This window comes from Geovibrio ferrireducens, assembly GCF_026226615.1.
Taxonomy (GTDB): Bacteria; Chrysiogenota; Deferribacteres; order Deferribacterales; family Geovibrionaceae; genus Geovibrio; species Geovibrio ferrireducens.
The window spans coordinates 1-57671 of record NZ_JAJAPB010000003.1 but is presented as its reverse complement, the minus strand read 5'-3'; the positions used below and the strand labels follow the sequence as shown (position 1 = coordinate 57671).

Here is a 57671-nt window from a genome sequence, read left to right as displayed (position 1 = left end):
CGGACCCGCGCCCCTTCGGCTTTTCAATGATGCCGGACGAGGCTGCTCAGGCGCTCAGGAAAGATGCGGAGAACGGCACGCTGGATAAAAAGATAGTTAACTTTTTTATAAACAAGGAAATATACAAAAGATTCTGAACTCTCTCCGTTATTCTGCGGAGAGACAGCAGGAGGAACACTTGAAAACCGTATTGGTAATTGATGACGATGAGAGCCTGAGGCTCCTTCTGAGAGACGAATTCACTGACAGAAACTTCAATGTTGTCACAGCGGGTGACGGCGAGGAGGGGCTTGTCAGCTTTAATGAGGAGAATGTGGATCTTGTAATACTCGATCTCAACCTCCCCAAGATAAACGGAAGAGAGGTGCTGGAGCACCTTAAGGCGCAGTCGCCCGATATTCCTGTGATTATTTACACAGCCAACCCGGACATGATTTTTGACACGGCGGATCTTGCCCATGTGGAAGTTATACTTAAATCCACTGATGTTGAAGAGCTTATGGAGTGTTCGCAGAAGCTTGCGTATGTTTGACGAAAGACTTTACCGCGGGTTTCTCACTGCAGAGAGCTTCGGCAGAAACATACTTGTTTTTAACGAGACAGATTCGACAACGGCGCGCCTTCTGGAGACCGAAACTCCCTATTACTCCGTTGCAGTTGCAGAAAGCCAGACAGCGGGCAGAGGACGCAGCGGCAGAAAGTGGGTTTCTGAAAGCGGCGTGAATCTCTATTTCTCCGTGAATCTTCCCCCTATGCGGATTGAGCAGCTGCTTCCGTTTAATATTGCCATAGGTTTTGCCGTGTGCGATGTTCTGCGGGGCACGGCGGATGTCCGTCTGAAATGGCCTAATGACCTCATGGCAGGGGGAAAAAAGCTGGGAGGAATCCTGTTTGAGACATCCCTCAGCGGCTCTGTCACGGAAAAGGTTATCCTCGGCATAGGCATCAATGTAAATATGACGGATTTTCCTGATGAAATAAGAGGGGTAGCCACATCCCTGAAAGAAGAGACAGGCATTAACTATTGCAGGGAAGAACTGCTGGCCGAACTGATGAACAGGTTCGAAAGCTTTTCGGCGGCGTTTCTTAACGGCGGCATAAATATAGTGCGTGAATGGGAAAAGTATTCGGCTTCCCTTGACAAAAAGATAGCTGTGCACAAGAATGGGGTCAAAGCCGTTTTTACGGAAAGAGGCATAACCCCTTCCGGCTTTCTCATTGCAGAGGATGAAAGGGGAGTTATAACCGAAATAGTTACCGGTGACGTTGGATATGATTTTAGCGGTTGATATAGGCAACACAAACATAGTCTTGGGAATATTCGAAGGGGAGAGTATAAGGTGCAGTTTCCGCCTTCATACGGACACCCAGCGCACCACAGACGAATACGCATCCACAATAATGCTCCTCCTGAAAAACAGAGGAATAGAGGTCAAAGACATCAGAGGGGTGATAATATCCAGCGTTGTCCCTCAGCTTATTTATTCCTTCACAAAGTTTTCCATGAAATACATGAGCCTTGAACCTATGGTGATCGCTCCCGGCGTTAAAACAGGGATGCCGATACGATATGAAAACCCCAAAGAGGTCGGCGCGGACAGGATAGTAAACTCTGTCGCAGGAAGAGAGAAGTTCGGAGCGCCGCTGATAGTGGTTGATTTCGGCACGGCAACTACCTTTGATGTTGTAAATGCCAAGGGCGAATATGTAGGGGGCGTTATATGTCCCGGTGTTAAGCTTTCTGCCGGAATACTCCACTCAAAAACAGCGAAACTTCCTGAGATTGAAATAGAAAAAGTGGAAAAAGTGGTGGGAAAAAATACTATACATTCGCTCCAGTCGGGGATATATTACGGCTATCTGTCCATGCTGGACGGGCTTCTGGAAAGGATCATGACGGAAGAGTTCGGACGCTGCGACATAACAGTTGTAGCCACCGGCGGCCTCGGCAGTATTTTTTCTAAGGATTCAAAGTATATCGAACACTACGACCCGGATCTCACACTCACAGGACTGAGGCTGATATATGAGAAAAACCTTTAGTCTGGCTGTTGCTCTCTTTATGGCGGGCTGTGCCGCAAAAGGCCCGGAAGTTTCCCCGCCTGACAGGGCGGCACTGGCGGAGTCGCGCTATAAAATGGGCGTGGCGTATCTCAACACCGCTACGGACTACAAGGCTTATCAGGAGCTGAAAAGCGCTCTGGATCTTGCTCCTGAGAATGATAAATACCTATACACCATGGGGCTGTTCTTCATGAAGAAGGAGCGCTATCAGGAAGCTGAACCATATTTGAAAAAAGCGCTTGATAAAAAGCCCGGTGATTCGGAATACATGAATGCATATGCGGCGGTTCTGGCAGGAACAGGCAGGCTTAACGAAGCGGTCGAATACTGGGACAGAGTCATCGCAGATCCGGGTTATCCGTATCAGATTATGGCGCTTTACAACGCAGCGGGCGCTCTCTATGACGCAGGCAGATACAGCCGTGTTCCTTCTTATCTGGACAGGGCTCTGAACATAAACAGAAGATATGCGGATGCATACAGGCTTCTTTTTAACACGTACATAAAGCTCGGCGACAAAGCGAAAGCCGAGAAAGTAATGCTGCAGACGGCGGAGATGATTCCTGATGACCCGGACAACCATCTCACCGCAGCGGAATTTTATTTTGACCGCAGGGAATATTCCAAAGCCGTTCCCTTCCTTGAGCATCTGCTTGAGGCATTTCCCGACACGCGGCAGGCAAAAAGAGCGGGAGATTTAATGAAAAGATTGGGGTTGATGAATGAGTAAACTCGGTGAACTTCTTAAAAGCGAAAGAATAAAAAAGCAGATAGATTTTGACACGATTACTGAAAAAACCAGAATAAGCGAGGAGATACTTCTCCGGCTTGAAGCAGGGGAGTTCAGCAGGCTTCCCAGCTATGTCCACGCAAGAAATTTCGTGAAGACCTACTCAAATTTCCTCAAGCTTGAACCCGAAGAGGTTGATGCATTATTCGATGAGGAATGTACCAAGGAATCCTTCTACAGGGAGATACACTACGTTTCCTCCCCCGTAACCCATGAACCTATCGACAGAAAAAGCCCCGCAGGTTTTGTTGCGGCGCTGATCATCGTTATTGTGCTTGTTATTGCCGGTGTATATTTCTTCATGTCCATGAAGAACAACAACGCAATGGTGAAAAAGGAAACCAAAATCAGCATAACAGAAAGCGCTCCGGAGCAGAATGATTCGGAGCCGCAGAATGTAATACCTCAGGCGGAACCCATGGATAACACCACTGTTATTTCCCCTGATGTTGTGGAAAGCCCCGATGCTCCGGCGAGAACTGCGGATAATGCAACATCTGCGGTACAGCCTGCCCCTGCTCCCCAGACTGCGCAGCCTCTTCCTGCAACCATGCCCGCACCTTCACCCGGAATGAAGGCCGTAGTGCTTACTTTCAGTGACGTGTGCTGGGTGAACATAGAGATAGACAACGGAACAGTTTATGATTTTATTGCCGAAAAAGGCATCGAGAGAACTGTGGAGTTCAAGGAACATTTCATTCTTAACCTCGGTAACGCGGCAGTGGCGGAAGTGCATGACAAAACCACACGCTACAGAGGATTCGGCGAGTACAGAAAGCCGGTTAAGAACCTTAGATTCTCCTATGATGCATCAGGCAAGCTTATTTATCAGAGGCAGAATTAATCCTTGCAATTTAGTATCCGCAAACTTATTCTAAAAGAGACATTTATGGTGCGAATAATATGAAAGGCATTAAAGCCGCAGTTTACGCTAACGATTCCCTTCTGCTCGGCGAGGTTCTGAGCAGGATAGAAGAGGAACTCCCGCTTCTTGAAGTTAACATTTACTCCTCTGAGGACTTCCTGCCCGCTATTGCTGCGGAAAAGCCCGCCTGCGAGGCCAGAAACATCAAAGACCTCGGTGATGAGGAGATAGCGGTTATACTGGGTGATCCGGGAATACATGCGGATGCCATAAGGAAGCTGGATGCCTCCATTGTTGACTGTACCGGAATTTTCAGCGGTTATGACGATCTTTATGAGGTAGCAGAACCCATAGAGTACATTGCCCGCCGCTTTAAGGGCGATAAATCAAAAGTGAGGGGCAGCCTGCTTATGCCTGCGGCTCTCTTCGGCAGAAACGCCATTGATGATTTGATAAGCCAGACGAGAAACCTTTTCTCATTCGGGCGTGACAAGTCAAAGGTGTTTGAGGAGAGGGTGGCCTTCAATGTTCTGCTGGGCAGTGATGACAGTTCAAACATAATGAACTGTTACAAAAAAAGGCTTGAAGAAACCACAGGGATGACCTTAAATTTCAGAATCATTCCGGTCTCCACCGTTTTCCTTGCGGATTTTTTCCTTGGGGATAATGTTGTTTTCTCAGAAGAAGGCGGCATGTTTTACGAGTTCAGCGCCTCAAGTCTGGAAGAGGCCATGGAGAACGAAGGAATAGGTGTTATAAAGCATCCGTCCGGCGGCATGATAAGCTTTGCGGGCGATTATATAAAGGTTCTGACAGGGCAGGTTACAGCGCATCTGAAGGAACTGACAGGAGAATAGAATGGCTTTTTTAGACAATGTTGCGGGAACAAAGCCCGACAGCAGAGTGGTTGATAAAATGCTCCCATTTCTTACGGAGCATTACGGCAACCCCAGCGCGCATTTCTACCCTCTCGGCAGGGAATCGTTCGAGGCGGTGCAGGAGGCGAGAAAGCAGGTTGCTGCGCTTATAGGGGCGGAGGAAGAGGAAATAATTTTCACCTCATGCGGCACAGAGTCCAACAACCTTGCGGTGAAGGGTGTGCTCAAGCGTCAGGACGGAAAAAAGAAACACGTTATCATAAGCGAAATAGAGCATTTCTCTGTGCAGAACCCGCTTATATCCTTCATGAACGATGGTTATGAGATAACCAAGCTGAAAGTGGCGGACAACGGTCTTATAAATTTAGAAGACCTCAAAAAGGCTATCCGCCCCGATACGGCGCTTGTCTCTGTTATGCTCGGCAATCCGGAGATTGGCACTGTTCAGTTCAATGAGGAAATAGGCAGGATTTGTAAAGAGAAGGGCGTTATATACCATATAGATGCCGTTGCCGGTGCAGGACATATGGAAATCGACGTTAACAGGCTTAACTGCGATCTTCTTTCCCTTGCCTCGCAGAATTTTTACGGGCCCAGAGGGGCTGCTGCTCTTTACATAAGAAAAGGAACAAAAGTCGCCTCGCTCATGCAGGGCGGGCATCAGGAGTTCGGCTACAGAAGCGGCTCAGAAAACGTTGCCGCCATAGTGGGCATGGGCGAAGCCGCGCGCATAGCCAAAGAGGAAATGCACATATACTCCGCTGAAATGAAAAGGCTTTCAAAACGGCTCTGGGACGGGCTTGCGAATATGTTTGACTTTTTGCATTTTACGGGGCATCCTGAACGCCGGCTTCCGGGACATGTAAGTTTCTGGATAGAGTTCATCGAGGGTGAGTCGCTGCTTATGTGGCTTGCACTTAAAGGAATATATGCGGCGAGTGGTTCTGCCTGCTCGTCAAACATCCTTGCCGAAGACGAGGAAGACCTTCAGGCCTCTCCCGTTCTCACGGCGGTGGGAGTACCCAGCGATATTTGCGCCGGATCAATTACTTTCTCTCTTTCCCGTTATACAACTGACGAGGAAGTGGACAAAGTGCTTGAGGAACTGCCCGGTATCGTTAAAAGACTTTGTGAAATGTCTCCCGCTTACAACAGAGGAAACTAGGAGGTTACAATGGCAAAAGGACCATACAGCGAAAAAGTGATGGATCACTTTATGAATCCCCGCAACATGGGTGAAATAGAGGGCGCAAACGCTGTCGGAGAAGTGGGAAACCCCGCCTGCGGCGACGTTATGAAAATTTTCCTCGACATAGATGACGCAGGAATAGTTAAAGACGTTAAATTCAAGACATTCGGCTGCGGAGCGGCTATCGCCTCCAGCTCAATGGCTACGGAACTTATAAAAGGCAAAAAAGTTGAGGAGATACTCGCCCTGACAAATCAGGCTATTGTAGATGCTCTCGGCGGTCTTCCCCCCGCAAAAATCCACTGCTCTGTAATGGCGGAGGAAGCTATAGAGGAAGCACTGAAAGACTTCTACATCAGAAAAGGCGATGATCCCGCAAAAGTGCAGAAAATGAAAGAAGAGATAAAAAGCGCTGCAACCGGAGGAAATTAATGAGCTTGAAAGAAAGAGTTGAAGCAGTTCTTGAGCAGGTAAGACCCGCGCTTCAGGCGGACGGAGGCGATATAGAGCTTCTGGGCGTTACTGAGGACGGTATAGTAAAAGTACAGCTTACCGGCGCATGCGGAAGCTGCCCTTTCAGCACAATGACGCTGAAACACGCAGTTGAAGGCAGACTGAAAGATCAGATACCCGAAGTTAAAGAAGTACAGTCATTCTAAAAACATATCATATGGTGCGGGGATTCTTCTCCGCACCAGTTAAATATTCCTCTTTTCAGATATTATCATTGCGTCCTTTCGTATAAAATAATGCTTTTTTCCATGCCATAATTGTTTTATAATCTTATCTTTAATAACCGGTCGGGATAGTGGTGATGAACAAAAAAAACAAGAGCCCTGAAACCCTTTTTCACTCATTTCTTCAGTCAGTAGACAGACATAAAAGCAACACAGCATTCATATACAGATCAGCGGAGCAGGAACACAAAGTCAGCTACGAAAAGCTTTTTGAGGATGTTCTGATCCTTTCCCGTGCTTTTGCGGATAAAAAGATTGTGAAGGACACCCGTGTCCTCCTCCTTTCTGACAACCGTTACGCATGGATAGTGACTGACCTTGCTCTCACTTCTCTGGGTGCGATCAGCGTTCCGCGAGGAAGCGAATGCCCTGAGCAGGAGCTTGCCTTCATTATGGAGCATTCCGGCTGCGAGTTCATTGTCTTTGAGACTGAAAAGCTTTATGACGACCACAAGGCCTTTATAAATACTCTGGACAGGGTAAAAGGCATATTCATAATGGAGGGGGAACACAGGCATAAAATTTTCTCCCGTGTTTATACCTATAACGAACTTCTTACGGACAGAACCATATCGGATGAGGACATAGCCCGTTTCAGAGCCAGAAAGCATAAGCTTTTCAAGGAAGATGTCTTCACACTTATCTATACATCAGGAACAACAGGCGTGCCCAAAGGGGTTATGCTCACGCACGACAATATAATGTTCAATCTTGAGGTTATTCCATGGCTTATCGCGCTCAGGCCGGATGATACATGGCTTTCCATCCTTCCTACTTGGCATATTTTTGAGCGCGCCGCGGAATATGCGGCACTTATGAGCGGCTGCTGTACCATCTATTCATCAATCAAAACCTTTTCCGCAGACCTTGAGCATTACAGACCGACGATTGTGGCAACTGTGCCCCGCTTGTGGGAGTCTATGTACACCAAGGTTAATGCCGCTCTTGAAAAGCAGGGAAAAGCAAAACACAGAATTTTCAGCGCACTTGTGGCAGTCTCCTCTGCATACAGAAGAAACAAACGCCGCCTGAAAGGGCAGCTTCCTGTTTTTGAAAAAGAACCCGTAATGAAGAAATTAATTAATGATATGAAAGCATTTGCCGCCTGTTGCGCTCTTTACCCCCTGAACAGGCTTGCTGTGAAAAAGCTGAAAGCAGTTCAGGCTAAATTCGGCGGAAGAATGCGGCTTGCGATCAGCGGCGGCGGCAGTCTGCCTCAGTATCTGGATGAATGGATAGATGCTCTCGGCATAAGGATAATCAACGCATACGGAATGACGGAATGCGCTCCGGCCATAGCGGGCAGGGCGCTGAACTGTGAGATCTTCGGAACCCTCGGTCCTGCCGTTGGCAGCACCAGAATCAGAATAGCCGATGAGGAAAACAGGCCTCTCCCCGCCGGAGTTGAGGGCGAAATTCAGGTGAAAGGCCGTCAGGTTATGCCCGGTTATTATGACAATGACGAGGAGAATGAAAAAACCTTCACCGCTGACGGCTACCTCAAAACCGGGGATCTCGGCAAGCTGACGCTTACCGGAGAGCTTGTCATAACAGGGCGTATAAAGGAGATTATTGTTCTTGCCAACGGCGAAAACATTGACCCCAGCCGTATTGAATCCACCATAACCAAGCTTCCCTTCGTTAAGGACGCTGTCCTTGTAGGGCAGGACAGAAAAGGGCTCGGCGCTCTGATTGTTCCTGATCTTGATAAGCTTAAGGAAGCCTTTCTGCCCAAGATTGAGAACATGGTGCATGATGTAGAGGACATGCTTAAGGACAGCAGGGTTATTGAACAGGCAAAACGCGAGATCAATAAGCTTCTCAATGCCAAAAAAGGGTTTAAACCTCATGAAAAAGTGCATAACATCCACTTCATGGAGAATGACTTTGAGCCCGGCAAAGACCTTACCAACACGCTGAAAAAGAAGAGACACGCCATAGAAAAAAGGTATCAGGGCATTATACAGAAACTTTTCGGAAAAGATTAACACCGGGAGGAGTTTATTATGGAATATAAAAAAATACTGGTTATGACGGATTTTTCAAAGGATTCTATGGTGGCGGTGGAAACTGCTGCAAGCCTTGCTTATAAGTTCGGTGCGGAGCTCAGTGTTCTTCACGTAGCCCATGACGAGGCGCACTTTGATCTTTATGTGTTTGAAAAGGAGCTGGACTCCATAAACAGGAAAATAATAGAAGAGGCGGAAGCCTCATTCTGCCGCCTTGAAGAGGAGGTTCCCCTCCTTAAGGATGTAACATGGGAATCGCTTATAAGAAGAGGCGCTCCTTATGAGGAAGGGCTCCACGAAATTGAAAGCAGGGATTACGACCTGCTTGTTCTCGGCTCTCACGGAAAGAGAGGTGTTAAACGCTTTCTTTACGGAACCACTGCGGAAAAGATGATACGCAACTGCCCCGTCAGCGTCCATGTCACAAGGTACGAATGCACAGGGCTGAAAAAATAAATAAGGCGGGGCTCAGACCCCGCTTCTATTGTCCGTGTTCCGGAACTTTTTTTTAACTTTCAGATAACAATTATCAGTAATATTATGTGTAACCTCTTCTCAGCAATGATTACGGAGGTTGCACAGCATGTTCACGATGAACAGAAAGAAAATACTTTTGACCGTTCTTGCGGTATTATGCGCGGTTGTTATTACAGCTTGCGGAAGCGGCAGCAGCAAAAAGCAGGAGGAGCATTCACCTGTTTCTGTCAGACTGATCCACACTAACGATCACCACTCCTATCTTGACAGCGGAGCCTATGATCTCAAACTCGATAATATCACCACGAGAGTTCAGCTAGGGGGCTTTGCGCGTCTTGCCACTGTGATTAAGGCAAAGAGAAACGCAAACAGCATAGTTGTCAACAGCGGCGAGCTTGCCGGAACGCTTTATTTCTCCCTTTTTCACGGCGAAGTTGATTTCAAAGTGTTCAACGAACTCGGACTGGACGGCTACACCCTCGGAAACCATGAGTTTGATGACGGCGATGAACGTTTGGCGGAGCTTATTGAGATGACAGATTTTCCTATTCTCTCATCAAATATGCACCCCGAAGCGGCAAGCCCGCTCTACAGAGTTAAAGACCGTATAAAACCATACGTAATCAAAGAGATCGGCGGGGAAAAAATCGGTATTATCGGTATACTGAAAGTCGAAAAAACCAAGAATTCCTCTATGGCATCAGACAACATCACTTTTGATGATGAGATTGAATCTGCTAAGGCGAACGTAGCGGAGCTTCAGTCTAAGGGAGTGAACAAGATCATCCTTGTGAGCCATGTCGGGTATTACAATGATATTCTCTTCGCTAAAAACGTTCCCGGAATCGATATAATAGTAGGCGGCGATACACATGACCTTCTTGGTGATGCTGATGACCTTGCTGAAATAGGTCTTGCCCCTTCATTCGGCAGCCAGACAGGCCCTTTTGACGGTTATACTCACGACGGGTTCGAGAATGAAGATCTTGGCGCTTACCCTACAACGGTTATAGGTGCTGATGGCAAACCTGTTCATATAGTCACCGCATGGTGTTATGCTTACGGTGTCGGTGTTCTGGATATAGACTTCAATAAGGATGGTGTTGTGACCAAGGTCAACGGAAATATCATTCTTCCGGTTGGTGACGTATTCCAGAGGGCAAACGGCTCAGGCACTTTTGAGCAGGTTACTGCTGAGGTTAAAACCCAGATACTTGCAGCTATTGAGAGATCGCCCATACTCACTGTCGCGGCTGTTGATCAGACAATAGATGATATTATAGAACCCTACCGCGCTCAGAAGGATGCTTCCCTCAACGAGGTCATCGGCACGGTAACTGTGACTATGGATAACACCAGGATTCCCACTGCATTTACCGCGTCCCAGACTCCTACCGGCAGTTACGCCGCATGGGTTGTGGCTGAGGCGTTTAAAAATACCAACCATAAGATAGACGTTGCCATCCAGAACGCGGGGGGCGTAAGAACACCTCTCATGGCCGGTCAGATTACCGCAGGGGATGCCATAGCTGTTCTTCCCTTTTCAAACACAGTGGTTATGCTTGATATGAAAGGCTCCGATATTGTTCAGGTACTTAATGAAGCCGCGTGGTATTCCATCCACTCAGGCTCATCAGGTGCTTTTCCCTACTCTTCCGGACTCCGCTATGACGTTAACCTCAGCGGGGATAACGTGAGCATTATAACGAATGTTGAAGTGCAGGACAGAGACACCGGAGTGTGGTCAAATATTTCTGCAAATACTGTTTATACTGTTGCCACAAACTCATTCACTGCTCTGGGCAAGGATAACTACCTTTCCTTTGCAAGAGTGAGGGAGGAGGACCCCACTATTTTTGAGGACACAAGCATTCTCTACAGCGTGCCTCTGGTGGATTATCTGAAAAGCCTTCCGGCGCAGACTCTTCCTCCGCTGGATGTTTCGCTTTACTGTCTGAAATCGGTTACCAACTGATAAAACAAAAAAGCCGGACACAGTAATGTCCGGCTTTTTTTCTATTTCCTGAACCATGCACCCATGGCATCTATTGCTTCAACAGTGTTTTTGCATTTTTCCCTTAAAAAATCATCTCCCAGCACTGCATCCCTGCCCAACTGCTCTGACTTTTCTATGGCTGCCCCGCCGTCAAAATCCACATAGGAGAGGCGGAGGGTAAGCTCATCCTCAGGGCGTCCGAAGCAGCCTCCGGCAAGTGTCGCCACGCCTGTTTCCTCAAGCAGTTTTTCGCACATGGCAGAAGAGTCATGTACCCCCTGCGCAGAAAGCTTCTCCTTGAGCGGTGAGAAATCCGGGAACAGATAGAATCCGCCGTCAGGGCGCACAAGCTTTGCCCCTGCGCTGATGAGTGTATCAGCACAATATGTTCCCAGAGCTTTGAGCACCTTTCTTGAATGAAAAAGATAGTTTTCTATCCGGCTGTCCGGCGTAAATGCTTTTACTGCGGCATACTGCACAGGGGCGCTTACGGATGTGAAGGTCTCACTGGCTGCAACAGCCATTGCATCAACAATTTTTCTCAGCCCTGCGGGAACAGCAAAGGTTCCGAGCCTCCACCCTCCTGCGCCGCACCATTTGCTCAGTCCGCCGGAAACTATTGTTCCCTCAGGGTAAAACTTTGCTATTGATACATGGCTGCCGTCATGGTTTACCTCTCCGTATATCTCATCAGAGAGTATAAGCACATTGTGCCTCCGGGCTGTTTTCGCCAGAGCTTCAAGCTCTGCCGGGCTGTATGAGTAACCTGTGGGATTATTAGGGTAATTAAGCAGCAGAAGCCTTGCGCGGCCGGGTTCTTTGGCGCATTCTGCCCCAAGGGTGTCCGGCGTGAGCAGCCACTTATTGTCCCTCTCAGTGTTCAGCCAGCAGACTTTTCTGCCTGTGAGTGCCGCCTGCGGGGCATATGAAACCCAGCTTGGCGAAGGGAGAAGCAGGTCGGCTTCGTAAACAAGCTGGAGGATAAACATAAGCTCCTTTGAGCCGGGGCCGATTATTATGTCATCTTCTGTGAAGCTGAGCCCCTGAGCTTTGCTGTAATAGGCGGCCACAGCCTCCCTTAACTCTTTCAGCCCGCGGACAGGGAGGTAATCCTTCTGGTGTGCGTTATCCTTAAGCGCCTGAACAACAGGAGAAGCAACAGGGAAGGGCGACTGGCCGAGCCCCAGCTTATAGACCTTTTTGCCCGCTTTTATCATGGCATTGCTGCGTTCGTTTATGCCCAGCGTTGCAGAGACGGGCATGTTTTTAACCGTGCAGCTTATCGGAAGATGCTCTTTCATATTTCACCTGAAAAAAGTAAGGCGGGGTTTTTCCCCCGCCCGTATTTGCTTTATGCAGTCTGTCTTCTTGCTCTGAATTTTTGTTCCAGAGCTATGAGCCCCATAACTCCGAGGCCTATGAGATAAACAAAATACCTGCTGCTTTCCGGTATATTCAGGTATTCATTTATTGAGCCCGGATGGAAAAGAACAAGGCACGCAAACAGGAAGAAGGGTATTTCATACCACTTATTCTTGGTTATATACCATCCCTGCACTGCACTTGCAAAGGCAAATGCTCCGAAGCATGCCATCACAAATATCAGTATACCCTGAGTCCAGCTGAATACATTATGCAGGATCAGGTCAGTGTTGAATACAAAGAAGAACGGAATAATTGCCGTACGCATGTCGTATGCGAACCCCTGAAGCCCTGTGGGAATAGGTTCAGAGTCAGCAATCGCAGCAGCGGCGTAAGATGCGAGCCCCACGGGTGGAGTATCATCCGCCAATATGCCGAAGTAAAAGCAGAAGAGGTGTGCCGCCATAAGCGGAACAAAGAACCCGTAAAGCCCCCCGACCTCAACAATTATAGGTGCGGTAAGTGATGCCATGACTATGTATGTCGCTGTAGTGGGAAGCCCCATGCCGAGAAGAAGGCTGGCAACAGCGGTTATGAAAAGAAGCAGGAATATGCTGCCTCCTGAAAGCTGCTCAACAATCATGGTGATCATGCCGCCGATCCCCATGTTAACCACACCGACTATGATTCCCGCAGATGCTGTGGCGAGTGCGACAGCCACCATGTTCCGGCTTCCGGCTATAAATCCCTGACACATTGTCATGACGGCTTCAAAAAAGCCTTTGCCTAGCCCCACAGCCTTATCCTTGAGCCCGTTTCTTATCCCGCGAACAAATATTATTGCGATAAGAACCAGAATAGCGTTGAAGGCTGCTTTTTCAGGAGAGTGACGGAGAACCACAAGCTCATAAACAAGCATAACAATGGGAAGCAGGTAATGAAGTCCGCCTTTGAGGGTGGCGAAAAAACGGGGTGTTTCCTCTCTCGGAAGCCCCTTCATGCCGAGTTTGCTCGCCTCAAGGTGAACTACGTAGAAAAGCGCCGTGTATGAAACAAAAGCGGGAATAGCCGCTGCCTTTACAACTTCTAGGTAGGGCACATTCACATATTCAGCAATTATGAATGCCGCCGCACCCATGATCGGGGGCATTATCTGACCGTCCGTGCTGGCCGCAACTTCCACAGCTGCCGCTTTTTTGGCAGGGTAACCCACTTTTTTCATAAGCGGAATGGTGAAGGTTCCTGTGGTAACTACGTTTGCGATGCTTGAGCCTGAAACAAGCCCGGTGAGACCGCTGGCGACTATTGCCGCCTTTGCCGGCCCGCCCTTGAATCTGCCGAGGAGGGAGAGGGCAAGGTCGATGAAAAACTTACCTGCTCCGGCTTTGTCAAGCATGGCTCCGAGAAGAACGAACAGATAAACTATCGAAGCGGAAACACCGAGAGGGATTCCGTATATGCCTTCTGTTGAAAGTGAAATCTGGTTAAGGTATTTGTTCAGTGAAACACCCTTGAACGCCAGTACATCGGGCATGTACGGCCCAAGGAAGGCATAGGCGGTGAACACAAGCGCTATTATGGTAAGTGCCGGGCCGATGGAGCGTCTTGTCGCTTCCAGAAGGAGGACAAGTATGGTAAGACCCGCAACTATGTCTATGGTAATAGGTGCACCCTGACGTGTAGCCAGCCCTTCCCACGCGATCATTATATAAAGCGCGGCGACTGCTCCTACTGCTGCCAGAATGTAATCCAGAATACTTATCTTGTTTAATGAAACTACTTTTTTCAGCCATCCCGAAGGTTTTTTTATGATTGGGATGTTAAGGAAAAGAAGAACAATCGCAAATGCGAGGTGTATAGCTCTTGTTTTTGTGCTGTCGAGAATAAGCCAGCTTGCAAGCGAAAGCTGGAACAGAGCCCATGCGACCGCGATAACGCCGATGAGGATGCGCTCAAATTTACGCAGGTGTCTTATCTCACCCACTTCTTCACGCAGAATTTCTTCTGCCGATTTTACTTTTCTGCTCATAGAAACCCCTTGAATAAAAAGGGAACCCGCCCTTGTGAGCGGATTCCCTTTAAAAATTTTTTGGTTACTGGATAAGAGACTTGTCTATGAACTTATCAAGCCCTGCCTCTTTGTAGTATTTAAGTGCTCCGGGGTGTATCGGGGCGGAGAGACCCTGAAGAAGATCCTGTTTTTCAAGGTTCTCGAATGCAGGGTGGATTTTTTTGAACTCTGCGAAGTTTTCAAAAACTTCTTTTGTAATAGCATAAACCACACTGGCATCAACATCTGAGGAGGTTACGAGGGTGGCTTTCACGCCAACGCTCTCAACATCTGCTTTGTTGACGGCTGTGGGGTAATCCTTGATGGCTATTTTGGCTTTAGCGTAGTAGGGGTATTTTGCGATAAGCTTATCAACGGGAGCGCCGCTTATGGGAACTATGGCAACTTTGATTCTGCCTGATGTGGCTTCCTTGATGTTTCCGTTGGGGTGTCCCACTGTGTAGAAGAAAGCGTCAAGCCTTTCATCCTGAAGCAGACCGGGAGCTTCAACAGCTTTGATATACTCTGCCTTGAGGTCGCTTTCTTTAAGTCCGAAAGCATCAAAAAGGTCTTTGGTGTTCTGAAGCTGGCCGGAACCGGGGTTGCCCACGTTTACTCTTTTGCCTTTAAGGGTCATTATGTCTTTAATGCCGCTGGCTTCGGAAGCGATAAGCGTGATTGTTTCAGGGTGAACGGAGAAAACGGATCTCAGTTTTTTCTGAGGACCTTTATCTTTCCACTCATCCTGACCGTAGTAAGCTTTATATTGAATGTCTGACTGTGCTATGCCGAACTCAAGATCACCTGCGAGAACAGCGTTTACGTTGTAAACTGACCCGCCGGTTGATTCAACAGTGGCTTTGATGCCGTATTCTTTTGATTTTGTGTTTACCATACGGCTGATTGCTCCGCCTGTAGGATAGTAAACCCCTGTAACGCCGCCTGTACCGATTGTAACGAAAGTGGTTTTGGCGAAAGAAACGGGAACTGCTGCTGCGACCATGAAAAGAGCCGCAATAAGAACTGTAAGTTTCTTCATGCTTTCCTCCTTTATTTGTCCCTGAACCGCATTACAGTGTTCATATGCGCTGTAATCCGGCTCCGGGAATAACATACTGATGTGTCATAGCGAAAGAGGTAAGACCACTTCCGAGCTATGCCTTGAATTCTGATTTAATGCCCCTTGGTGCATTCTCTGCTAGTATAAGAATAACCGATAGGAACGCTGTGTGTCAACATTTTCCTTAAAATGGAAATAATAAAATATCCTTTATTTATAAACAATTATGCTTAATATTTGCTCACAATTATAAATTGCTGGTTAAAAAGTCATCAGATGTCTTTATCGGTCTACCATCTGCCCGTTAATGATAATTGAAAATATGAGTTTATTTATCAACGGACTGCTTGAATAGAGGTGTTTTTAAGTGTAAGATTAAAAAATACAATTATTTTTTCCGGTGTGTGGATAATGGATTTGTTTGAAAATGATAAGCGTTCCTATGCGAGAACGCCGCTCCGTACTGAGTTTTTTATCAGGAAAGAGGGAGAGGGCGAGCTTTTTGAACCATTTAAGGTTGTTGATATTTCCGAAAAAGGCATGCGTGTCAAGGATAACGGAAAACTCAGGGGTTCTGCTGCTTTTGAGATCGGCACTTATGACAAGGTCAGGGCTTTAGGCGTGAAAGACGCAGGAGAGAACCCCACCTACAACGACACTCTCTTTGTGGGCATAATGAAAGGGCGTGCCGTCTGGTTTGACGAGCACTGGACAGGAATAGAAATATACGAAATATCAAAAGAATGTGCGGAAAAGCTTCGCATGCTCTCTTACTGAAAATCAATAATTTTCATCTGGTGAATTAATGAATTCTGTTTTTAATCTGCCCGGAACCGTCGAATGGAAGGACGGCGAACTCTTTTTTCTTGACCAGACACTGCTTCCTCTGGAGGTTGTGAGCGAAAAGCAGGAAACAGCCGCACAGGTTTGGGACTCCATAAAAAGGCTTAAGGTCAGAGGTGCGCCAGCTATAGGAATCGCAGGAGCATACGGGCTTGCAGTAGGTATGAGGGATAAGCAGAACCTTTCTCCCGAAGATTTCCTTCGCGAACTTGCCGCCTGTGCAGAATATCTCAACTCATCCCGTCCGACTGCGGTTAATTTAAGCTGGGCGCTGAACAGGGTTGTTTCTAAGGTCAGAACCTGCGGAATTTCCGATTCGCGTGAGCTTTACAGGCTTCTTACGGCAGAGGCCGAGCTGATACACACAGAAGACCGCGCCATATGCGACGGAATAGGGGAGCACGGCGCGGAGCTTATAAAGGATGGAGCCGGAGTTCTTACTCACTGCAACGCCGGAGCCCTTGCCACATCCGGCATAGGCACGGCTACTGCGCCAATGTACACCGCACATGCAAAAGGGCGCAGTTTCAGGGTTTTTTCCGATGAAACAAGACCGCTTCTGCAAGGCGCCCGCCTTACCTCATGGGAATTGCAGCGCGCCGGGCTGGATGTTACTCTGATATGCGATAATATGGCCGCCTCAGTTATGGCCGGCGGCGATATTGACCTTGTTATAGTGGGAACTGACAGAGTCGCAGCAAACGGTGATGTCGCCAACAAGATAGGTACTCTCGGTGTTGCTGTGCTGGCAAAACATTTCGGCATACCTTTTTATGTTGCCTGTCCGTCGTCAACTGTTGACCTTACAACACCCTGCGGTGCGGATATTGAAATAGAGGAGCGGGAAGCCGCGGAGGTGACATCCTTCGGAGCCAGACGAACCGCGCCTGAAAATATCAAAGTGCGCAATCCTGCGTTTGATGTCACTCCCGCTGAATTGGTGACCGGAATTATTACCGAGAAAGGAATTATAAGGGCTCCGTACCAAGAGGCACTGGTAAGGATGTTCGGAAAATAGACAGGTTTTCTGTACTGCTTTTCGGGACTGCTTTTTGCGGCAATCCCGCAGCCCTCAGCGCAATGGATTAGCTGGTGAGGGCTTTCAGTACATCTCCGAGGGAAACAAGGCCTATGAGCTCATCGTTTTCTGTTACCGGAAGACGGTGAACATATTTCTCAAGCATTATTTTTGCTGCGTCTTTAACATCAGCTTCCGGGCTTATTGTGAATCTGGGTTCTGACATAACCATGCGCACAGAGTTATCCGTAAGTTCTTTGATGTCAATAAGCGGAATGGCGTCTGCATCGTTAAGAATATCGGGCAGAGCCATCATAACGTCTGATTCGCTGAAAACACCCACAATCTTTTTGCTGCTGTTAATAACAGGAAGTCCTGAAATCTTGTTTGTTCTGAGGCGGAGGATAACCTCTTTTATCGTCTCATCAGGTCTCGCTGTGATGACCTTGGTTGTCATTATCTCTCTGATCTTCAAATTGAACTCCTTTACATCTGCATTGCTATATCTTTAAGCAGATCGCGGAGAATTACCCCGTCGGGCGATTTCGGCAGTGTCCTTGTGAATCTTATTTCACTGGGCAGAGCGATTTCACCGATTTCTTCAATAATCCGCTCTCTTAATTCTCTGACAGTGGTGTCGTGATAGCTTTCATCTATTTCTTTTTTCAAAACGCTGAATGCAATAAGAGCATCCCCGCGTTTCTCATCGGGAATGCTGACCACGGCGCAATCTTCAACGTTGTCGTGTGTTTTTATAGCTTCTTCAATCTCAATCAAGCTGAGCCTTTTACCGCCCAGGTGGAGAACATCGTCCATCCTGCCTTTTAGGGTGAGATAACCGTCTGAATTGATTTCGGCCGAGTCTCCTGTTTTGAAGAATACATTATTATTATAAGATTTCCAGTAAATTTTTTTATAAGTGTCATAGGAATTATTTATAGTTCTGCACAGTGACGGCATAGGTCTGTCCAGAACCAGAGCGCCCTGAGTGTCAGGTTCCGGAAGTATTTCACCGCTGGCGCTGTTGATTATCTTCACCGAAACTCCCGGAAGAGGTTTTGCAACCGTGCCGGGTCTGCATTCCTCATAACCGGGTATGGCAGACGCAATCGCGCCTCCGGTCTCAGTAATGGAGTATATGTCGAAAAGGGCAGCGTTATAGTTGCCCAGTGCTCTGGCTGTCCACTCCCTGACATCGTCTGTCATTTTCTCTCCGCCGGTGGCTATCAGTTCAAGGGTGTCGAGCTTCATATACTTCTTCTTTTTTTGCGCTGCGTTCATAAGAGATTTCAATATTGACGGACGGGTGTATAGTTTGTTTACGCAGAATTTGTCGCATATGTCGTAGAATCTGTGTGCGTTTTCCATGTCGATTGTATCTTCAAAGACAAGAATTGTCTCACCTGCCATGAGGGGGCCGTACACAAGGTAGGAGTGCCCGGTTATCCAGGCAATATCCGCCGTGCACCAGAAAGTGTCCGTGTCGCGCGCGTCAAACATCAGCAGATACGAGAAATAAGCCCAGAGAAGATAGCCCGCAGTGTGGAAAACAAGCGCTTTCGGGTCTTTCATGTTTGTTGAGGTGTAAAGCATAAACATGGGGTCTTCGGCGCGGGCGAATTCATGCCCCTGATTTTTTGCTATAGAGTAATGCTCATCACTGATGAGATCATGAAACCATATATCCCTGAGCGGCTTCATGTGTACCCTTTTGGATACCCGCTCCACAACTATGCAGTACTGCGGCTGATGGTCGGAAATTATCAGAGCGTTGTCCAGCTTGTTTTTCAGGTTCTGGTTAGCGGTGACAGTTCCGTCAGCGGTGATGATTACCTTCGGGCGGCAGTCGTTTATTCTGTCAGCCAGAGAGTCAGTGGAATAACTGGTGTGGTACACAATATGCACTGCGCCGAGCTTAACACAGGCAAGCATTGAGATAATAAGCTCAGGTATATTGGGAAGATGAAGCAGAACCTTGTCACCTTTTTTGAGTCCGAGTTTTTTTAATGCGGATGCGCATTTTATTATCTCAGAATAAAGAGACTGATATGTATAAACCATCTGGGAGTGATCCGCGCCTTTCCAGATGATTGCCGCTTTATTTTTCTTTGTGGTATTAAGATGCTTACCGAGAATATTCTCAAGCGGGCAGAGGGTTCCGTTCTCATAATATTTCGGTGAAAATTTTTCCCCCCAGTACAGGGAAGTGTATTCCTTCTCCCATACCAGATATTTTCTGGCGATATAATCATGAAACTTCTCATAGTCTCCGCTGAGGGAGCGCAGTTTATCCATCTCCGCCTTATCAAGAGAATGTCTCTGGAAGTTTTTGCAGTTTTCGGCCAGTCTCGAATAAATGGACATGCTTCACCTCTGTGATGCTGAAAAATAACACGTTTGTTTAAAAATACACAAGTGCAAAATTTATATCTATTATGCTAATAGGCGCTTTTTTAATGAAAATGAATAGGTCTTGTTTTAAATTATATAATTAAAATGTTCCTGTTCTGTTTTCAGCGTCCTATTATTTTGGAGAAATATCTCTTAGTTGAGTCCTGAAGCTTGCTTGTCACCTTGAATGCTTCTTTCAGAAGATCCGCCTCCTGATCGCTGAGTAAATCGGGATCAAGGTAATGGCTGGGGGCGCTGCCCTGTTCTATGAGGTTTATCTCATTCTGGAGACGAAGGTAAGTAAAGGACTCAAAAGCTGCCTTAAGGTTCTCAATAGTTGACTTATTAAACAGCTTTCTTTCCAGAAGAACATCAAGCCTGTCCAGCGTGGTTACTGCGTGCACACCCTGCTCAAGGGTGAACATACGGGCGCAGTCCACTATAAATATGCTGCCGTTCTCCTTGAGTGACAGCTTTCCCTTATGCTCTTTTTCGCCGGATGTGATGAATCTGCCCAGAAGGTTCAGTGGAACCTTGTGTTTGAAATCCAGCTCCATCATCTGAAAAAGAAAGAGGGGGTTGGCCTTTATTTCCTGAAAAACTGTTTCTCTCAGGCTGTTGCAGAGCGATTCCTCCCCAACGATGGGCATAAAGTCGAAAAATATTGATGAATAACGCACTCGCTGAGGTTCCGGAACACGCACCCATCTGCTGACTCTCTCCTTCCATTCGGAAAGCCGTCCGCGCCAGTCGGGATTGTTTACCATCACCTTGCCGTTGCAGAGGTGGTAGCCTACATCCGCCAGGGCAGAGACAAGCCTTTCTGCAAGCGGGTCAAAAAATGCTTCCACATCTTCATGGATCTCGTCAGGGTAGTCCTCGAATATGAAGCCGTTGTCCTGATCGGGCCCAAGAAGCATCTCTTTCCGCCCGCCGCTCCCCATTATTATGAAGGTGTATTTGACAGGCGGAAGGCTGTGCCCCTCTTTCAGCATGGAGGCAAGAACCACCTCAAAGCAGCGGCGTATTATGCTGTGATGTATATAGGAGAGGATTTCCATTGTTTCAACATGGGAGCGGTTTTCGGCCAGAAGAATTTTGGCAACTTTCACAATTTCGCCCCTGATGTGGGTGAGCTCTTCTATTGTTTCCGCTTCCTTTGCGCTGCCCACCAGAAGCATTGACTTCTGACTGCGGAATTTCATCAGATCCTGAATGGAGACTATACCGACTATATTATTCCCTTCAAGGATGGGAAGATGCCTGATGCTGTGGCGGAGCATGAAGGTTGCGGCCTCATACATATATGTATCCGGGCGCATGAAGATTGGGTCCGGAGTCATTACATCTTTTGCTGTGAAATGTTTGAGGCAGTTGTCCGTATCAGTGGCAAGCACCTTGCGCACCATGTCCCTTTCCGTGATTATACCAGCCATGTTGCCGTCATCCCCGCGGACTACAAGGGCGGCTATGTCAAGCTCGGTCATTTTCATTGCGATGTCGCGCACCGGAGTTGTGAGTTTGCAGGTTTCCACGGGTCTGGACATTATCTCTATAAGGCGCTTCTGAAAAGGGTATGCCTCAATCTGCGCCATGGGGTCAAGGGATTTGTGCTCCGTCATTTCTCGATAGAGCTTTCTGATCTGCGAATAGATCGCTTTGCTGAAATAGTTCGATATTATAGGGTGCTGCTGGGAAAGACTGAGCAGCGGCTCTTTAGGGATAAGCAGGCAATGGGTTTCCTCCATTGTTTTTGCACCGGCGGCGTAGTTTTCGCTTGTGAATATGGGCGACCAGCCGAAGAAGCCTCCCGGTTTGCGGTAGTCCACCACCATCTCCACACCTTCGCCTGTTTCCGCGGTTATTTCCACCAGCCCGCTTTGTATGAAGTATAAATATCCGTTAGGTTCGGAACGCTGGGTAAAGAGTACGACTCCGCCGGGATAAACGGCGCTTTTGGAGAGAGATTCAATGTCATCTGCCGCTTTCTGCGGAATATGGTTAAAAGGTTCGCATTCGTGCAGTCTTTTCAGCTCGCTCATAGTGTTTACCCCGTAAATGGATGCTCTGTGTCATTATAACAAAAAAGTCCCCGGCCGGAGACTTTTTTGAAGAAAACATAAATATAAAAACAGTAAGACAGTCAGTTTATTCGGCGGCTGCTACCTTTTTCTTTCTGCCGAAAACAAAGGGGTGCGCCTGCTGACGGAGAATGAAGTCCGCGAAAATCTTACCCCATATGGTTATGCCTGCCATTGCAGACCATTTGTCATAGGGGTAACCGAGGGCTACCACGCCGAAGGCGGTCCAGAGAGTGAAAAGTCCCGCAACGAGGTTTATTGTCCCTGCGAACGGAGCCCATTTTTTGGGGTTCGCAGGCGGTTCGCCGCGTTTAAGGGCGACTTCCGAATAGTTGTTCTGTATCAGAATACGCCATGCACGGCGGAGCCAGAAAAAGGTCAATGGGAACAGCGCAAGAAACAAAACCCATGTGAGCGCCAGACTAACGTAAGAATAATGCATGTAAAAACTCCTTTTAATATTACGGCAACCTGTACCTTCTTCTTAAAGCGCTCCGCCGGAAGACGCTCCGGCGGAGCATTGGTTAATCAAGCTTGGTCAAAGGAAAGAGGTCTATCAGTGTCCGCCAGTGGCTTCGCCGGCGCCTCTGGGGATACGTACATTTTCTACCATCTCAGCTATATGAGAGGGAACGGGTGCTGTCATGTTCTTAACAGCGAATGCCACTGCAAAGTTTATTACTGCGCCTACTGCTCCGAAGCCATTTGGAGATATTCCGAAGAAGAAGTCCTTACCGCCGAAGAACTGGTAAAATTCAGTTCCTTTGATGTAGAATATGCCGGTGTGTGCAAAAACATAGAACATAGTGGCGAAGAGACCTGCGAGCATGCCCGCTATCGCGCCCTGTTTGTTCATTGTTTTGCTGAATATTCCCATCATAAGTGCGGGGAAGAGGGATGATGCCGCAAGACCGAAGGCTAGCGCCACTGTACCTGCCGCAAAATCGGGCGGGTTCATGCCGAGGTAGCCGGAACCGACTATTGCCGCAGCCATGGCTATTCGTCCTGCCATCAGCTCGCCTTTCTCAGTGAGATCCTTCATGAACATGTTTTTCAGAAGGTCATGAGAAATTGCGGATGATATAGCAAGGAGAAGACCTGCCGCAGTTGAGAGAGCAGCCGCAAGACCGCCTGCCGCCACAAGTGCTATAACCCAGTTAGGGAGCCTTGCGATTTCAGGGTTTGCGAGAACTATAATATCGTTGTTAACTGAGAGCTCGTTGCCCTGCCAGCCGGCTTTCCCTGTTTTAGCGAGGAACTCAGGATCTTTTGATTTATCGTTGTAGTACTGGATGCGGCCGTCAGCGTTTTTGTCTTCAAATTTAAGAAGTCCTGTAACTTCCCAGCGTTTGAACCACTCCGGACGGTTGTCGTATTGTATGCTTGCTTCTTCTGCAAAAACATCGCCGCCGGACTGGACAGCAGTGTTTATTGTGGAGTGAAGGTTAAGGCGAGCCATAGCAGCAACTGCGGGTGCAGTTGTGTAAAGGATCGCTATGAAAACCAGCGCCCAGCCTGCTGAGGAACGGGCGTCCTTAACTTTGGGAACCGTGAAGAAGCGGATAATAACGTGGGGCAGCCCCGCAGTACCTATCATCAGTGACGCAGTGGCCATAAACATGTTCAGTTTGTTGCCGGGGAGTGCGGTTGTGTACTCCCCGAAGCCGAGGTCGTTTACGATGTGGTCAAGCTTTTCGAGCATGTGCATGTCTGAACCGCTGAAAATTGAGCCGAGACCGAGCTGAGGAATGGGGTTGCCTGTGAGCTGGAATGATATGAATATCGCAGGGATTGTATATGCGACGATCAGAACCCAGTACTGGGCAACCTGAGTATAGGTAATCCCTTTCATACCGCCGAAAACCGCATAAACGAAAACTATCGCCATACCGACTACAACGCCTACGTTATTGGAGACACCGAGAAAGCGGGAAAATGCCACGCCGACACCGGTCATCTGACCGATAATATACGTGGTTGAAGCTACCAGAAGACAAATTACCGCCACAATTGTAGCTGTGTCGGAATAGAAACGTGCTTTGAAGAAATCAGGTACTGTGAATTTTCCGAATTTTCTCAGATAAGGTGCCAGAAGCATGGCGAGGAGAACGTAGCCCCCAGTCCAGCCCATAAGGAACAGTGCACCGCCGTAACCCATATAGCCGATCATACCGGCCATTGAGATGAAGGACGCAGCAGACATCCAGTCCGCTCCGGTCGCCATACCGTTCGCTATGGGGTGAACGCCGCCGCCCGCTACATAAAACTCTTTAGTACTGCCGGCGCGCGCCCAGAATGCTATACCTATGTAAAGGGCGAATGTTAAACCGACTACCAGATAAATCGTTGCTTGCAAACTCATTATGCCCTCCTTACTTTTCTTCTACATCAAATTCTTCGTCAATTTTGCCCATCAGCTTTGCATAGATGAAGATGAGAGCGACAAAGATATAGATGGAGCCCTGCTGTGCAAACCAGAAACCGAGGGGGTAACCGCCGAGTTTGATTTTGTCCAGCGCGCTTGCGAACATAATTCCTGCTCCGTAAGAGCATAAGAACCATACGATCAGGACATTGCGAATGAGTCCTAATACTTTTTTCCAGTAAAGCTCATGTGACTTTTCCATAAAAACAACACCTCGCTAAGTTAATTCTGTACTCCTGTGGTTTTCGGGCCTTGTTTAAGCGTGGACAGCCTCCCTTAATCATTGTAAAATACAGGTTAATATATAAGTTTATAATTAACCCTATTTTCTGTTCAGATAATAGTAAACCGTTTTAAAATTGTCAACACTAAAAAAACCAGTATTATATATGGTTTGTGTGCAGTATACAATTTTACCATTTCTAAGTTACGGTAAAAATTAAATATTGGTATGTAATCCTGCGTTCAATGTTCCTGAAAAAAAAGTTTATAAAAGCAGAAAACAGCTTTATTTTATAGTTTATATACGAGACAAAGTTTCATGCCTTGTTATTTGCTTAATATCTTATCTATAAATGTTTATATAAATTTTAAACACACCCTTACACTTGTTTACAGTGCTAAAAATGTATTTAACATTAAATCCTGAATATATGTAAAACAATGCTGTTCCCGGAATCTGTTGTCAGTATATTCAGTTTTTAACTGTTTAATGTGTTTTATAAATAGAACTATGTTTTCAGATATTGACGCTAAAGCTTCCGGAAAAGTATCAGAGGGAATGATTTGTCAGATTAATCAGTTTACTGTCAGAAAAATTAAAATAAATATATTAAAAGTAAAAGGTGGCTGCATGGAAGCTTCATGCGCACTTATATTTCATTTTAACATACAAAATGTCCATCTGTTGTAAAAAAAGTAAATGCAGGTGCGGATGAATAGGGGGAGGATCGGGGAAAGCAGTCCTGCCCTCTTAAAGGTCTGATAAGAGGGCAGGGGGTTGTTTACTTATCTTTCTTAATGAGTACGAGCCTGATTGTGCCCTTAATGGGCTGGAAGAAATAATCCGGTGTGTCGGCGGTTGTCTGCCCCTGTTTAACGAAAGTGTCCTCTTCGGCGGGCATGAATTCATAAGCCATTATGAGCTCTTTTTCGTCCTTTGAGGGTACATAAAATTCAAAAGCCTTGTGACTGAGCATTTTTATGCTGCCGAGGTTTTTGATTACGTGTGATTTTTCCTGATACTGCCCTCTGAGAGCATCCGAAACATCAAGAGTTACGTTGCTGGCAAAGGTTCTGCTTATGTTCTGGATTACGCCTTTAACCATGATTCCGCTGCCCATGGGTGAAAAATCGTAAAAGGCTCTGAAATGCTCAGACACAGCCACATAGCCGTAATCCTCGCGCAGTTCGCTGGTCGGCTTGTAGTTCAGCGGGGCTCCTGCGCATGAGACTGCGAAGATGCAGGCGCACAGCAGAAGGCTAAATTTTAAAAAGTTCTTTTTCTTTTTCATATATGTCCATAAGTGCCGATTCGAGTTCATCTGCATCCTCCGGTGTCATTCCGAGATATTTCATTGAAATCTGGAATTTCTCTGTATCGTGATGGTTGTTGATTCCTATCAGTTTGGATTTGGTCAGGTTGTTGGCGAAGCATATAAGATGCGCCAGATCCTTATAACTGCTTTTGTCAGGCTGGTGATGCCAGCGCACAACGTCAGTGAGGTGTCCGGGCATGCCCCATTTCTCCAGAGCCAGCCCGCCGACATCAGTATGGTCAAAGCCGAGGTTTTCGTTCTCCATCTGCCTGAGATCCAGCTTTTTGTTGTATGCGTCCTGCACTATGGACTCGTAGCTGCTCACCTCTTTTGCCAGTATAAGCTGACCAAGGTCATGCAGGAGTCCTATTATGAAGCATTCCTCCGCAAGGGCAGGTTTCGCTTTCAGAGCTGTAAGACGTGCGCTGATGGCGACAGTGAGTGAATGTTCCCAGAGCTTCTGTTCCAGCAGACGCAGATTGCCTGAACCGAAAAGAGCCTTGGATGAGAGTGAGATCACAAGGTTTTTCACTGTGCTCATCCCAAGGTAGGTTATCGCCTGTTTTATTGTGGAAATTTTTGAAGAGGGGCTGTACAGGGCGGAGTTCGCCAAGCGCAGAATCTCCGTTGTAAGCCCCATATCCTTGGAAACGCAGTAAACCAGATCCGTTACGTGATATTCCGGATTTTCAAGGATTTTCACCACCTTAAACGCCGTCTGGGGTATTGGGGGAAAATCCCTGACCGAGTCCAGTATGCTTTTCAGTTTGTCAGACTCATTAATCCGTTGCATTCATCTACCGCGAAGACTTTTTTTTATTCGTCGTCTTTGTTGTCGAGGGGTATGGATTTTGCCTCTATCGCTTTTCTTGAAGAGCTTTCGGGCTCTTTTGACACGGGCTGTTCCTTCGTTCTTTTCTTAATGTCGGCTATATCAAGATTTTTATCGGCGATTTCAGCCTCAATGGATTTTATCATTGAGTACTCAGGCTCAATCATATCCACTTCAAGGTAGCCTTCCTTAACGAGTTCAATGGCTTTTTTGCCGAGGAGCTTGAGTCTTTCGTCCTTTTTCTTTTTAAGCGCGACTATATCAAGCTTGATTTTAGCTATTTTGGTGAGGCGGAGGACTTCTTCCTTGCCTTTTTCATAGCTTTCTTTCAGCCAGTCGCCCATTTTTTCGCCTGTGTTGTGGACTTTATCTTCGAAGGAGCCGTGTCTGTGTTTGTAGTTGCCGTAGTTGCTGCGTTTTTTGGCCTGCTCACGGGGGTCTTCCTTCTCATCAGTTTCTTCATCAAGGTCAACGTCTGAGCAGCAGGATGAATCATGGGCAAACTTTTTACGTGCCTCAAGCTCTTCTGTTTCTTCTGTCTCTTCCTGACTGCGTTTTTCTTTATCCATAATTTCCTCCTGTTTATCTCGTCAGAATCTCTATTTTTTCCTGCTGCAGATAAATTATGCAGATCAGGATGATATTTACAAGAAGCGAGAATATAAACAGCACATACCCTGCAATATATGCCTTTGACTCCTTTACCGCAGCTTTTTTTGCCGGGAAGAGATTTTTTATCTCAACCCACGGGGCGTAAACTGTTGCGGCCATATCGGTTTCAAGGATTGTTCCGTTTTTGAGAGCCTCCAGAAGCTCCCTTTCGCTGAGCCCCTGTTTTGTCTCTCCTGCTGTCATTACATCAAACTTAGCGGCCTTTTTTTTAACCGGGTAGGTGCGCCCGCAGGAGGGGCACTCCGTTTTCTTCCCTGCTTTGAAGGAAAACTCAGCCGAGCAGTTTTTACATATGCCTTTTATCATTCCCATCTTTTAAAAAGCCTGTGGTCTGTTTTAAGTATATCAAATATTTTCCCGATCATGAAAGAGATAAGATCGTCAATGGATTCCGGTTTGTGGTAAAAAGCAGGTGCGGCAGGGATAATGACCGCCCCGGCTTTGGCAAGTCTGGTAAGGTTTTCCAGATGTATCAGGTTCAGCGGAGCCTCCCTGAACAGGATAATCAGATCCCGCCTCTCCTTCATTGCCACATCAGCGCAGCGCTCCACCAGATTAGAACTCACTCCGGAGGCTATTCTTCCCACGCAGCCCATGGACGCAGGAGCTATTATGTAATGATCCACCATGAAAGAGCCGCTGGAGACCGGGGCGGAAAAGTTTCTGCTGTCATGGAAGATGACATTTCCGCCGTACTGGGCACTGCCGGGCTCTTTCCCTGTTTCGATCCTGATATTCTCATACCCGTCGGGCGTTATGCAGACATGTACCTCCGCATCAAGCTTTGCAAGCTCGTCCAGAAGTCTGAGTCCGTAAACAGCCCCGCTTGCGCCGGTTATGCCGAGAAAAAACTTTTTCATAAGTTATATTAAAGAAATATATCGACGGCTGTAAAGAGGAATATGGTTACGCTGATGTAGGCGTTCAGGTTGAAAAAAGCCATATCCAGCTTTGAAAGATCATTCGGTTTGAGGATAGCGTGCTGATACAGCATGAAAATACCTGTAAGCATCACTCCGGCGAGATATACCCACCCCAGACCAAACATGAACTTAGCTGAAAAGAAAATCAGGAAAGCCAGAGCGTGAAGAGCGCGGGCAAGGTACAGGGAGCCTGTGACTCCTATATATCTCGGTATGGAGTGAAGGTTCTCTTTTCTGTCGAAGTCAATGTCCTGACAGGCGTAAACTATGTCAAACCCCGCCACCCAGAGAAGGACGGCGAGCCCCAGCATCACTATGGACGTGCTCACTTCACCTCTTACAGCTACCCACGCGCCTATGGGTGCAAGACCCAGCGCCACGCCGAGAACAATGTGGCAGAGAAACGTGAAGCGTTTGGTATATGAATAGAGTATGAAAATTCCCAGAGGAATAGGGGATAGCCAGAAGCAGAGCGGATTGAGCATGTATGCGGCGAAAAGATACACTGCAAACGATACCGCTGTGTAGAGTCCTGCCTCTTTTCTGCTTATTCTGCCCGCGGGAATATCTCTCTTTGCGGTTCGGGGATTGCGCGCATCTATTGCCGCATCCGCAAGCCTGTTAAAACCCATAGCGCCGGAACGTGCGCCGAGAACGGCTATGACTATCCATAAAACCGTAGGGAGCGACGGCAGACCCTCAGCCGCCAGAAGCATTCCGGTGAACGCGAAGGGGAGGGCGAACAGAGTATGTTCCACCTTTATCATGCTTAAAAATGTCTTAAACTTTTCCAATTTTAGTCACCAAATCAACTGAGAATGATATTATAAATGCTTTCGGCAAAGTCATCCGAAGCGTTGAGGCTTTCTATCCTCGTTATATTTATTCCCTTAGCCTTTATGTGGCTGATATATTCTTCATCAAGCTCAATGAGCGTCTCTATATGATCGGAAACAAATGAGATCGGCACAACGATTATATTGTCCGTGCCCGCATCGGCAAGCTGGTCAAGCTTTGTGCTTGTCTCAGGTCCGAGCCACTTCACGGGGCCTGTGCGGCTCTGATAAGCCAGAGAGTAGTTGTAATGGCGGAGCATATCTTTGATATAGTTTATCTGCTCTTCCAGATGGATGGTGTAGAGATCCCCTTTTGCGAGGGTGTATTCCGGCAGTGAGTGAGCGGAATAGAGAATGTGGCACTCAGTGAGCGGTTTCCCAAGGGATTCGGCAGCTTTGTAAATGCGCGCTATGAGGCAGCTATTGTAGCTTTCGTTAAGATGCCAGAACGGGATGCGCTTCATGTGGCCTTTGATGCTGACGGTTTTCAGCTTTTCCTCAAACCTTTTGAAGCAGAGCCCGCTTGTGGTGTAGGAGTCCTGCGGGTACATGGTCATTACGTATATATTGCCGAACTCCGAGCCGTCCAGCCTGTTCAGCTCGTCTTCAATATACGGGTGGTAGTAGCACATTCCGGTTCTGACCTCCAGTTCCCTGCCTGTTTTGGCATGGTATACGGAAGCTGTTTTTTCAAGAACGGTTTTCATGTGCTTTAACTGAGGTGAGGAGCCGCCCATTTTTTCATATAAAGGGGCGACTTTTCTGGAACGCGATTTCGCTATTATTCCCGCCAGAATATTCTGCGGCCATGAACCGATTTTAAAATCGATTATGGTGCGGTCTGAAAACAGGTTTTTGAGAAAGGGGCGGATCGCCTCAACAGAGTCGGGCCCGCCCATATACATAGCGAAAAGAAGGTCTTTCATTAAACGCCTTTAACTATATCCACAAGGTGCTTGACATTTTCAACCGGAGTCTTGGGCATTATGCCGTGGCCGAGGTTGAAGATGTGCCCTTTGAGCGATTTTCCTTCCTCAAGGATGATGTTTGCGTATTTTGTGATTGTGTCCTTATCAGCGAAAAGAAGCGCCGGGTCCATATTCCCCTGAAGGACAAACTTGTGATCCAGAGCGGCATCTGCCTGTTTAAGGCTTATTTTCCAGTCCACGCCGAGGGCGGCGCAGTTCAGGTTTTTAATAAGCGGGTAGAACGATGAACTGTCTTTTGCGAAGTAGATGAAATGAGCGCCTTTGACAGATTCAGCAACCCTCTGCACATAGGGGAATATGAATTCTTCGTATTCGTATGTGGAGACAAGCCCCGCCCATGTGTCGAACATCTGCACAACGGGGCAGCCGCTGTCAACCTGAGCCTGGAGGTAGGAGATAGTGTTGTCCGTAAGTTTTTCCATCAGCACTGTGTAGGCCTTTGTGTTGTTGTGCATGAGTTTTTTGACTTCGAGGAAGCTTTTTGAGCCTTCACCCTCTATCATGTAGCAGGCAAGGGTGAAAGGTGCGCCAGAGAAGCCTATAAGCGGCACATTCAGCTTACTGATCATGAGCTTGATGGCATCCATGACGAACTTAAGCTCCGTTTTTGGGTTTACAAGCCTCATCCTGTCTGCGTCCTCAAGGGTTCTGACAGGGTTTGAAATATATGGAGCGGGTTTGAAATCCAGATTAACTCCCATAGGCTCGATGGGAACGAGAATATCGGAAAAAAGTATTGCGCAGTCCAGCCCGAAAGCATCTATAGGCTGAAGCACGACTTCGCAGGCAAGCTCAGGGGTTTTGCAGAGCTCAAGGAAGCTGACCTTACTTCTCACGTCTCTGTATTCCTTCATGTACCTTCCTGCCTGCCTCATAAGCCAGATGGGTGGTCTGTCGGTTTTTTCCCCGTTCAGTGTTCTTAATAAAAGGTCATTGAAAGCCATTTAGTTCTCCGTGAAATTTTTTGATACCATTATAATTGCCATGAAACTATAGCAACACATCCTCATTCTGCCAAGTCAATTAGTATACCCATGATTGTAAAAATTATGATCCGGACAAATTTAAGCTCTTTTCATTTGTTAATTCCGTTCTATTTCGGTTAATATTTAGTATCTTATTGCGATCTGATAAGCGTTTTGGTAGTCTGTACGCTCCCGCTGAGTTCGTCAGGGACGGGATGCAAATTATACCTATAGAAGAGGGCAGCGAATGGCAAAATTTGATGTAATAATCACGGATCATATCTCCGAGGAAGGCGTTAAGATACTTAAGGATGCGGGAGATATAAACGTAGACATCAGAGCCGGCATTAAAAATGACGACCTGAAACAGATTATCGGCAACTACGACGCAGCAATCACGAGAAGCGGAACCACCGTCACAGCCGAACTCATAGAAAACCCCGGCAAGCTCAAAATTCTCGGCCGTGCGGGTGTGGGTCTTGACAATGTGGATATAGAAGCCGCCAGCAAGAAAGGGATAATCGTTATGAACGCCCCCACGGGCAATACTCTTGCCGCGACAGAGCTTACAATGGGCATGATGCTTGCCGCTGTGAGGAAAATTCCCGCTGCGAATGACTCTGTAAAATCTGTCAAATGGGACAGAAAGAAGTTCATGGGTATTCAGCTTCACGGTAAAACCCTCGGTATAGTCGGCCTCGGACGTATAGGCGGAAATGTTGCCATCAGGGCGAAAAGCTTCGGAATGAAAATTGTCTCCTTTGACCCGTACATAAAACAGGCCAAAGCGGATGCTCTGGGAGTTACCCTCTGTGACAGCCTTGAGGAGGTTCTCAGGCAGGCGGATGTTATCACCTTCCATACTCCGCTTACGGATGAAACCAAAAACCTGATCACAAAGAAAGAGATAGATATGATGAAGGACCACGTGGTGATCGTTAACTGCGCCAGAGGCGGTATAGTTAATGAGGACGATCTCTACGATGCCCTCGTATCCGGCAAGGTGTTTTCTGCTGCCGTGGATGTTTTCACTAAGGAGCCCCTCGGCGAAAACAGGCTTCTTACCCTCGACAACCTCTTTGTTACGCCCCACATAGGCGCAAACACAGAGGAAGGTCAGCGTGATGTGGCTCTTCTCATCTGCCAGCAGGTGGTGAACGCTCTGCACGGCAAATCATACGAAAACGCCGTTAATATCCCCTTCATGAAGTCTCAGCTCAGTATTGAAATGCAGAAATACTTTGAGCTTATTGAAAGAATGGGGCATCTCCTTGCGCAGCTCACAAAAGGCAGGCCTGAAAGAGTGGAAGTTACGATGGTGGGACATAAATTTGATGAAGACTTCTTTGAGAGAACCTTCGACACGCCGTTTAACTTTCAGGCTTTCACAATAGCCGGCCTCAGAGGGCTTCTTGAGTTCAATGTGAAAGAGACTGTTTCCTACATAAACGCCCCGTACATCGCAAAAGACAGAGGCATAGACATTCAGGAGAGCAAGACTCTTTCATACGGCAAGTTCAATGACCTGCTTGTCATGAAGGTGACTACGGATAAAGAGGAAAAGGTGATAGGCGGAACTGTCTTCCCTGATGGTTACGGCCGCATTACCATATTCGATCAGTTCTTCCTTGATATGATCTGTCAGGGCACATACATCTATATCAGAAACACCGACACACCCGGCGTTGTGGGCAAGATAGGAACCCTGCTCGGCAATAACAATATCAACATAGCGGGCTTTGAGCTCAGCCGCCTGAAAGGCGGGGATGCAATTTCGTTCATCTCCGTTGACAGCGAAGTTCCGAAAACTGTTCTTGATCAGATTCAGGCGATCCCCGGCATAATAGAAGCCAAGGTCGTTACTCTTTAATATTAATGATTGAATTAACAGTATAACTGCGGCAGGAATCCGGACGGCGGACATAACCCGCCTTCCGGAGGAAGCTGCTGTCTGAAACGGGCGGAATGCGGTATTTTTATTTTTCTGAAAAATCGGTGAAATTTAAAGAACGGTGGTGCGGTCTCTGCCGTCGCGTTTGCTGATGTAGAGGGCTTTGTCTGCGTTCTGGATCATCTCTTCGGAGTGGGAGAACTTCTGGTCAAACTCTGTTACGCCTGCGCTGAATGTTATTTTGAAACATCCTGTTTCGCTTTCAAAAACTATTTCTTTCAGCCCCTGCTTGATTCTTTCAAGGGCTATTACTGCGTGTGCAGTGTCTGTTTCCGGGAAAACGATTGCAAATTCCTCCCCGCCGTATCTTGCTGCTATGTCCGTTTCGCGGATATTTTCGCCTATGATGACAGCAAACGCGCGGAGAACTTCATCACCTTTTGGGTGTCCGTAACTGTCGTTGACTTTTTTAAAGAAGTCCAGATCGAGGAGGGCAACAGTAAATCTGTTGCCGTATCTTTTGGATTTATCAAATTCGCTTTTAAGTCTGTCTTTAAAATATGAGTGGTTGTACAGAAGCGTAAGTCCGTCTTTTTTCGCCATTTGCTCAAGAAATTCGTTCTGTTCCAGAACATTTGTGGATGCAAAAGCAAGCTCAAAGACCGTGTTTTCAAGCTCTTCCGTCTTTTTTTGCAGCTCAACAGTCATGGCGAAATATTTCACAAGGGTATTGTAGTGGATTATGAGATCCTCAACCGGATCATCGATGTGCGTAAACTCAAAGAAGAAATCCTTGGAAAGTGACAGAAAATGATGGTCAAACTCTCTGTTTGCAATAAACAGAAAGAAGTTCTCTGACGACATCATGGAAGCAAGCTTTTCCGCAGTATCATCTTTGCGGACTTCGTAAATTATCACCTTGGAACCGTCCTCTTTGCGGGCGCAGTCCCAAGGTATGCTTTCCGGAAAAAGCTGCTTCAGTGTTTCTGTCGTTTCATCGCTTTGTGTGCAGCGGTAAACTGTGGGACTAACCTGCATCCTCCGGTCTCATATGTGGGAAGAGAATTACTTCTCTTATGGACTGGCTGTCAGTGAGCAGCATCACCAGTCTGTCTATACCGAGACCCGCGCCAGCCGTGGGCGGAAGCCCGTATTCAAGAGCGCGGATATAGTCGCTGTCCATTGCGTGGGCTTCTTCGTCCCCCGCTTCTTTTTCAGCAACCTGTTTCTCAAATCTTTCTTTTTGGTCTATCGGGTCGTTGAGCTCATTAAAACCGTTGGAAACCTCAAAACCGCCTATGAAAAGCTCATAGCGCTCTGTAATTTCCGGATTATCCTTTCTTGATTTGGCAAGAGGGGAAACCTCTTTGGGATAATCTGTAATAAATATCGGATCAAAAAGTTTTTCCTCAACTGTATTCTCAAAAATTTCCAGAACTATTCTTCCTCTGCCCCAGTTTTCGTTTATAAAAATACCTAAGCCTTCGGCGGTTTTTCTGGCTGAGTCATAATCTGCAAGCTGCTCCTGAGTGATCTCTTTTTCACCGAGTTCAACAATAGCCTGCTCCATGTTCATCCTTTTCCACGGGGACTCAAGATCTATTATACGCCCATTGAACGGAATTTTCGCTGTTCCGCATATTTTTACGGCAATATTTCTCACAAATTGTTCGATCATGTCCATGAGGTCGTGGTAATCGGCATATGCCATGTACCATTCTATCATGGTGAATTCGGGGTTGTGGCGTGTGGAAAGCCCCTCATTGCGGAAGCTCCGGTTAATTTCAAAAACACGTTCAAAACCGCCGATAACAAGCCTTTTGAGGTAAAGCTCCGGTGCAATGCGCATGTACAGCGCCATATCCAGCGCATTGTGATGCGTGATAAACGGTTTCGCCGTCGCACCGCCCGCAATAGGCTGCATCATGGGGGTTTCAACCTCCATAAAGTCTTTGGAGAGGAAGAAGTTCCTTACCTCCTGTATGATAGCGCTTCTTTTGCGGAAAATGTCACGTACATTATCATTAACTATAAGATCTACGTATCTCCTGCGGTATCTCTGTTCAACGTCTTTCAGGCCGTGAAACTTCTCCGGCAGGTCTCTGAGGGTTTTTGTGAGCAGGCTGAATTTCTCTGCATAAACGGTGAGTTCGCCTGTTTTTGTTTTGAAGACAAAGCCGGAGATACTCACAAAGTCGCCTACATCGGTGAGTTCAAACACGCTGTACTGCTCTTCCGGTAAGTCGCCTTTTTTGAGATAAGCCTGAATATTTCCCGTTCTGTCTTTAAGGTTGAGGAAAGTAGCCTTGCCGAACTGCCTGATCGCCATGATGCGCCCGGCAACGGTGAAGGTGTATTTTTTTTCAAGAAGTTCATGTCCGTCAGTGTTTTCGAATCTTTCCGACACGTCCTTTATGCTGAAAGGAACCTTGAATGAGTTTACATAAGGTTGAACTTTTTTTTCGGCCAGTTTTTGAAGTTTTTCCAGACGGTGCTGATCCATGTTGAGTGTGTTTTCTCCTTAATGATTGCCTGCGGCGAAACCCTTTGCTGAAGCAGTTTTCAAAGGCAGGATGTAATATATGAATAATGTGTTTTATCCATCTTAATGTGTTGACTTGTTATACAAAAATCTTTAATCTATTACAAGAAAGAAATTATTTATGACCTTTCCGGCATTTGAAGTGTCATTAATTTTGCCGAAACCGTCACATAATAGTTGCATAAGCATGAGTTTTGATTTATTTCAGCATGCAAGCCGGAGGTAAAAAGGAATGTTAAACGGTCTCTACAATGTTTTTTCTAGCGACCTTGCCATAGATCTCGGAACAGCCAACACACTGATTTACGTTAAAGGCAAGGGCGTAGTTTGCGATGAACCCTCAGTCGTCGCTATAAACAACCATAACAAAGAAACCCTCGCAGTGGGGGACGAAGCAAAATGCATGCTGGGAAGAACTCCGGCAAACATAGTTGCCATCCGCCCCATGAAGGACGGGGTCATAGCCAGCTTTGAGCATACGGAAAAGATGCTCCGTTATTTTATCCAGAAAACACTTAATAAGAAGAAATTCATCGGTCCCCGGATCGTTATATGCGTTCCCTCCGGCGTTACTCAGGTTGAAAAGCGCGCTGTGAAGGATTCTGCCATTCAGGCGGGAGCCCGCGAGGTTTACCTTGTTGAGGAACCCATGGCTGCTGCCATAGGCGCCGGTCTGCCCATCGAGGAACCTTCAGGCAACATGGTGGTGGATATAGGCGGCGGAACAACGGAAGTTGCTGTCATATCCCTGTCAGGTATAGTTTACTCAAACTCTGTCCGTGTCGGCGGGGATGAGATGGACGATGCCATCGTCAATTACATCAAGAGAAAATACAACCTTCTCATCGGTACAAGCACCGCAGAGAAAATCAAAAAGGAAATAGGCTCCGCCTTCCCCATGGAAGAGCGTAAAACCATAAAAATCAAAGGACGCGACATGGTGTCCGGTATTCCTCAGACGAGAGAAATCTCAGACGCGGAAGCCAGAGAAGCCATAGAGGAAGCTGTGACCAAAATTGTGGACGCGGTGAGAATCGCCCTTGAGAAAACTCCGCCTGAACTTTCTGCCGACATAGTAGACAGAGGCATAGTGCTCACAGGCGGCGGCGCGCTCCTTAAAGGACTTGACAAACGCCTTGAGTCAGAGACCAAGCTCCCCATTCTTGTTTCAGACGATCCGCTCAGAGCGGTGGTGATGGGAGCCGGCAAGGTGCTTGACAATATCGAGCTGCTCAAAAAAGTAACCATAGACTAGTTTGCCAATGAACGGCTGGAAAAAGATAGCAGGAATAACAGCCTTTCTTCTTTTCCTTATTCTGCTTCAGGTGCAGAACCCTGAAATTAACGGACCATTCAAGGGGATTTTCGGCAACGTCGTAAATCCCTTTATTTATTACTCTTCCAAGACTGCCGGATTTTTCGGCGACGTGTGGACCGGGTATATAAATCTTGTTTACGTCCGTCAGGATAACCTTGACCTTAAGGATAAGAACGACAGGCTGAAAATGGAAAACTCCCTCCTTCGCGAAAAGGTTCTGGAATATGAAAGGCTGAAAAAGCTTCTTAACTTCAAAGAGGCATACAGCTTTCAGTCTGTTGCGTGCAATGTTGTGGGCAGAAACGTTGACGGCTATCTGAAATACATAATAATAGACCGCGGTTCGGAAGACGGGATCGAAGTGAAAGATCCGGTAATCAGCTTTGAGGGTCTGGTGGGTTCCGTCAGCGAGGTGTACAACAACACCGCGCGTGTTGACGTTATCCTTAACATAAAAAACAATGCCAGCGTTATGAATAAACGCACCAGAGCGGTGGGCATAATAAGAGGCAACGGCGAAGGCCAGCTTGTGGTTGACTACTACGACAGGCTGGACAAGGTTCAGATAAAGGACGAGCTTATAACATCAGGCCTCGGCGGTGTGTACCCCAAAGGGATAGCGGTCGGCGTGGTGGACAGGGTGGACGTGCGGGACACCGGTCTTTTTCAGGATCTGTTCGTGCGTCCCGTTGTGGATTTCTATAAGCTGGAAAATGTTCTGGTGCTGAAAAGGTAGCGCTTATGTATTATGTGCTGCTGATTCTCACTCTTCTTGTTCTCCATGTTCTGGCGAATTCGGTTTTCGGTTTTCTGAACCCTGTTTCGTTCATACTGATCGTCTATATTGCTGTACTGGAAAAACTGGATGAAACAAACTACATCTGGCACGCGGTTATTTTCGGTCTTTTCAGTGATTTTGTCCGGAGCGGGTATCTGGGGCCGGGAGTCTTGATCTATTTCTTCTACGGAGTAATCACCCTCAAGGCAGGCGTGTTTTTTGACATGCAGAAGTTTTTTTCCAGATTCTTTTTCCGTTTCGGACTTATCGCCATACATGTCTTTCTGAATATGGCAATGAACGATTATCTGAAAACACCGTTCTTAGGCGCATATCTGTATTATCTGTTAATCAACACTCTTGCCTTGGTAGCGCTTGTGTTAGTCACGGAGGTCACCGGTGCTTTTAAAAGTACTGAAAGACGAAGTTCTGGAGTATTATAAGCGCAGAACCTACTGGTTCATCGGCATAGTCATCCTGATGTTCGCCGGTCTTGTAGTACGTCTGGTTTATCTTCAGATATATGAGTTCGACAAATATAAAAGGCTTTCGGAGAATAACCGCATCCGTATCGTTAAGGTGCGTGCCGACAGAGGCTTTATATTCGACCGCAAGGGAAGACTCCTTGTCAAAAATACCCCCAGCTACGAGCTTAAGGTTGTAAAAGAGGATGCCGGGGATATTGACGAGCTTATTCAGGGGCTTTCAAAATATGTGCATATAGACCGCGAGTATGCAATGAAATCAATCAGACGCTCATATTTCTATGAACCTGCGGTTATAGCCCGCGGGCTCACTTTTGAGCAGGTTGCCGAGATTCTCGAAAACTACAATGACTTCAAAGGGCTTGAGGTGGATATAGAATCGGTAAGGGAATATCTGGACAGCAGAGCCTTAAGCCATATACTCGGTTATCTCTCAGAGGTTACTGAGAATGACCTCAAGAATGACTCCTCATATTCCAGCGGGGATATGATAGGTAAAACCGGAATAGAAAGAGTTTACGAGCAGGAACTGAGAGGAGTGGACGGCGCAAGGCAGGTAGAGGTGGACAGCTACGGCCGCCCGATCAAAACCCTTTCCGAGAAGCACACTATCACCGGAAACGACCTTGTTCTCACTCTTGATATGGATTTACAGAGATCTATCCATAATATCTTCGAAGGGAAAAAGGGCGCCGCTGTTGTGCTTGATATAGAAACTTTCGGCGTAATGGCGCTTTATTCAGCGCCTACATACGACCTTAATATATTTTCGCCCTTTCACACCTCCGGGGAAAGAATGGGTATTATGACCGATCAGACAAAGCCTCTCCTTAACAGAGCCATTGAGGGTGCTTATCCTCCCGGTTCGGTTTATAAGATTCTCATGGGGATGGCGGGGCTTCTTGAAAGGAAGATCTCTCTTGATTCAAGGGTAACATGCACAGGGGAGATGCGTTACGGCAACTTCACTTACAGATGCTGGAAGAAGGAAGGGCACGGCTCACTTGCTCTAATAGATGCCATAGCCGAATCCTGCGACGTGTATTTCTATCAGCTTGGGCTTAACCTCGGCATTGACGACATCGAGAAGTATTCGACAACTCTGGGTCTCGGCAAAACCACAGGCATTGATCTCCCCAACGAAAAATCAGGCTTCTTCCCCGGAAGAGACTGGAAAAGACGCAAGTTCAAGGAGTCATGGTATCCGGGCGAAACGATCATCACCAGCATAGGGCAGGGTTATATGACTACCACACCTCTTCAGATAGCTGTGATGCTCGCGGGTATTTTTAACGGCGGAACGGTTATGAAGCCGAAGGTGGTTGAGTTTGTGCATAACCCTGTCACCGATGTTAAGATACATACGCCGATGGAGACAGTGGCGGAGATTGAGATCCCCAAGTGGATAGATGACGCACTCATGGACGGCATGGTGAAGGTTATCTACGGAAACACGGGAACAGGTTACAGGGCAAGGGTGGAAGGGGTAAGCTACGGCGGCAAGACTGGCACTGCACAGGTTGTTTCCCTGAGCAAAACGGAGCATATGAAAGACGATGAGATACCTGAGTTCATGCGTGACCACGCATGGTTCGGTGCTGTTGTCCCGGAGGATAACCCGAAATACGCCATTGCCATTCTTATGCAGCACGGAGGCTCAGGCAGCAGAAGCGCCGCCCCGGTTGCAGGCGCAATCGTCAATAAACTTGTGGATTTAGGATATGTTAGGGCTGAAAAAAAAGGAAATTGAGAATATAGACAAGGCGCTTGTCACAATCATTGCCATAGTTCTGACAATGAGCTGCGCCGCCGTTTACAGTGCATCATTTGATGCTCAGGCGGATGTGATAAGAGATTATTATGAAAAACAGGTTCTCTGGGTTGTTCTGGGCTTTGCGGTTTTCTTTTTTATATCGTGGGTGGGACACCAGCGTTTGGTAAAGTATCTCCCGGTGCTTTATGTTTTGGGCTGTGCGGCGCTTTTTTTTGTTCTTCTCATGCCGCCTATTATGGGCGCAAGAAGATGGATTATTATTGGCGGTTCCCGTATTCAGCCTTCGGAGTTCTTTAAATTTATCTGGGTACTGACTCTGGCGCGCATGTTTATCTCATACGATGATCTCAAACTCGGTTTTAAAGATATTTTCATAAAGATTCTCCCGCTTTTGCCTCCGTTTATTCTGATATTTCTCCAGCCGGATCTCGGAACAGCGGGCAGCTTCCTTGTAATCTGGGGTATTGTTATTCTCTTCATAGGCATCAAACGCATGCCGTTTGTTTTTGCCGCAGTTTCCGCCGCAGTGTTCCTGCCTGTGATGTGGATGTTTTTCCTGAAAGACTATCAGCGCCAAAGGGTGATGACATTTCTTGACCCGGAGAAAGATCCCTTCGGTTCAGGCTATCACGTTATTCAGTCCAAAATAGGCATAGGCAGCGGCGGAATCTGGGGCAAAGGCTTCATGGAGGGGACACAGTCCCATCTTAAGTTTATCCCGGAAAGGCATACTGACTTCATTTTCTCCGTTGTGGCGGAAGAGACCGGACTCGTCGGCGCTTCCATAATAATCTGCATGTTTCTGTTTATGATTGTGCGTGTGCTGAGCATCTCAATGGAAACCAGGGAAGCCTCCGGCAAGGTCATATGTGTTGCCGTTGCAGCTTATATATTCTTTCAGTTTTTTGTAAACTCCGCCATGACAATGGGCATAATGCCTGTTGTGGGTATACCCCTGCCCATATTCAGCTACGGCGGGTCATCACTGCTTACATTCATGGCGATGCTTGGTCTTGTGAACAGCGTCGCAATGCGAAAATACAATCCAATAGGCGCGTAATTAATGCTTGATAATTCTCTTTTAACCATCTCAAAGCCCTCAAGGTATGTGAACCATGAAATAAATTCCGTTCATAAACCGAAAGAGGGCAGACTCTCATTCTGCCTTGCTTTTCCCGATGTTTATGAAGTGGGTATGAGCCATATAGGCTTTAAAATGCTTTACGAGAGGCTGAACGCCTCCGAACACATCGCCTGCGAAAGATTCTTTATGCCTTGGACGGATGCCGTGGCTGAGCTTAAGGAGAAGATATTCGTCTCCCTTGAATCCGGAACGGGGCTCAGGGATTTTGATATACTTGGCTTTTCGCTCCAGTATGAGCTTTCCTACACAAATGTTCTCCACTCAATGAAATACACCGGAATCCCTTATTTTTCATCCGAAAGAGGAGAAGACGACCCCATAGTTACCGCCGGAGGGTCATGCGCTATGAACCCCATGCCGCTGAAAGATATTATAGATGTATTTTTCATAGGTGAGATGGAGGGTGAGATTACATCTGTTTTTGAAACACTCGCCGGAATGAAGGGACAGGGAAGAAAAGCCAGACTGGAATACCTGAACAGCCTGCCCTACACCTATGTTCCCTCTGTTGATCCTGCTAAAAAAGTAAAGAGGAACATATACACAGGTTTCAGTGACGATGTGACAATAAGCAGCCTCATAGTTCCCATGATGCCTGCCGTGCAGGACAGGGTAGCCGTGGAGATCTCAAGGGGCTGCACAAGAGGGTGCAGATTCTGTCAGGCGGGTTATATCTACCGTCCCTCCCGTGAACGCAGCATTGAAGCAATTGCAAAGGATGCTCTGCATCAGCTTGCCTCAAGCGGGTATATGGAGGTTTCCATGCTTTCCCTCTCCGCTGCGGACTACAGCAGGCTTGAGGAGCTTCTTGTCACCATGACAAGGCTCATAAGCGCAGAGGGCTCATCCCTTTCGCTCCCCTCCATCAGAGCAGACAGGATACAGGACTTCATCTTCCGTGAACTGGCAAAGGTGCGCAAATCCGGCTTTACCATTGCTCCAGAAGCGGGCTCTCAGAGGCTGCGTAATATAATAAACAAGAACCTCACCGAGGAAGAGATAATTTCAGCAGTGCAGAAAGCCGCTGATGCGGGCTGGAACGGCGCTAAGCTGTATTTTATGATAGGTCTCCCTTTTGAAACGGATGAAGATGTTCTGGCCATTGCCGATCTTGCCTTTAAGGTAAAAAGAGCAGTGGGCAGGGGACGATTCGATATTAAGATCTCCGCATCAAACTTTGTTCCCAAGCCACATACGCCTTTTCAGGTTTTCCCTCAGAATACGGGGGCGGAACTGAGACGCAAGCAGATGCTGCTCGCCGATAAGCTGAAAAGCTACCGCATGCGCCTCAGCTGGCATGATGTGGAGCAGAGCGTTATGGAAGGGGTCTTCTCCAGAGGTGATGAGAGGCTTTGCAGGGTGCTTGTCCTCGCGGCAGACCGCGGGCTTATGTTTGACGGATGGAGCGAATGCTTCGACTCACACGCATGGAAGCAGGTGTTCCGTGATCTTGATCTCACAATGGAGGAGTTCGCCTCGAAAGAATTCAGGAAGGGTGATGCTCTGCCGTGGGGGAACATAGATTCCGGCGTGGAACCTGATTACTTTGAAGACGAATACGAAAAAGCCCGCAATGAATCCATCACCAAGGACTGCCGCGAGGATGCGTGTACAGACTGCGGAGTGTGCGATTTTAAAGATATTCTCAATGTTTATGCAGGGGAAAAACTCCCGGAGGAAACAGCCCCCGCAGAACAGGAAGAGACGTTCCATTATGTATTTTATATCGAGAAACGCAAGGCAGGGAAATTCCTCTCCGCTATAGAATCCATCCGCCTGTTTACCCATGCGGCGAGAATAGCCCAGATAAAGCTGGCATTTACTCAGGGGTTCAACCCCCAGCCGAAGATGCGCTACCTTATCCCGCCCCCAGTGGGTGTTGAGTGCGCATGCGATCTGCTTGCCCTTGAGTGCGGCAGGCTGAACAATTTCGGCGAGGTTCAGAAAAGAATCAATGCTATTCTGCCTGACGGTGTTAAGGTTAAGCGCATCATCCCTTACAAGGTGAATGAGAAAAGGGTGGGTTTCGCGGGACGCTACCGTCTCGGCGGTGAGCTGCCCTCCATGCTTGATAAACTGGCGGCAGAGGACAAGGCCTATTATATTAAGAAGGATAAGAAGGGCAGGGATAAAAAGGTTGAGCTTGCCGAGTTCATGCTCCACAGGTCCGCGGATGAGGTAATCCTCCTTTCCGGAGATACGGGCTCATTCAACCTGCTTGAGTTTTTCGCATACCACGGATTAAGCAGGGCTGAGCTTGATGTGGAGCGCAAAAACCTGTATATGTTCCAGAAACCGAGAGCGGAAAGAAGCCCGGACAGCGAAGACGAAGGGGATGATGACGAAAGCTGAAAGGTTCCGTCCGTTTTTTGAGAGACTGTATGAAAAATACAATACCCCTGAATATGTAGGCACAGACCCTATAGTCTATCCGTATACTGTTAAGGGGAATACTGAGTTTGTGGCATTCTGCTCAAGCTGTTTCGCCTACGGCAATGTTAAGGCGATTCAGGGCTTCCTGATGAGCTTTTTCAGCGAGTTCGGCACAGACCCTTTCGCTTTGGAAGACAAAGAGACAAGGCTTTACTACAGGTTTCAGAAACCGGCTGATGTCAGAGCATTTGTGCTTGCTTTAAAGGAGCTTTACTCCGAATACGGTTCAATTGAGAATGCCTTTTCCTCAATGGGCGGAAGCCTTGAGGAATCGCTTATCAGTTTTGTCATCCATATGAAAAAAAGGGGTGCGGCATACGGCGGCAGGGACGGCTACAGCTTTCTTTTCGCCGATCCTGTTAAGTCCGGGGCGAAGCGTTTGCGCATGTTCCTCCGCTGGATGGTGAGAAAAGATCAGGTGGATTTCGGCATATGGAAAAATTATGCCTGTAAGGACTTGCATTTTATCATAGACACACATATATTAAGATTCGCATATAAGAACGGGATAATCAGGAATGATTCCGGAACAAGAAAAAATCTTGATACTGTTACAGATTTTTTCAGAGAGATGAACCCTGACGACCCGGCTAAATATGATTTTGCAGTTTCAAGACTTGGTATAGCCTTCGGCTGTACCTATGGCGCGGATGAAAGATGTGTTTCATGCGCAGAGAGAGATATGTGTCCGTTTAATGAAGTCTCAGGGTGAGAATTGAGAGTGAAACAATCTTAATTCCTATGATTGACAAACGGATGAATTTGTATAGTATAACTTATAAGTTATTAAGGAGGAAACAATGGCTGTTGAACTTAATGAGTCAACCTTTCAAACTGATGTGGTAGAGAGCAGCTTGCCCGTTCTCGTGGATTTCTGGGCTGTGTGGTGCGGACCCTGCAGAATGCTTACTCCCACTGTGGAAGCATTGGCCAATGAATATGCCGGCAAAATAAAAGTCGGTAAAGTAAACGTGGATGAAAACCAGCAGCTTGCCGCTAAATACGGCATAATGAGCATACCCACCGTTATGGTATTCAAAGGCGGCAAAGTGGTTGAGCAGTTCATCGGTGTTCAGCCCAAAGGCGTTTATGAGGACGCTATCAAGAAATATATCTAGGGTGTTTTATGCCCTTTTATGAATACAGGTGCGCAGACTGCGGTACTGAGTTCTCACGCCTTGTTTTCAGGGCGGAAGACCCGGCTGAATGCACAAAGTGCTCCGGAACAAATGTCGAAAGGGTTGAGCATGTAAAGCATTCCGCAGGCTGCGTATGCTGCACCCCGAAGGGATGTTTTCCGTCCTCTTCCGGCACTCCCGGAGAGTAGAGCGGTTTAGCAGCAGTATAACCATAAAAGAAAAAAATTTAAGGCCTTCCGTGTCACTGCGGAAGGCTTTTGTTTTTTTATACCCCATAACAGTCTCACATATATTGAAGTTCCATGACTTAAGCTCCTCCGGCAAAGCCTTGAGAGGGCGTTTTCATAAAACAGACAGGGTGTCCTGTTTGATGTTATTAATTGACATGGAAGGCTTACTGAATTAAAAAATAAATATCTTTTTGACAAAATTTGCGGGCTGCCGTAAAAATGCGGTTTTGCTCCACTAAACCTAGAAGGGGTTGTACATGAAGAAAATTCTTTTAGCACTTTTAACGGCGGTTCTTTTCACCGCGGGCGCTTACGCCAAAGACAAGCAGATTAAAGCGGGCTTTATCTATGTCGGACCCGTGGGCGATGCCGGATGGACCTACGCACACGATCAGGGCAGACTTGAGATGGAAAAACTTCCCTACGTAGACAAATCCACTTACATTGAATCTGTGCCCGAAGGTGCTGACGCGACAAGGATAATCACCGGTCTTGCCAAAAAAGGGCACAACCTGATATTCACCACCAGCTTCGGCTACATGGACCCTACCATTGAAGTTGCAAAAAGGAATAAAGACATCATTTTCATGCATTGCTCCGGCTATAAAACGGCCGAAAACGTGGGTACTTACTTCGGCAGAATGTATCAGCCCCGTTACCTTTCAGGCGTTGTTGCAGGTAAAATGACCAAATCAAACACAATCGGCTATGTTGCCGCTTTCCCTATTCCCGAAGTTATCAGGGGAATAAATGCATTTACCCTCGGCGTTAAAAGTGTAAACCCCGCTGCAACTGTAAAAGTTGTCTGGACACACACATGGTTTGATCCGGGTAAAGAGCGCGAAGCTGCTGAAAGCGTACTTGACGCAGGCGCAGACGTTATCACCATGCACCAGGACACACCCGCCCCTCTTCAGGCTGCTGAAAAAAGAGGCGCATACGCCATCGGCTATAATGTTGATATGAAGAAATTCGCACCCAAAGCTTACCTCACTTCACCCGTGTGGAACTGGGGGGCTCTGTATAAAGTTGTTGCGGAGCAGGTGAGCAAAGGCACATGGAAAAGCGAGCAGATCTGGTGGGGTATGGAGCACGGCCTTATTGATCTCGCTCCCCTCAGCGACCTTGTTCCCGCAGATGTTAAAAAGATAGTTGAAGAAAGAAAAGCCGCAGTCAAAAACGGCACAAATAAAGTTTTCACAGGCCCCATCAAAGACCAGTCCGGCAAAATTGTTGTGCCCGCAGGCAAAACAATGACAGATGCCGAAATGCTCAGCATGAACTTCTTCGTTGAAGGCGTTCAGGGCTCACCTAAGTAATTAAAAAAATAAGGGCGGTGCAGGGTGTAAAAGCTCTGCACCGCTTTTTTATTTTTAAGGGATCACATTGAAACCGTATCTTAAACTTGAAAATATAACAAAAAGCTTTCCGGGCGTTAAGGCTCTGGATAATGTTTCTCTGGACTGTTACGAAGGGGAGATCCATACCCTTCTCGGTGAAAACGGAGCTGGTAAAAGCACACTCATGAGCGTATTGGCGGGGCTTTATAAACCGGAAGCCGGAAGCATATCCGTTAACGGTTCCGAGGTTTTTATTTCTTCTCCGTCTGAGTCTCTTAAGTTTGGAATAGGCATGGTTTACCAGCATTTTATGCTTGTGCGTAACCATTCTGTCATGGAAAATATTCTTCTTTCTCTTGATAACCTTCCGGGGGTGATAAACAGGGGTGAGGTCTTTGAAAGAACGAAGAAAATTCTGGATGATTTCGGTCTCAGCATTAACCTGAATGAGCCTGTGTGGAAGCTTTCCATAGGCGAGCAGCAGTGGGTGGAGCTTATCAAGCTTCTCATCCGTGACTGTAAGGTGCTGATTCTGGATGAACCTACTGCGGTTCTCACTCCGCAGGAGGCGGACACTCTTTTCGGCTTTCTTAAGAAGCTGAAAAGTCAGGGTAAATCCATTATTTTTATCTCGCACAAAATGCGTGAGGTCATGGAGCTTTCAGACCGTGTTACGGTTCTCAAAAAAGGGAAGACAGTGAAATCTCTCACTGCCGGTGAGTTTGATGAGGCTCTGCTTGCGGGACTCATGATCGGCACTGATGACGTGCCTCAGTGGGAGAAGACGGAAAAGGCGTTTGACGAGAAGATACTGGAAGTTAAAAACCTCTCTGTCGAGAATGACAAAGGGCTTTCCGACGTTAAAGGGATCAGCTTTGAGCTTTTCAGAGGCGAGATTCTGGGCATAGCAGGTGTTGCCGGAAACGGACAGAAGGCGTTGGCCGAGGTTCTCACCGGGTTACGCAGACCCACGGGCGGGCAGATAATCGTCAAGGGCGAGGACTTCACCAACCACAAGGGCAAAAACCCCTACATAGCGGGAATAGCCCATATACCGGAGGATAGAAAAGCCTTCGGCATAGCCCCAGAGATGAGCGTGGATGAAAACCTCATTCTCAAAAGCTATAAAGACAGCAAATTCAAAAACTTTTTCATACAGAACGCCAGAGCAATCAAAGAGAATGCCGAGGAACTTATTTCCAAATTCGCCATCAAGACCGGTCCTGCCGGCTCGCCCGTGCGGCTGCTCTCCGGCGGAAACATTCAGAAGGTTATCATCGCACGTGAGCTTTCCCTAAACCCGCTTGTGCTTGTGGCTCTGTACCCCACACGCGGGCTTGATATAGGCTCAGCGGAATATGTTCACAAAGTTATTATAGATGCTAGAGAGAACGGAATGAGCACTATTCTCATATCAGAAGATCTGGATGAGCTTCTCAAGCTCTCAGACCGTGTGGCGGTTATGTTCAGAGGGGTGATAACAGGCGTTGTCAAACCGGAAACAGCCACCAGAGAAGAGATAGGACTTATGATGGGCGGAGTGAAACATGCGGATAAGATTTGAAAAAAGACTGGAAGCTTCAAAGGCTTTCCGTATTACTGCCCCTTTTGTGGCAGTTGCGTTTTCGCTTCTTACCGCGGGAATCATAATGCTTTTTGCGGACATTAACCCCCTTGAAGCCTACAAAGACATGATAATGGAAGCCCTCGGCACATCTTACGGCATAAGCGAAACACTCGTAAAAGCCACCCCGCTTATAATCTGCGGGCTGGGTATATCCATAGCCTTCCGTATGCAGCTCTGGAACATAGGTGCAGAAGGGCAGCTCGTCATGGGAGCCATAGGCGCTTCCGGTGTCGCACTCTTTTCCGGAATCGAAAGCCACTTTCTGATGATCGCCGCAATGATAGCCGCTTCAATGCTTTCAGGCGGTCTCTGGGCAGTGGTGTCAGGGTTTCTTAAAGCGAAATACAGAGTGAACGAGATTATCGTCACACTCCTGATGAATTACATAGCCATATCCATCCTTTCCCTGCTTATCTACGGCAGATGGAAGGACCCTTCCGGCTTCAACTTCCCTCACTCAGCGCAGTTCGCAGAAGCCGCACGCATGACATATTATTTCGATTCAAGGCTGCACACAGGCTTTTTCATCGCACTCGTGCTTGTTTTTCTTGTGTACGTATTCATGGAGAAAACAGTGTACGGCTACGAGGTAAGAGTCATAGGCGATAACCCCAATGCGGCCAAATACGCCGGAATGAACATCACAGGCGCAATAATCGGCACAATGTTTCTCAGTGGAGCCATAGCAGGCATTGCTGGTTTCAGCGAGGTTTCAGGTGTCCAGTACCGCCTTCAGGAAGGGGTGTCCATAGGCTACGGCTACACGGCTATCATAGTCGCATGGCTTGCCAGACGCTCTGCCCTCGGTGTGCTTATTGTGTCCCTGATTATGGGTATTCTGCTTGTGGGCGGTGACAGCTTACAGATAATGTGGCAGCTTCCCGTCGCCTTTGTAAACCTGTTTCAGGGACTGATACTGTTTTTCGTGCTTTCATCAGACTTTTTCATAGCCAATAAAATGCGTATAACTTGGGGCAAATCATGATAGAAGTTCTTCTTGATGCAACAATAAGGGCGGGCACATCTATCCTTTTCGCCACAACAGGCGCGATAATCATGGAGCGCTCAGGCGTGATCAACCTCGGCATAGAAGGGCTTATGCTTATCGGCGCACTTGCTGGCTTCGCAACGGCAAACCTCACTGGCAGCCTTTTTCTCGGAGTCTGTGCCTCGTTCCTTGCCGCTCTGGCAGCCGGAGCGATACACGGCTTCATAACTGTTTACCTCAGAGGAAACCAGATCGTATGTGGGCTTTCCCTCACTATGTTCGGCATAGGCTTTACAGCCCTTTTCGGTCAGAAGATGGTGGGCAAGACAATAACCGAGTTTTCAAGAACCGAGATCCCGTTTCTCTCGTCTATTCCGTTTATAAATCCGCTTTTCAGACAGGATATGCTGGTTTATTTCTCCATCCTGCTTGTTATCGGCGTGCACTTCTTCTTCCGCAGAACAAAGTGGGGGCTTTACCTCCGCTCAGTGGGTGAAAATCCCGCAGCGGCTGATACATCAGGCATAAGCGTAACCAGATACCGCATGATGGCTGTTCTGGTCGGTTCAGGCTTCGCAGGAATAGGCGGGGCATACCTTTCTCTGGCATACACTCCCTTTTGGGTGGAGAACATGACAGCGGGCAGGGGATGGATAGCGGTTGCGCTGGTTATTTTCTCCCAGTGGAACAGCACAAGAGCCGTATTCGGCGCATATCTCTTCGGCGGTATAGATGCTCTCCAGCTAAGGATGCAGGCGATCGGGACGGATATTTCCGCCCATGTGCTCCAGATGCTTCCGTATCTTTTTACAATAATAGTTCTTGTAATATCCACAATCAGGCTTGGCAAGGGTACAACTCCCGAACCGGAAAGCCTCGGCATTCCATATGACAGAGAGGACAGAAAATGAGAAAGGCAAGCGCGGCTCTGCTTGAAAGAATAAAGAAATACGGCAGTGTAAACGGTGAGGTCGTCAAGGTGGACAGGTTCATCAACCATCAGGTGGATATTGAGCTTTTCCGCCTCATGGCGGACGACATGGCCGGGCACTTCAAGGATGCCTGTCTTACCAAGATAATCACTGCTGAAACCAGCGGCATTACCATAGCGCACCCTCTGGCAGAGGCACTTGGGATTCCGTATATTTTCGCCAAAAAGAAGAAGCCGATCACCATGGCTGATTTTTACAGCGCTGAAAGCTACTCCTTCACCAAGCAGGAACACACGACCCTTTACATCTCCAAAGAGGTGCTGACTGCGGATGACAGAGTTATCTATGTGGATGATTTTTTTGCCAGAGGCAACACCCTGAAAGCCGTTAAGGAGATAATAGCTCAGTCAGGCGCAGAACTTGCCGGATGTGCGGTAATCATTGATAAAAAAGGGGAAGAGGGCGTTTATTCGATCCTTACTCTTGATGAGATAAAGAAGGGGCTAGACTAAGGCAGTTTTCTTTGTCTTACGTAGTCCCGCTCTATAACCGTAAACATGCCTGAAAGACTGATTTCCGGATTTGAAATTACATCATTAATTATTTCGTATGCTTCTTCAGGAAAAGAGGGTGAAAACCTTAAAAGGATTACGCCTGCACAGCCGAGAACATTGTTTTTAAAAACTTCTTCTCCGAAATCCCTGTCGAAGGTGATTAATATCCTGTTCTCTTTCAGAGCCAGTTTCATAACCTCTTTATCGCTTATCCCCTGCTGAACTGAGATTACGTGAAGCACATCATGACCGGATTCAGATATTAATTCCGCAGAACGTAAAGGTACGTTTTCGTCTGCAAGAAACTTCATCAGGCTACGCTTTTTTTGATAAAATAAACGGATTCGTCTCTGACTATCTCTGTTATAAACGCAAATGCCGCGTTAAGAGATTCTTCAGAGATAGAAGGGTAATTTGACAGGACCTGTTCCTTTGTCCATCCGGACGCAAACAGACCGATAATATGCTCAACAGTAAGTCTTGTCCCTTTTATTATTGGCTTTCCTGAGGCTATTTCAGGATCTGAGTCTATATGTTTTTTCCAGTCCATATAATCTGCTCCTGATTAATACTTAAAATGTTATACGGTATAAGCTTAGTTCAGAAAATCATGCAGCTTTTTGCGCATGGCTTTCTTGCGGAGCTTGGAGAGTGCTCTGGCTTCAAGCTGGCGCACACGCTCGCGGCTTATTTTCAGCATATCGCCTATCTCTTCCAGAGTTTTCGGCGCATCGCCCTCTATGCCGAAGCGCAGTTCTATTATCTTTGCCTCGCGCTCGGTGAGCTCGTCAATGATGTCTCCCAAAGACTGTTTTAAGGTTTTGGAGATAATATCGTCCTCAATGCTTTTGGAGCCTGAGTCAAGAAGATCGATAAATGAGCGATCCTCACCGTCTTTTATGGGCGCTTCGAGGGAAAGATAATTCCTTGAAACGCGGAGCACGTTTTCAATATCGGACTCTTCCATGCCGAGGTATTCCGCAAGCTCGCTGTTTGTAGCCTCACGCCCAAGCTGCTTGCTGAGCTTTTCTATTGCTCCGTTTATCTTGTAGAGTATGCCCGCCTGTTTGATGGGGAGCTTAACTGTTCCCGACTGCTCGGCCAGAGCCTGAATAATCGCCTGACGTATCCACCAGACTGCGTATGATATAAACTTGACACCTTTTGTGTGGTCAAAGCGTTTTGCCGCTTCAACAAGGCCGAGATTACCCTGATTTATAAGATCTGAAACGGGCAGACCCGTGTTTCTGTAACGGTTTGCGATAGAGACAACGAATTTAAGGTTTGAGAGTATAAGGGTATTGAGAGCTTCCGTGTCGCCCTTTTGTATTCTTTCCCCGATCTCAAACTCCTGTTCTTTGCTGAGCGGTTTATATCTGCTGATGCTGTTGAGGTAATGCTTCAGCGTATTTTCGCTGACAGGAGGCGGGGAATCAGTATGAATTACTTCCTCAACCTCTGCGGATTCGGCAGGGCTTTCCGTCTCTTCGGTTTCTTCCTGCTCTTCCTGAAGGTCATCAAGTTCATGATCCATGTTTCAGCCTTTAACCCTTATAGTTCCGAAAGTATATCAAATATATCATACTTTGTAACAAAAAACATTTATATATACGGCTTGTCCGTAAATGGTTTTTAACCAATATAAAAAAGGCGGGGGATAAACCCCGCCCTTTTTCAGGAGGTTGTACTGAAGTTCATGCCGTCTTGACCATAGGTCAGCTTTATCTTCTGCTCTGCTTTTATGTCGCCTTTGATCAGTGCTTCGGCCAGTTTATTCTCCACAAGCTTCCTTATGGTTCTCTTCATAGGTCTGGCACCGAAAGCAGGGTCAAAACCCGCTTTTACTATTTCTGTAATGACAGAATCATCCCAGACAAGTTCAACAGAATTTTCGCGCAGCCTCGCCGCAAATTCTCTCATAAGCATTTCTGCAATGTTATGAAGATGTTCCTTATCCAACGGGTGGAAAACTATTATATCATCCAGCCTGTTGAGAAACTCCGGCTTAAAGAAGGAGGAGAGCCTGTTCATCACAACATTGTCGATGAAGATATATTTCTGCTCCATTGAGCCTTCTTTAGAGAACTCCTCCTGTATTTCCTGCGATGCTATGTTTGATGTCATTATCACCACACAGTTTTTGAAGCTCACGGTTCTGCCCTTGGAGTCAGTCAGTCTGCCGTCATCCAGCATCTGGAGAAGGATGTTGAACACATCCGGGTGCGCTTTTTCTATCTCGTCCATCAGTATGACGGAATAGGGTTTGCGGCGCACTCTTTCGGTAAGCTGTCCGCCCTCTTCATAACCCACATATCCGGGAGGCGCTCCGATGAGTTTGGCAACTGCGTGTTTCTCCATGTATTCGCTCATGTCTATGCGTATGAGCGCATCTTCGGAGTCGAACATGAACTCGGCAAGTGCTTTTGCAAGCTCAGTCTTACCCACACCTGTGGGGCCTAAGAAGATAAACGAGCCGATAGGTCTGTTCGGGTCGCCGAGGCCTGCTCTGTTCCTGCGGACTGCTTCGCTTACCGCTCTTATGGCTCTGTCCTGCCCTATGACTCTTTTGTGCAGGTAGTCTTCCATGTTAATGAGCTTGTCCGCCTCCTCCTGCATAAGCTTGGTTACGGGAATCCCTGTCCATTTGGAGACTATGGCCGCTATGTCTTCTTCGTCCACTTCCTCTTTCAGCATTCTTTTGCTGCTCTGGATTTCGGCCAGTCTGGCGTTTGCTTCCCCAAGCTCTTTATCAAGCTGCACAAGCCTGCTGTATTTTATTTCGGAGGCGAGGGCGAAGTTTCCTTCACGCTCCGCCTTCTGCATCAGGTGTTTTTCTTCCTCTGCTTTTTCCTTTATCTCTCTGGATTTTTTGATAAGCCCCTTTTCGTTGCTCCAGTGGGCTCTCAGCCTGTCCGCTTCGGATTTGAGGTTGGCAAGCTCCTCTTCCAGTTTGGCGAGGCGGTTTTTGCTCACATTATCAGACTCACGCTTGAGCGCCTGTTTCTCTATCTCAAGCTGGGTTATCTTACGCTCTGTTTCATCCAGTTCGGTGGGGAGACTGTCTATCTCCATCCTCAGGCGTGCCGTTGCCTCGTCTATGAGGTCTATTGCCTTATCAGGCATGAAACGGTCGCTGATGTATTTTTTCGCCAGATGTGCCGCCGCCACAAGGGCAGAGTCTTTTATGCGCACACCGTGGTGAACCTCATATTTTTCCTTTAGCCCGCGGAGGATCGATACAGTGTCCTCTACGCTCGGTTCCTTCACCATCACAGGCTGGAAGCGTCTTTCAAGGGCTGCGTCCTTCTCGATGTGCTTTTTATATTCGTCAAGAGTGGTTGCGCCTATGCAGTGCAGATCGCCCCTTGCCAGTGCAGGTTTGAGCAGGTTTGCAGCATCCATTGCGCCTTCCGCCGCACCTGCACCCACGAGTGTGTGCATCTCGTCGATGAAAAGGATTATCTCGCCTTCCTTCTCCCTTATCTGGGTCAGGATAGCCTTGAGCCTTTCCTCGAACTCGCCCCTGAACTTGGTTCCGGCTATGAGCGCACCCATATCCAGAGACGCCACTATCTTATCCTTAAGGGAATCAGGCACATCACCGTTTATTATCCTGTGCGCCAGACCCTCAACAATGGCGGTTTTACCCACGCCGGGCTCGCCTATGAGCACGGGGTTGTTTTTTGTTCTGCGGGAAAGCACATGGACAACACGCCTTATCTCCTCATCACGCCCGATAACCGGGTCAAGCTTGCCTTCTCTGGCAAGGTTTGTAAGGTTTATGGTGTATTTATCTATGGCGTTCATCTTCCCTTCCGGGTTCTGGTCAGTGACCTTTGATGAGCCGCGCACTTCCTTAATCGCTTTCTCAACAGCTTTTTTGTCCGTTCCTGTCTGCGAAAGCAGGGTGCGGAGCCTGTAACCGGCGTTGTCTATAATTCCCAAGAGAATATGCTCAGTGGAGACATACTCGTCGCCGAAGTCTTTTATTATCTTAAACGCCTTTTCCAGTGCCTTGTTGCAGTCAGGGGAGAAATACTGCTGACCTGCGCCGCTTACTGTCGGCAGGGAGTTGATAATGTCTTCCGTTCCTTTTTCCAGCGCACCGACATTTGCACCTGCCTTTTGGAGAAGGGGTTTCACAAGGCCGTCCTCCTGCTTAAGGAGAGCGATGAGAAAATGTTCGGGTTCTATCTGCTGCTGGTTCTTTTCGGAGGCGAGGGCAAGTGCCTGTTCAGCGGCCTCCTGCGCTTTTATAGTCATTTTATTGAAGTTAATCATTGTGTTTTACCTCCTTATGAGGTTTTATTCCTTTTCTATCTTAATTCTAATAATCTCTTTGGGCGGGGAGGGGATGAGTGCCTTCTCCGCTTCTTTTGCCTTCATCTCCTCACCCAGACGCTGGCGGATGTATTCCTTCATTCCGTCAAGCTGGGCGTGGAGCACTTCTATCTGCTCACGCATATTCAGTATGATCTCTATTCCCGCAAGGTTCACTCCCATGTCTTTTGAGAGGGTCATTATGAATTTCAGCCTCTCAATATCCTCATCGGAGTAAAGCCTTGTGTTCCCCACCGTTCGGGAGGGGGTCACAAGCCCCATGCGCTCATACTGACGCAGTGTCTGCGGGTGAAGCTCCAGCATTTCCGATACTATGCTTATTACATACAGAGGTTTGTTAGCCATGTTCTTTTCCTTGTTTTCATTTTGAATCCCCCTCTGGCTTCTTTTTACAAAAGTGGATGAAAACTCCCTCCTTTTCAAAGGAGGGCAGGGGAGGATTTATTTATATTCCTGTCGTGAACGGTTCCTTCCGTGGAAGCCTATATTTTTCCCTTCTTAAGCAATTCCTCGCGTACATTCGTAGCATACTTCTTCATCATTTCCCTGAGGGCTTCCCTGTCGGCTTCGTAGGCGACTGCGGGAATTTTTACATTCATCACCAGATAAAGGTCGCCTGTTCCGCTTCCTTTCAGCGCGGGAACGCCTTTTCCTTTAAGTCTCATCTTCTGCCCCGGCTGTGTTCCGGCGGGTATATTCAGAGTTACAGCCCCGTAAGGGGTCGGTGCTTCGATTTTTTCGCCCAGTGCCGCCTCAAACATATCAAGCTCCACATCAACGTAGAGGTTGTCGCCCTCACGTCTGTAGACCGGATGATCCTGCACATTGGTGACAATGTATAAATCGCCTGATGCTCCGCCGTTGAGCCCTGCGTTGCCTTTTCCGGGTATGCGTATCTTGGAGTTTTTGTCCACACCCTTGGGGATGCGCACCTTGATGCGCTCTTTGCTCTCAACCTGCCCTTTACCGTGGCATGCGGCACACTGTTTGACAGTTACCTGACCGGAGCCGCCGCAGCTTGAGCACACGCTCCCCACGAAGAAGCCGCCTTTATTGCGCGATGTCTGCCCTGTGCCGCCGCATGTGGGACAGGCTTTCTTTTCGCCGCCTTTGCCGCCGCATTCGGAGCAGGATACAGAGTGGCTTATGTTCAGTTCGTATTCGTTGCCGTTTATCACATCATAGAAAGGAACCCGCACATTGTAATAGAGGTCGTCCCCGCGCATTACCCTGTTTTTTCCAGCTGCGGAACGTCTGCCGCCGCCGAAAATATCGCCGAATATGTCATCAAAATCGAAACCGCCGCCGAAGGTGTTTCTTATGTCGTCAAAGTTTGCGCCGGAGAAGTCATACCCCTGACCGCCCGATACAAAGGCATCGTGCCCCACGGAGTCGTACTGCCTGCGTTTTTCATCATTACTGAGAACGCCGTATGCCTCGGAGATTTTCTTAAACCTGTCCTCCGCGGTTTTATCACCCGGATTCACATCAGGGTGGTATTTGCGGGCAAGTTTTCTGTATGCCTTTTTTATCTCATCGGCGGTTGCGCCCCGCTGGACGCCCAGCTCCTCATAGTAGTCTCTGGCCATTTTTCACCTTCGTTTATTCTAAGCGGTGTTACTCTGTCTCAACCTTAATCACTGTGGGTTTAATCTCAGCGCGTTTTTTAAGGGTGATTCTGAGCACACCGTCTTTCAGATTCGCTTTTATGGAGTTCATGTCAATAGTGTTCGGTACAGCGAACGAGCGCTGAAATTTGCCGTATGCGCGTTCAAGCCTGTAATAGTTGTCGGATTCCCTGTCCAGCGGGTATTTTTTTTCACCCTTGATGGTGAGAACACCTTCCGCCACCTGAATATCCACATCGTTCTCGTCGATTCCGGGGAGTTCTGATACCACAACGATCTCATCCTCCGTTTCATAGATGTCCACAGGGGGCATCCAGTCGCCGTATGAGGGCGCATTCTGTTTGTCGAAGGAATCGTTGAACATCTTGTTGATTCTGTCATGCATAGCCATAAGATCCTTGAGCGGGTCCCATCTTACAATTGCCATAGAAAACCTCCGTAGAAAATATTATCTGGGTCTATGAATAATACTTGAGCCGATTCATGTCAAGTGTTTTGACACGGATTTTATTATGGAACAAAAAACCCGTATGGCTGTCATATGTATCAAAGTGTTTTGGGCACTTGATTTAATAAGGAATTGACTATAATTATAAAAATGAACTCAAGACTCGCATGGTTTTTGCTGATTTCGGCTGTGCTTCACCTGATGCTTTTCATGTTTATAAAACTTGATGAGCCGGAGAAGAAGGAAAAGCCGATCAGTGTTGAAATAATAGAGAAGGAAAAAGAAACTCCGCCGCCTCCGCAGGTGAGGCCGACGCCTGCTCCTCCTGTGCCCCGTCCTCAGCCACAGCCCGAATCAGAGCCTGAAAAGGAGATAGTGAAGGTAACACCGGATGACAAGGCTCCGGCCAAGTCAGCAGAAAAGCCAAAGACAGGAGCAGCTAAGGACCAGCAGCCCGAACCGGAACCGAGAGAGCGTGTTACCCGAAGGGCAGAGCCTGATCCTTTGACAAAACCTGAGCTTCCGAAAATGGATTTTCCCCAGAGGGACAGCATACATGGGCTTGACCGGAAGACAATTGACCGCATCCTGAACCCTAAAGACATTATAAACAGAACAGCCGAAAGCGGCGGTGACAGGGAAGGGGAAGACTCAGTCTCCATGCAGGAGGTCAAAACCCGCTACACATCTTACTTTTATAAATTCCGCCGTCAACTTTACCAGACATGGAGCTATCCCTACTCCGCCGCCATGCGGGGGGAACAGGGAACGGTGCGCATAAAGTTTGCAATACACAAGGACGGACGCATAACCGATGTTCAGGTGGTGAAAAGCAGCGGCTATCCGGATCTGGATAACGAGGCTGTACGCGCCCTGCGCAACATGGGCGGCGTTCCTCTCCCCGATTCCTATGACCTTCAGGTGCTTCGCGTTGACGGGTATTTCATATATTACCTCAGCGGAGCAATCGATATTTACTGAGAATACAAAGGCACAGGCACATGGATGTGCCCACGGAGCGCGTACCGCAGCGCATGCGAGGAACGCACAGCGTAGTCAGAGCAGCAAGCGGCTATGCCGCGCAGGCTG

The 57671-nt window shown here is 47.5% G+C and carries 57 protein-coding genes (1 of these 57 running past the window's edge); 31 read left to right on the top strand and 26 right to left on the bottom strand.

What is annotated here, in order from left to right:
- The 13 genes from OSQ85_RS03995 to OSQ85_RS03935 all read left to right on the top strand — a co-directional run.
- Positions 1–137: the 3' portion of a GAF and HD-GYP domain-containing protein gene (locus tag OSQ85_RS03995; protein WP_265821467.1), read on the top strand. 1309 nt of this gene lie to the left of the window's left edge; the window shows 137 of its 1446 coding nt (coding positions 1310–1446); its start codon lies off the left edge, out of view; it ends in the stop codon at positions 135–137.
- A 41-nt stretch (positions 138–178) separates the two neighbouring features.
- Positions 179–532, top strand: a complete 354-nt coding sequence (locus tag OSQ85_RS03990; protein WP_128466418.1) for a response regulator — start codon at positions 179–181, stop codon at positions 530–532.
- Entirely contained in the window at positions 525–1289 is a 765-nt protein-coding gene (locus OSQ85_RS03985; protein ID WP_265821465.1) for a biotin--[acetyl-CoA-carboxylase] ligase, read from the top strand. The genes OSQ85_RS03990 and OSQ85_RS03985 overlap by 8 nt, the downstream gene beginning before the upstream one ends.
- Complete coding sequence (locus OSQ85_RS03980; RefSeq protein WP_265821464.1) at positions 1273–2043, top strand: type III pantothenate kinase; 771 nt, start codon at positions 1273–1275, stop codon at positions 2041–2043. The genes OSQ85_RS03985 and OSQ85_RS03980 overlap by 17 nt, the downstream gene beginning before the upstream one ends.
- On the top strand, positions 2027–2794 hold the full coding sequence (locus tag OSQ85_RS03975) for a tetratricopeptide repeat protein (protein ID WP_265821462.1): 768 nt from the start codon (positions 2027–2029) through the stop codon (positions 2792–2794). The genes OSQ85_RS03980 and OSQ85_RS03975 overlap by 17 nt, the downstream gene beginning before the upstream one ends.
- Positions 2787–3698 carry a helix-turn-helix domain-containing protein gene (locus OSQ85_RS03970; RefSeq protein ID WP_265821460.1) on the top strand — a complete coding sequence of 304 codons (912 nt, stop codon included), beginning with the start codon at positions 2787–2789 and terminating at the stop codon, positions 3696–3698. The genes OSQ85_RS03975 and OSQ85_RS03970 overlap by 8 nt, the downstream gene beginning before the upstream one ends.
- 59 nt (positions 3699–3757) lie before the next feature.
- On the top strand, positions 3758–4576 hold the full coding sequence (locus tag OSQ85_RS03965; RefSeq protein WP_265821458.1) for a hypothetical protein: 819 nt from the start codon (positions 3758–3760) through the stop codon (positions 4574–4576).
- A gap of 1 nt (position 4577) precedes the next feature.
- A complete protein-coding gene (locus OSQ85_RS03960; RefSeq protein WP_265821456.1) occupies positions 4578–5762 on the top strand; it encodes a cysteine desulfurase family protein in 1185 nt (394 codons plus the stop codon).
- A 9-nt stretch (positions 5763–5771) separates the two neighbouring features.
- Positions 5772–6218 carry a Fe-S cluster assembly scaffold protein NifU gene (nifU, locus tag OSQ85_RS03955; protein ID WP_265821454.1) on the top strand — a complete coding sequence of 149 codons (447 nt, stop codon included), beginning with the start codon at positions 5772–5774 and terminating at the stop codon, positions 6216–6218.
- A gap of 5 nt (positions 6219–6223) precedes the next feature.
- Complete coding sequence (locus tag OSQ85_RS03950) at positions 6224–6445, top strand: NifU family protein (RefSeq protein ID WP_128467788.1); 222 nt, start codon at positions 6224–6226, stop codon at positions 6443–6445.
- A gap of 155 nt (positions 6446–6600) precedes the next feature.
- Complete coding sequence (locus OSQ85_RS03945; protein ID WP_265821451.1) at positions 6601–8511, top strand: AMP-dependent synthetase/ligase; 1911 nt, start codon at positions 6601–6603, stop codon at positions 8509–8511.
- Positions 8512–8529: 18 nt separating this feature from the next.
- Positions 8530–8988, top strand: a complete 459-nt coding sequence (locus OSQ85_RS03940; RefSeq protein WP_265821450.1) for a universal stress protein — start codon at positions 8530–8532, stop codon at positions 8986–8988.
- A 127-nt stretch (positions 8989–9115) separates the two neighbouring features.
- Positions 9116–10984 carry a 5'-nucleotidase C-terminal domain-containing protein gene (locus tag OSQ85_RS03935; protein WP_265821449.1) on the top strand — a complete coding sequence of 623 codons (1869 nt, stop codon included), beginning with the start codon at positions 9116–9118 and terminating at the stop codon, positions 10982–10984.
- A gap of 41 nt (positions 10985–11025) precedes the next feature.
- Here OSQ85_RS03935 and OSQ85_RS03930 read toward each other — a convergent pair whose 3' ends face one another.
- The 3 genes from OSQ85_RS03930 to OSQ85_RS03920 form a co-directional block, all read right to left on the bottom strand.
- Positions 11026–12306: a pyridoxal phosphate-dependent aminotransferase gene (locus OSQ85_RS03930; RefSeq protein ID WP_265821448.1), complete on the bottom strand. Its 1281-nt coding sequence runs from the start codon at positions 12304–12306 to the stop codon at positions 11026–11028.
- Between the two features lie 50 nt (positions 12307–12356).
- A complete protein-coding gene (locus OSQ85_RS03925) occupies positions 12357–14396 on the bottom strand; it encodes a TRAP transporter permease (RefSeq protein WP_265821446.1) in 2040 nt (679 codons plus the stop codon).
- A 64-nt stretch (positions 14397–14460) separates the two neighbouring features.
- Positions 14461–15456 carry a TAXI family TRAP transporter solute-binding subunit gene (locus tag OSQ85_RS03920; protein WP_265821445.1) on the bottom strand — a complete coding sequence of 332 codons (996 nt, stop codon included), beginning with the start codon at positions 15454–15456 and terminating at the stop codon, positions 14461–14463.
- A gap of 432 nt (positions 15457–15888) precedes the next feature.
- On the opposite strand from OSQ85_RS03920, the gene OSQ85_RS03915 reads away from it, so the two are divergent.
- Complete coding sequence (locus OSQ85_RS03915) at positions 15889–16254, top strand: hypothetical protein (protein ID WP_265821444.1); 366 nt, start codon at positions 15889–15891, stop codon at positions 16252–16254.
- 28 nt (positions 16255–16282) lie between these two features.
- Positions 16283–17338 carry an S-methyl-5-thioribose-1-phosphate isomerase gene (mtnA, locus tag OSQ85_RS03910; protein WP_265821443.1) on the top strand — a complete coding sequence of 352 codons (1056 nt, stop codon included), beginning with the start codon at positions 16283–16285 and terminating at the stop codon, positions 17336–17338.
- 67 nt (positions 17339–17405) lie between these two features.
- On the opposite strand, the gene OSQ85_RS03905 is transcribed toward mtnA, so the two are convergent.
- The 14 genes from OSQ85_RS03905 to hemE all read right to left on the bottom strand — a co-directional run bounded on the left by OSQ85_RS03905 (position 17406) and on the right by hemE (position 30969).
- Positions 17406–17813 carry a CBS domain-containing protein gene (locus tag OSQ85_RS03905; protein WP_265821442.1) on the bottom strand — a complete coding sequence of 136 codons (408 nt, stop codon included), beginning with the start codon at positions 17811–17813 and terminating at the stop codon, positions 17406–17408.
- Positions 17814–17824: 11 nt separating this feature from the next.
- On the bottom strand, positions 17825–19702 hold the full coding sequence (locus OSQ85_RS03900; protein ID WP_265821441.1) for an acyl-CoA synthetase: 1878 nt from the start codon (positions 19700–19702) through the stop codon (positions 17825–17827).
- A gap of 149 nt (positions 19703–19851) precedes the next feature.
- Complete coding sequence (locus tag OSQ85_RS03895) at positions 19852–21771, bottom strand: DUF294 nucleotidyltransferase-like domain-containing protein (protein ID WP_265821440.1); 1920 nt, start codon at positions 21769–21771, stop codon at positions 19852–19854.
- Positions 21772–21877: 106 nt separating this feature from the next.
- A complete protein-coding gene (locus OSQ85_RS03890) occupies positions 21878–22252 on the bottom strand; it encodes a hypothetical protein (RefSeq protein WP_265821439.1) in 375 nt (124 codons plus the stop codon).
- Between the two features lie 114 nt (positions 22253–22366).
- Complete coding sequence (locus tag OSQ85_RS03885) at positions 22367–24172, bottom strand: sodium:solute symporter family protein (protein WP_265821438.1); 1806 nt, start codon at positions 24170–24172, stop codon at positions 22367–22369.
- A 10-nt stretch (positions 24173–24182) separates the two neighbouring features.
- Positions 24183–24437: a DUF4212 domain-containing protein gene (locus OSQ85_RS03880; protein WP_128466439.1), complete on the bottom strand. Its 255-nt coding sequence runs from the start codon at positions 24435–24437 to the stop codon at positions 24183–24185.
- 802 nt (positions 24438–25239) lie between these two features.
- Positions 25240–25749: a hypothetical protein gene (locus OSQ85_RS03875; RefSeq protein WP_265821437.1), complete on the bottom strand. Its 510-nt coding sequence runs from the start codon at positions 25747–25749 to the stop codon at positions 25240–25242.
- Entirely contained in the window at positions 25718–26566 is an 849-nt protein-coding gene (locus OSQ85_RS03870) for an HDOD domain-containing protein (RefSeq protein ID WP_265821435.1), read from the bottom strand. Before OSQ85_RS03870 ends, OSQ85_RS03875 begins: the two co-directional genes overlap by 32 nt.
- Positions 26567–26589: 23 nt before the next feature.
- Complete coding sequence (locus tag OSQ85_RS03865) at positions 26590–27174, bottom strand: hypothetical protein (protein WP_265821434.1); 585 nt, start codon at positions 27172–27174, stop codon at positions 26590–26592.
- A 13-nt stretch (positions 27175–27187) separates the two neighbouring features.
- A complete protein-coding gene (locus OSQ85_RS03860) occupies positions 27188–27583 on the bottom strand; it encodes a hypothetical protein (RefSeq protein WP_265821433.1) in 396 nt (131 codons plus the stop codon).
- The gene (locus OSQ85_RS03855) at positions 27580–28137 is read right to left on the bottom strand and encodes a UbiX family flavin prenyltransferase (RefSeq protein WP_265821432.1); all 558 of its coding nucleotides are present in this window, start codon (positions 28135–28137) and stop codon (positions 27580–27582) included. Before OSQ85_RS03855 ends, OSQ85_RS03860 begins: the two co-directional genes overlap by 4 nt.
- Before the next feature lie 8 nt (positions 28138–28145).
- Positions 28146–28994 carry a UbiA-like polyprenyltransferase gene (locus OSQ85_RS03850; protein ID WP_265821431.1) on the bottom strand — a complete coding sequence of 283 codons (849 nt, stop codon included), beginning with the start codon at positions 28992–28994 and terminating at the stop codon, positions 28146–28148.
- Between the two features lie 14 nt (positions 28995–29008).
- A complete protein-coding gene (hemH, locus tag OSQ85_RS03845) occupies positions 29009–29962 on the bottom strand; it encodes a ferrochelatase (protein ID WP_265821430.1) in 954 nt (317 codons plus the stop codon).
- A complete protein-coding gene (gene hemE, locus OSQ85_RS03840) occupies positions 29962–30969 on the bottom strand; it encodes a uroporphyrinogen decarboxylase (RefSeq protein ID WP_265821429.1) in 1008 nt (335 codons plus the stop codon). Before hemE ends, hemH begins: the two co-directional genes overlap by 1 nt.
- A 268-nt stretch (positions 30970–31237) precedes the next feature.
- Here hemE and serA point away from each other — a divergent pair, with 268 nt between their 5' ends.
- Positions 31238–32860: a phosphoglycerate dehydrogenase gene (gene serA, locus OSQ85_RS03835; RefSeq protein WP_265821428.1), complete on the top strand. Its 1623-nt coding sequence runs from the start codon at positions 31238–31240 to the stop codon at positions 32858–32860.
- Positions 32861–32992: 132 nt separating this feature from the next.
- On the opposite strand, the gene OSQ85_RS03830 is transcribed toward serA, so the two are convergent.
- Together OSQ85_RS03830 and lysS are read right to left on the bottom strand one after the other, a co-directional pair.
- On the bottom strand, positions 32993–33919 hold the full coding sequence (locus OSQ85_RS03830; protein WP_265821427.1) for a GGDEF domain-containing protein: 927 nt from the start codon (positions 33917–33919) through the stop codon (positions 32993–32995).
- Positions 33909–35384: a lysine--tRNA ligase gene (lysS, locus tag OSQ85_RS03825; protein WP_265821426.1), complete on the bottom strand. Its 1476-nt coding sequence runs from the start codon at positions 35382–35384 to the stop codon at positions 33909–33911. Before lysS ends, OSQ85_RS03830 begins: the two co-directional genes overlap by 11 nt.
- 271 nt (positions 35385–35655) lie before the next feature.
- Here lysS and OSQ85_RS03820 point away from each other — a divergent pair, with 271 nt between their 5' ends.
- The 14 genes from OSQ85_RS03820 (at position 35656) to xpt (ending at position 50123) form a co-directional block, all read left to right on the top strand.
- Positions 35656–36678: a rod shape-determining protein gene (locus tag OSQ85_RS03820; RefSeq protein ID WP_265821425.1), complete on the top strand. Its 1023-nt coding sequence runs from the start codon at positions 35656–35658 to the stop codon at positions 36676–36678.
- A 7-nt stretch (positions 36679–36685) separates the two neighbouring features.
- A complete protein-coding gene (gene mreC, locus OSQ85_RS03815) occupies positions 36686–37477 on the top strand; it encodes a rod shape-determining protein MreC (protein ID WP_265821424.1) in 792 nt (263 codons plus the stop codon).
- A gap of 5 nt (positions 37478–37482) precedes the next feature.
- Positions 37483–37962, top strand: coding sequence for a hypothetical protein (locus OSQ85_RS03810; protein ID WP_265821423.1), 480 nt, complete (start codon positions 37483–37485; stop codon positions 37960–37962).
- Complete coding sequence (mrdA, locus tag OSQ85_RS03805) at positions 37919–39754, top strand: penicillin-binding protein 2 (RefSeq protein ID WP_265821422.1); 1836 nt, start codon at positions 37919–37921, stop codon at positions 39752–39754. The genes OSQ85_RS03810 and mrdA overlap by 44 nt, the downstream gene beginning before the upstream one ends.
- Positions 39726–40838, top strand: a complete 1113-nt coding sequence (rodA, locus tag OSQ85_RS03800; RefSeq protein ID WP_265821421.1) for a rod shape-determining protein RodA — start codon at positions 39726–39728, stop codon at positions 40836–40838. The genes mrdA and rodA overlap by 29 nt, the downstream gene beginning before the upstream one ends.
- A gap of 3 nt (positions 40839–40841) precedes the next feature.
- On the top strand, positions 40842–43274 hold the full coding sequence (locus OSQ85_RS03795; RefSeq protein ID WP_265821420.1) for a TIGR03960 family B12-binding radical SAM protein: 2433 nt from the start codon (positions 40842–40844) through the stop codon (positions 43272–43274).
- On the top strand, positions 43258–44067 hold the full coding sequence (locus OSQ85_RS03790; protein WP_265821419.1) for a TIGR02757 family protein: 810 nt from the start codon (positions 43258–43260) through the stop codon (positions 44065–44067). Before OSQ85_RS03795 ends, OSQ85_RS03790 begins: the two co-directional genes overlap by 17 nt.
- Before the next feature lie 88 nt (positions 44068–44155).
- Entirely contained in the window at positions 44156–44473 is a 318-nt protein-coding gene (gene trxA, locus OSQ85_RS03785) for a thioredoxin (RefSeq protein ID WP_265821418.1), read from the top strand.
- An 8-nt stretch (positions 44474–44481) separates the two neighbouring features.
- Complete coding sequence (locus OSQ85_RS03780; RefSeq protein WP_265821416.1) at positions 44482–44682, top strand: zinc ribbon domain-containing protein; 201 nt, start codon at positions 44482–44484, stop codon at positions 44680–44682.
- Positions 44683–44981: 299 nt separating this feature from the next.
- Positions 44982–46043 (top strand): BMP family ABC transporter substrate-binding protein, encoded by a 1062-nt coding sequence (locus OSQ85_RS03775; RefSeq protein ID WP_265821415.1) that lies wholly within the window; start codon positions 44982–44984, stop codon positions 46041–46043.
- 67 nt (positions 46044–46110) lie between these two features.
- On the top strand, positions 46111–47628 hold the full coding sequence (locus OSQ85_RS03770) for an ABC transporter ATP-binding protein (RefSeq protein WP_265821414.1): 1518 nt from the start codon (positions 46111–46113) through the stop codon (positions 47626–47628).
- Entirely contained in the window at positions 47612–48676 is a 1065-nt protein-coding gene (locus OSQ85_RS03765; protein ID WP_265821411.1) for an ABC transporter permease, read from the top strand. The genes OSQ85_RS03770 and OSQ85_RS03765 overlap by 17 nt, the downstream gene beginning before the upstream one ends.
- The gene (locus OSQ85_RS03760; RefSeq protein ID WP_265821409.1) at positions 48673–49590 is read left to right on the top strand and encodes an ABC transporter permease; all 918 of its coding nucleotides are present in this window, start codon (positions 48673–48675) and stop codon (positions 49588–49590) included. Before OSQ85_RS03765 ends, OSQ85_RS03760 begins: the two co-directional genes overlap by 4 nt.
- Complete coding sequence (xpt, locus tag OSQ85_RS03755) at positions 49587–50123, top strand: xanthine phosphoribosyltransferase (protein WP_265821408.1); 537 nt, start codon at positions 49587–49589, stop codon at positions 50121–50123. The genes OSQ85_RS03760 and xpt overlap by 4 nt, the downstream gene beginning before the upstream one ends.
- Here the strand turns inward: xpt and OSQ85_RS03750 are convergent.
- The 7 genes from OSQ85_RS03750 to OSQ85_RS03720 all read right to left on the bottom strand — a co-directional run bounded on the left by OSQ85_RS03750 (position 50120) and on the right by OSQ85_RS03720 (position 56561).
- Positions 50120–50476 (bottom strand): DUF5615 family PIN-like protein, encoded by a 357-nt coding sequence (locus OSQ85_RS03750; protein WP_265821407.1) that lies wholly within the window; start codon positions 50474–50476, stop codon positions 50120–50122. The two genes, xpt and OSQ85_RS03750, sit on opposite strands and share 4 nt — an antisense overlap.
- Complete coding sequence (locus OSQ85_RS03745; RefSeq protein ID WP_265821406.1) at positions 50476–50715, bottom strand: DUF433 domain-containing protein; 240 nt, start codon at positions 50713–50715, stop codon at positions 50476–50478. Before OSQ85_RS03745 ends, OSQ85_RS03750 begins: the two co-directional genes overlap by 1 nt.
- A 45-nt stretch (positions 50716–50760) precedes the next feature.
- A complete protein-coding gene (locus OSQ85_RS03740) occupies positions 50761–51699 on the bottom strand; it encodes a sigma-70 family RNA polymerase sigma factor (RefSeq protein ID WP_265821405.1) in 939 nt (312 codons plus the stop codon).
- Between the two features lie 140 nt (positions 51700–51839).
- Positions 51840–54446 carry an ATP-dependent chaperone ClpB gene (clpB, locus tag OSQ85_RS03735; protein WP_265821404.1) on the bottom strand — a complete coding sequence of 869 codons (2607 nt, stop codon included), beginning with the start codon at positions 54444–54446 and terminating at the stop codon, positions 51840–51842.
- A 24-nt stretch (positions 54447–54470) separates the two neighbouring features.
- Complete coding sequence (locus tag OSQ85_RS03730; protein WP_265821403.1) at positions 54471–54851, bottom strand: heat shock protein transcriptional repressor HspR; 381 nt, start codon at positions 54849–54851, stop codon at positions 54471–54473.
- Positions 54852–54988: 137 nt separating this feature from the next.
- Positions 54989–56095 carry a molecular chaperone DnaJ gene (dnaJ, locus tag OSQ85_RS03725; RefSeq protein ID WP_265821402.1) on the bottom strand — a complete coding sequence of 369 codons (1107 nt, stop codon included), beginning with the start codon at positions 56093–56095 and terminating at the stop codon, positions 54989–54991.
- A gap of 28 nt (positions 56096–56123) precedes the next feature.
- A complete protein-coding gene (locus OSQ85_RS03720; RefSeq protein WP_265821401.1) occupies positions 56124–56561 on the bottom strand; it encodes an Hsp20/alpha crystallin family protein in 438 nt (145 codons plus the stop codon).
- Positions 56562–56792: 231 nt separating this feature from the next.
- Here OSQ85_RS03720 and OSQ85_RS03715 point away from each other — a divergent pair, with 231 nt between their 5' ends.
- Positions 56793–57563 (top strand): energy transducer TonB, encoded by a 771-nt coding sequence (locus tag OSQ85_RS03715; protein WP_265821400.1) that lies wholly within the window; start codon positions 56793–56795, stop codon positions 57561–57563.
- Positions 57564–57671 lie beyond the last annotated feature (108 nt).

Excerpts from the sequence above, each read along its gene's own strand:
- OSQ85_RS03985 (WP_265821465.1), top strand. The coding sequence starts at position 525 with ATGTTTGACGAAAGACTTTACCGCGGGTTTCTCACTGCAGAGAGCTTC.
- OSQ85_RS03980 (WP_265821464.1), top strand. The coding sequence starts at position 1,273 with ATGATTTTAGCGGTTGATATAGGCAACACAAACATAGTCTTGGGAATA.
- OSQ85_RS03975 (WP_265821462.1), top strand. The coding sequence starts at position 2,027 with ATGAGAAAAACCTTTAGTCTGGCTGTTGCTCTCTTTATGGCGGGCTGT.
- OSQ85_RS03970 (WP_265821460.1), top strand. The coding sequence starts at position 2,787 with ATGAGTAAACTCGGTGAACTTCTTAAAAGCGAAAGAATAAAAAAGCAG.
- OSQ85_RS03965 (WP_265821458.1), top strand. The coding sequence starts at position 3,758 with ATGAAAGGCATTAAAGCCGCAGTTTACGCTAACGATTCCCTTCTGCTC.
- OSQ85_RS03960 (WP_265821456.1), top strand. The coding sequence starts at position 4,578 with ATGGCTTTTTTAGACAATGTTGCGGGAACAAAGCCCGACAGCAGAGTG.
- nifU (WP_265821454.1), top strand. The coding sequence starts at position 5,772 with ATGGCAAAAGGACCATACAGCGAAAAAGTGATGGATCACTTTATGAAT.
- OSQ85_RS03945 (WP_265821451.1), top strand. The coding sequence starts at position 6,601 with ATGAACAAAAAAAACAAGAGCCCTGAAACCCTTTTTCACTCATTTCTT.
- OSQ85_RS03940 (WP_265821450.1), top strand. The coding sequence starts at position 8,530 with ATGGAATATAAAAAAATACTGGTTATGACGGATTTTTCAAAGGATTCT.
- OSQ85_RS03935 (WP_265821449.1), top strand. The coding sequence starts at position 9,116 with ATGTTCACGATGAACAGAAAGAAAATACTTTTGACCGTTCTTGCGGTA.
- OSQ85_RS03930 (WP_265821448.1), bottom strand. The coding sequence starts at position 12,306 with ATGAAAGAGCATCTTCCGATAAGCTGCACGGTTAAAAACATGCCCGTC.
- OSQ85_RS03925 (WP_265821446.1), bottom strand. The coding sequence starts at position 14,396 with ATGAGCAGAAAAGTAAAATCGGCAGAAGAAATTCTGCGTGAAGAAGTG.
- OSQ85_RS03920 (WP_265821445.1), bottom strand. The coding sequence starts at position 15,456 with ATGAAGAAACTTACAGTTCTTATTGCGGCTCTTTTCATGGTCGCAGCA.
- OSQ85_RS03915 (WP_265821444.1), top strand. The coding sequence starts at position 15,889 with ATGGATTTGTTTGAAAATGATAAGCGTTCCTATGCGAGAACGCCGCTC.
- mtnA (WP_265821443.1), top strand. The coding sequence starts at position 16,283 with ATGAATTCTGTTTTTAATCTGCCCGGAACCGTCGAATGGAAGGACGGC.
- OSQ85_RS03900 (WP_265821441.1), bottom strand. The coding sequence starts at position 19,702 with ATGTCCATTTATTCGAGACTGGCCGAAAACTGCAAAAACTTCCAGAGA.
- OSQ85_RS03895 (WP_265821440.1), bottom strand. The coding sequence starts at position 21,771 with ATGAGCGAGCTGAAAAGACTGCACGAATGCGAACCTTTTAACCATATT.
- OSQ85_RS03890 (WP_265821439.1), bottom strand. The coding sequence starts at position 22,252 with ATGCATTATTCTTACGTTAGTCTGGCGCTCACATGGGTTTTGTTTCTT.
- OSQ85_RS03885 (WP_265821438.1), bottom strand. The coding sequence starts at position 24,172 with ATGAGTTTGCAAGCAACGATTTATCTGGTAGTCGGTTTAACATTCGCC.
- OSQ85_RS03880 (WP_128466439.1), bottom strand. The coding sequence starts at position 24,437 with ATGGAAAAGTCACATGAGCTTTACTGGAAAAAAGTATTAGGACTCATT.
- OSQ85_RS03875 (WP_265821437.1), bottom strand. The coding sequence starts at position 25,749 with ATGAAAAAGAAAAAGAACTTTTTAAAATTTAGCCTTCTGCTGTGCGCC.
- OSQ85_RS03870 (WP_265821435.1), bottom strand. The coding sequence starts at position 26,566 with ATGCAACGGATTAATGAGTCTGACAAACTGAAAAGCATACTGGACTCG.
- OSQ85_RS03865 (WP_265821434.1), bottom strand. The coding sequence starts at position 27,174 with ATGGATAAAGAAAAACGCAGTCAGGAAGAGACAGAAGAAACAGAAGAG.
- OSQ85_RS03860 (WP_265821433.1), bottom strand. The coding sequence starts at position 27,583 with ATGATAAAAGGCATATGTAAAAACTGCTCGGCTGAGTTTTCCTTCAAA.
- OSQ85_RS03855 (WP_265821432.1), bottom strand. The coding sequence starts at position 28,137 with ATGAAAAAGTTTTTTCTCGGCATAACCGGCGCAAGCGGGGCTGTTTAC.
- hemH (WP_265821430.1), bottom strand. The coding sequence starts at position 29,962 with ATGAAAGACCTTCTTTTCGCTATGTATATGGGCGGGCCCGACTCTGTT.
- hemE (WP_265821429.1), bottom strand. The coding sequence starts at position 30,969 with ATGGCTTTCAATGACCTTTTATTAAGAACACTGAACGGGGAAAAAACC.
- serA (WP_265821428.1), top strand. The coding sequence starts at position 31,238 with ATGGCAAAATTTGATGTAATAATCACGGATCATATCTCCGAGGAAGGC.
- OSQ85_RS03830 (WP_265821427.1), bottom strand. The coding sequence starts at position 33,919 with ATGCAGGTTAGTCCCACAGTTTACCGCTGCACACAAAGCGATGAAACG.
- lysS (WP_265821426.1), bottom strand. The coding sequence starts at position 35,384 with ATGGATCAGCACCGTCTGGAAAAACTTCAAAAACTGGCCGAAAAAAAA.
- OSQ85_RS03820 (WP_265821425.1), top strand. The coding sequence starts at position 35,656 with ATGTTAAACGGTCTCTACAATGTTTTTTCTAGCGACCTTGCCATAGAT.
- mreC (WP_265821424.1), top strand. The coding sequence starts at position 36,686 with ATGAACGGCTGGAAAAAGATAGCAGGAATAACAGCCTTTCTTCTTTTC.
- OSQ85_RS03810 (WP_265821423.1), top strand. The coding sequence starts at position 37,483 with ATGTATTATGTGCTGCTGATTCTCACTCTTCTTGTTCTCCATGTTCTG.
- rodA (WP_265821421.1), top strand. The coding sequence starts at position 39,726 with ATGTTAGGGCTGAAAAAAAAGGAAATTGAGAATATAGACAAGGCGCTT.
- OSQ85_RS03795 (WP_265821420.1), top strand. The coding sequence starts at position 40,842 with ATGCTTGATAATTCTCTTTTAACCATCTCAAAGCCCTCAAGGTATGTG.
- OSQ85_RS03790 (WP_265821419.1), top strand. The coding sequence starts at position 43,258 with ATGATGACGAAAGCTGAAAGGTTCCGTCCGTTTTTTGAGAGACTGTAT.
- trxA (WP_265821418.1), top strand. The coding sequence starts at position 44,156 with ATGGCTGTTGAACTTAATGAGTCAACCTTTCAAACTGATGTGGTAGAG.
- OSQ85_RS03780 (WP_265821416.1), top strand. The coding sequence starts at position 44,482 with ATGCCCTTTTATGAATACAGGTGCGCAGACTGCGGTACTGAGTTCTCA.
- OSQ85_RS03775 (WP_265821415.1), top strand. The coding sequence starts at position 44,982 with ATGAAGAAAATTCTTTTAGCACTTTTAACGGCGGTTCTTTTCACCGCG.
- OSQ85_RS03765 (WP_265821411.1), top strand. The coding sequence starts at position 47,612 with ATGCGGATAAGATTTGAAAAAAGACTGGAAGCTTCAAAGGCTTTCCGT.
- OSQ85_RS03760 (WP_265821409.1), top strand. The coding sequence starts at position 48,673 with ATGATAGAAGTTCTTCTTGATGCAACAATAAGGGCGGGCACATCTATC.
- xpt (WP_265821408.1), top strand. The coding sequence starts at position 49,587 with ATGAGAAAGGCAAGCGCGGCTCTGCTTGAAAGAATAAAGAAATACGGC.
- OSQ85_RS03750 (WP_265821407.1), bottom strand. The coding sequence starts at position 50,476 with ATGAAGTTTCTTGCAGACGAAAACGTACCTTTACGTTCTGCGGAATTA.
- OSQ85_RS03745 (WP_265821406.1), bottom strand. The coding sequence starts at position 50,715 with ATGGACTGGAAAAAACATATAGACTCAGATCCTGAAATAGCCTCAGGA.
- OSQ85_RS03740 (WP_265821405.1), bottom strand. The coding sequence starts at position 51,699 with ATGGATCATGAACTTGATGACCTTCAGGAAGAGCAGGAAGAAACCGAA.
- clpB (WP_265821404.1), bottom strand. The coding sequence starts at position 54,446 with ATGATTAACTTCAATAAAATGACTATAAAAGCGCAGGAGGCCGCTGAA.
- OSQ85_RS03730 (WP_265821403.1), bottom strand. The coding sequence starts at position 54,851 with ATGGCTAACAAACCTCTGTATGTAATAAGCATAGTATCGGAAATGCTG.
- dnaJ (WP_265821402.1), bottom strand. The coding sequence starts at position 56,095 with ATGGCCAGAGACTACTATGAGGAGCTGGGCGTCCAGCGGGGCGCAACC.
- OSQ85_RS03720 (WP_265821401.1), bottom strand. The coding sequence starts at position 56,561 with ATGGCAATTGTAAGATGGGACCCGCTCAAGGATCTTATGGCTATGCAT.
- OSQ85_RS03715 (WP_265821400.1), top strand. The coding sequence starts at position 56,793 with ATGTTTATAAAACTTGATGAGCCGGAGAAGAAGGAAAAGCCGATCAGT.